Genomic DNA, 57,036 nt, shown 5'->3' with positions numbered 1-57,036 from the left:
GGTGCCACTGTAGTGGCTGCCCGGGGTGGTCAGGTCGCCCAGCCCCTCGAACAGCCCCTCGGCAAACTGGCCACGGTAAACCTCGCCGTTCTGGCCATGCCACTCGCCCTGGCCATGCCATTGCCCGTCCTTGAAGCCGCCGGCGTACCAACTGCCGTTGGGGTAGTCGATACGGCCCTCGCCCTGCAACAGGCCGTCGACCACTTGCCCCCGGTAACGCCCCCCGTCAGGCAGGCGTGCGTCCGGCGCAAGCAGCGATTCGCCATCGCCACAGGCGGCGAGCAGCAGGACCAAGGTAATGGGGAGCAGTGGACGCATGGTGAGGACCGGGCAATAGGTTTGCCGAGTATGACGCAGAATAAGGGGCCGAGACAGATAGGGCACAAGTAGAGGAGGCAACGGACCGGCGCGGCGAGATGGCTGTGGGGTGAATGTCGGGGGATCGAGGGTGGGCAGACAAGTGCATGCCTTGAGTTGTTCATCGCCTGTGAGATCGAGCGCCGCCCGCGCGGCGCTTCGCGGGGCAAGCCCGCTCCCACATCTGTTTCGGGCCAGTACTACCTGACCCTTTTCCGCGCGGCCCCTTGTTTGTTCCATTCGATATCGAAGGGTAAGCAGCTGCTCTTCATTAATCTCATGTCATACATCCAGGGGGCGCGCGCCTAGGGTGCAGGAGTGACTGGCCCGAAACAAATGTGGGAGCGGGCTCGCCCCGCGAAGCGCCGCGCGGGCGGCGCTCGATCTCACAGGCGATGAACAACTCAAGTCATACCCTTCAATGCCCCCGCAAAAAATCCACCATCCTGCGGTTCACTTCTTCAGCCGCCTCCATCTGCACCATGTGACCGGCGTCGGCTAGCACCAGCACCTCGGCCTCCAGGCCTTCGGCATGGCTGGCCGGGATGATCGCGTCCTTCCCGCCCCACACCACCAGCGCCGGATGCTGCCCCAGCACCCCACGCAGGTCGTGGCGCTGCCGGTTGCCGTCGGCGATGGCCGATGCCAGCTGGGCCAATGCGGTATCAACACCTTCCAGGCGCTTGAACTTGAGCATGTCCTCCAGCATTTGCCGGGTCACCAGCGCCGGGTCGGCAAACAATTGCACCATCTGCGGTTTAAGGGCGTTGCGGTTGGCGGCGGCGACAAAGCCTTGCAGGTACTGCCCGTTAATCGCTTCGCCCAGGCCGGCGCTGGCCACCAGGCTCAGGCTTGCCACCCGCTGCGGCGCCAGGCGCGCCACGTTGAGGCTTACCGCGCCGCCCATGGAGTGCCCGGCCAGGTGGGCCTTGGCGATGTCCAGGTGGTCGAGCAGCGCCAGCACGGTTTCGCTCAGCTCATCCAGGTCGCCACGTTGCAGTGCTTTGGCGGACTCGCCGTGCCCTGGCAGGTCCAGGGCGATCACGCGGCGTTCGGCGGCCAGCGCCGGATGGTTGAACAGCCAGTTGTTGAGGTCGCCACCAAAACCGTGCACCAGCACCAGCGGCGTGCCGCCTTCCCCCAGCTCGAACCAGCGCACCAGGCGGCCGCCTATTTCAGCCTTTTGTGGGGCCGGCCCCTGTGCCTGATCGCCCCCCCCTTCGGCGACGAACCCGGCCTGAAAGCGCTGCACCACCGCATCGATTTCCGCTTCTTCGGCTTCGCCTTCCACTACCACTGCCAGCAGCGCGCCGACCGGCAGGGTTTCATCCGGCCTGGCCACCTGGCGGCGCAGTACGCCACTGAACGGGGCTTCGACGCTGCTGCTGATTTTGTCAGTCTCGACGTCCAGCACCTCGTCGCCCTTGTTGATTGCGTCACCTTCCTGCTTGAGCCAGGTGTCCACCCGGCCTTCGGTCATCGACAGGCCCCACTTGGGCATGGTCAGGGTATGGATCTGGCTCATGCGGCACTCCTTGCGGCTTCTATCACCTTGCGCACGGCTGCTTCGATCTTCGCCGCGTCAGGGATGTACAGGTCTTCCAAGGCATCGGAGAACGGCACCGGGGTGTGCGGTGCGGTGACCATTTCGATCGGGCCCTTGAGTGCGCCGAAGGCCTTTTGCGCCACCAGCGCGCTGATGTCGGTGGCCATCGAGCAGCGCGGGTTAGCTTCGTCGATCACCACCAGGCGGCCGGTTTTTTCCACGCTTTCAAGAATGCTGTCCTCGTCCAGCGGGCTGGTGGTGCGCAGGTCCAGCACTTCGCAGTCGATGCCCTGGCGGGCCAGGTTGTTGGCTGCTTCAAGTGCCACGTGGACCATGCGGCCATAGGTGACCAGGGTCACGTCGTCACCATCGCGCAGGAAGTTGGCCTCGCCGAACGGCACGGTGTACACCTCTTCCGGCACCTCGCCCTGCATGCTGTACAACAACTTGTGCTCGCAGAAGATCACCGGGTCGTTGTCGCGGATAGCCTGGATCAACAGGCCCTTGGCATCGTAAGGCGAGGACGGGCACACCACTTTCAGGCCGGGGATGTGCGTCCACAGCGAGGTGAGCATCTGCGAGTGCTGGGCGGCCGCACGCAGGCCAGCGCCGTACATGGTGCGCATCACCAGCGGGGTGACCGCCTTGCCGCCGAACATATAGCGGAATTTGGCGGCCTGGTTGAGGATCTGGTCCAGGCAGCAGCCGGCAAAGTCCACGAACATCAGTTCGCACACCGGGCGCAGGCCTTGGGTGGCGGCACCGACGGCAGCGCCGACGTAGCCGATTTCCGACAGCGGTGCGTCCAGCACGCGGCCGGGGAACTGGTGGTACAAGCCCTTGGTCACGCCCAGCACGCCACCCCAGGCGTCATCTTCGCCGGGTGCACCGGCACCGCCGGCAACGTCTTCGCCAATGATGAACACGGTGTTGTCGCGGCGCATTTCCTGGGCCAGGGCTTCGTTGATGGCCTGCTGGTAGCTGATCTTTCTTGCCATGGTGGTTCTCCTGTTGTTCTTGTAATCCGCGGCTCAGGGGTAGCTGACGTAGACGTCGGTGAGCAGGTCGGCGGGCTGTGGCTTGGGATCGGACTTGGCGCGGCGCACGGCGTCTTCGATCAGGTCCTCGATGCGCCCGTCGATGGCGTCCAGTTGCCCGGCAGTGAGCAGGCCAGCGCGGGTGGTCTTGTTACGGAACTGCATCAGGCAGTCGCGGGATTCGCGCAGGTTCTTCACTTCATCCGGGGCGCGGTAGGTTTGCGCATCGCCTTCGAAGTGGCCGTAGTAGCGGCTGAGCTTGACCTCGATCAGTGACGGCCCTTGCCCCGCACGGGCGCGCTCTATGGCGGCCCCGGCGGCCTCGTACACGGCAAAGAAGTCGAAGCCGTCGATGGTGACGCCCGGCATGCCGAAGCCGGCGGCGCGGTCGGCAATGTGGTCGCAGGCGACGGACCAATTGGAGGCGGTGGCCTCGGCGTAGCCGTTGTTCTCGGCCACGAAGATGCACGGCAGGTTCATGATCGACGCCATGTTCATGGCTTCGAACACAGCACCCTCGTTGGAAGCGCCATCGCCGAAGAAGGCCACCGACACGTCATCACGGCCCTTGAGTTTGGCCGCCAATGCCGCCCCGGCCACCAGCGGTGCACCGGCGCCGACGATGCCGTTGGCACCGAGCATGCCCTTTTCCAGGTCGGCAATGTGCATCGAGCCGCCCTTGCCGCCGCACACGCCGGTTTTCTTGCCATAGATTTCGGCCATCATGCCGTACACATCCACGCCCTTGGCGATGCAATGGCCATGGCCGCGGTGGGTCGAGGCAATGCAGTCGCTGTCGCGCAGGTGGGCCATGACCCCGGCGGCGGAGGCTTCTTCGCCGGCATACAGGTGGACGAAGCCGGGGATCTCGCCCGTGGCAAACTCCACGTGCAGGCGTTCCTCGAAGGCGCGAATGGTGCGCATCACTTCATAGGCATGCAGCAGTTGCTCGGTACTGAGTTGATTGGACATCTTGTTGTTCTCCAGGGTTGTCTCAACGCGGGGTTGCAGGGTGCAGCCGATGGCCACGTGGCACGGTCAGCAGGTGATGGCGGGCGGCATGCGCCAGGACCGCCTCGACGTCCACGCTCAGCGGCCCTTGGTGGTCGAGCGTGATGGTGGGTGTATCGTGTTCGGCGAATTCGATTTCGCGCTCGCCGTCCAGGGCCAAGGTGCCGCTGGAAAGGCTCAGGCGATGGGCGACGCCAGGCATAAGCGTGCCGCTGGCGGTGATGCCGCAACCTTGCAGCAGGCCGGGCGCCAGGGGCGCGAGCAGCGCCTGTTCGGCACCGGGGTTCAAGCGCACCCAGACGCCATGGGGGGCCTGGCGCGATACCGGGCACCACAGCCCGCACAGGGCTGACAGGCCAATGGCATGGGGCTCGGCGAAGCAGGCAAAAACCTCGCACAGGTCTTCGCTGCGGCTGAGCGCACGGGCGCCGATGAAGCGCTGGGGCGAGACTGCCACCTCCACCAGTGCCCACTCGGCAAGCTGTTGTTCGGGCACTTTGACCAGCAGGCGCTTGTTGCGGCGCAGGCCGACATCGGTCGGTACCCGCCCGCAGGCGAGCAAGCCGCCGGCCAGACCGGCGCTGGTGGCTTCACGCAGTTCGGGGAAAGCATTGTTGGTGCCGGTGGACAAGGTCAGCAGCGGTACGTCACCCGCCTGGGCAGCGACCGCCTTGTGGGTGCCGTCGCCGCCGAGCACGGCGATCATCGCCACGCCACGCTCGACCATGCGGCGGGTAGCCAGATGCGTGTCGGCAACGGTCTGGGTCAACGGCAGGTCGAGTATTTCGATGGCTGGCCAATGCTGGTCACGGGCGACCGGACCCTGGCTGGCCTTGAGCACGGCGGCGGCGATGCCCGTCATGTCGCTGGGCAGCAGCACCTGGCCGACGCCGGTAGCACCGAAGGCAGCCAGCAGCCGCTGGATCGCCGAGGCCTTGTCGGTGCTCGAATAGAGCCCGGCATTGGCGGTCAGGCGGCGCAGGTCGCGGCCAGAGGCAGGGTTGGCAATGATCCCGACGATCGGGGCGGGTAGCGGCATGGCGCACCTCGTATTTTTGTTTGCAAGGGCAGGAGCAAGCCCGGTGCCAGCTTTTCATGGCTTGGCTGAAGCGCCCGTGCCAGAGCGGTTTGCTTGCACGGCAGCACGTGCCCCTGGTGGCGTCCACGAGACGCTGGGTGCCAACGGGGGGCGTTGGTTGACGAGACGCTGAGACGCAGCGTCTCAAGCCAGCCGGTAATCACACAGTGCTTGTCGGGGCATGCGTGGAAGCGCTTAATGGCCGGACAACGATAAAAACAGCAACGAGAACCGGAGGGCCTGAATGCTTGCCGCGAACTCCCGAGCCCATGTCGACTGCGTCAGCCGGGTGCTGAAGAATGCCGACCGCCTGCCCCAGGCACCGGTGCCAGCGCTGATCCTCGATTCATGGCGCCGTTCCATGGAGCTGTACCGCCTCGACCCCGGGTCCCAACAGGGGCCGCGCATCCTGTCCCAAAGCCTGCTCAACGAATGCCGCGAACGCGCCGAACTGTTTCTGCGCATCGCTGGCGATGCCGTGGCACGCCTGCACGAGCGGGTGCGCGGCGCCGACTACTGCGTGCTGCTGACCGATGCCCAGGGGCGCACCATTGATTACCGGGTCGAATCGGCCATCCGCAATGACTGCCGCAAGGCCGGGCTGTACCTGGGCACTTGCTGGTCGGAAGGTGAGGAGGGCACCTGCGGTGTGGCGGCGGTGCTGACCAGCAAGGCGCCGGTCACGGTGCACAAGCGCGATCACTTCCGCGCAGCCTTCATCGGCCTGACCTGCACCGCAGCGCCGGTGTTCGACCCGCAGGGCGAGTTGCTGGGCGTGGTGGATGTTTCGGCCCTGCAGTCACCGGATGATCGCCGCAGCCAACACTTGATCCGCCAGTTGGTCGAGCAGACTGCCCGTGAAATCGAAAACGCCTTCTTCATGCACAGTGCACAGGGCCACTGGGTGATGCGTGCCCATGGCACACCGGGTTATGTGGAAAGCCAGCCCGACTACCTGCTGGCCTGGGATGCCGACGGCCGCTTGCAAGCCATCAACAGCCTGGCGCGCAAGCGGCTGGTACAGCACTTGGGGCGCTTGCCTGAGCACATTGGCGAACTGTTCGACATGGGGCAGCTACGGCGCGTCAACACCTCGTCCGCCCAGCGCCTGCCGGGCCTGGGCGGGCTGTATGGCCGTGTCAGCGCCCCGCAGCAGCGCCCGCGCGTGCAGCCCTTGCGTCAGGCTCAGGACCCCCGCATCGAGCAGCACTTGCGGCTGGCCACGCGGGTCAAGGACTGCAACCTGGCGGTGCTGGTACAAGGCGAGACGGGGGTCGGCAAAGAAGTTTTCGCCCGTCAGTTGCACCAGCAGAGCCAGCGCCGCGACGGCCCGTTTGTCACGCTGAACTGCGCCGCCATCCCGGAAAACCTGATTGAGAGCGAGCTGTTTGGCTACGTGGCCGGGGCCTTCACCGGGGCTTCCAGCAAAGGCATGCAGGGGCTGTTGCAGCAGGCTGATGGCGGCACCCTGTTCCTTGACGAAATCGGCGACATGCCGCTGAACCTGCAAACCCGCCTGCTGCGCGTGCTGGCCGAAGGCGAAGTGGCGCCGCTGGGTGCTGCACGGCGCGAACGCGTGGACATTCAGGTGATCTGCGCCACCCACCGTGACCTGGCAACGATGGTGGCGGACGGGCGTTTTCGTGAAGACCTGTACTACCGCCTGGCCAATGCCCGCTTCGAGCTGCCGCCCTTGCGTGAGCGCGAGGACCGCCTGGGGCTGATCCACCAGTTGCTGGCCGAAGAAGCCGAAGCCTGTGGGGTCGACGTGGTGCTGGCCGATGATGCGCTACAGGCGTTGCTGGTTTATCGCTGGCCGGGCAACCTGCGCCAGCTGCGGCAGGTCTTGCGCTATGCCTGTGCGGTGAGTGAAGTCGGGCAGGTTCGCTTGCTGGATTTGCCACAAGCGGTGCGGGGCGAGGCAGTCGTTTCGAGTGACAGCGGTGTATCGTGCCCGGCCCGGCAGTTGCTGCTGGACGCGCTGATCCGCCATCGCTGGAAACCGGCCGATGCGGCGCGGGCGTTGGGGATATCGCGGGCTACCTTGTATCGGCGTGTGCATGAGCACTGCATCGAGATGCCGCGGATGAAGGGGTAGGGCCCCGGCAGGCAATAAAAAACCCCGGAACCAGTCCGGGGTTTTGCGACATCGCACTGCTCGATCAGTCCTGGTTAGCCAGTTTGTGCTCGAGGTAGTGAATGTTCACGCCGCCTTTGCAGAAACCTTCATCACGTACCAGGTCACGGTGCAGCGGGATGTTGGTCTTGATGCCGTCGACGACGATCTCGTCCAGGGCATTGCGCATGCGCGCCATGGCTTCTTCGCGGTCCTTGCCGTAGGTGATCAGCTTGCCGATCAGCGAGTCATAGTTCGGCGGAACCGAATAGCCGCTGTACAGGTGCGAATCGACGCGTACGCCATTGCCGCCCGGGGCGTGGAAGTGTTTTACCTTGCCTGGGCTCGGGATGAACTTCTTCGGGTCTTCGGCGTTGATCCGGCACTCCAGCGAGTGGCCACGGATCACAACGTCTTCCTGGCGGAACGACAGCTTGTTGCCAGCGGCGATGCTCAGCATCTCCTTGACGATGTCGATACCGGTAACCATCTCCGACACCGGGTGCTCAACCTGCACACGGGTGTTCATCTCGATGAAGTAGAAGCTGCCGTTCTCGTACAGGAACTCGAAAGTACCGGCACCACGGTAGCCGATCTCGATGCACGCATCGACGCAACGTTTGAACACTTCCTGACGGGCTTTCTCGTCGATGCCCGGGGCTGGTGCTTCTTCCAGAACCTTCTGGTGACGGCGCTGCAGCGAGCAGTCACGGTCGCCCAGGTGGATGGCGTTGCCTTGGCCGTCGGACAGAACCTGTACTTCCACGTGGCGTGGGTTGGTCAGGAACTTCTCCAGGTAGACCATCGGGTTGCCGAAGGCAGCACCGGCTTCGGTACGGGTGAGCTTGGCCGAGGAAATCAGGTCCTCTTCCTTGTGCACCACGCGCATGCCGCGACCACCACCGCCACCGGCGGCCTTGATGATCACCGGGTAGCCGACGTCACGGGCAATCGCCAGGGCGACTTCTTCGTCTTCTGGCAGCGGGCCATCAGAGCCCGGTACGGTCGGCACGCCCGACTTGATCATCGCGTCCTTGGCCGAAACCTTGTCGCCCATCAGGCGAATGGTATCGGCTTTCGGGCCGATGAAGGCGAAACCGGATTTTTCAACCTGTTCGGCGAAGTCGGCGTTTTCTGCCAGGAAACCGTAGCCCGGGTGAATCGCGGTGGCGCCGGTGACTTCGGCGGCAGCGATGATTGCCGGGATATGCAGGTAGGAATCCTTGGACGATGCAGGACCGATGCAGACCGACTCGTCTGCCAGGCCCAGGTGCATCAGTTCACGGTCGGCGGTGGAGTGCACAGCGACGGTTTTGATGCCCAGCTCTTTGCAGGCACGCAGGATCCGCAGGGCAATTTCCCCACGGTTGGCGATCAGGACTTTTTCGAGCTTCCCAGACATCGTTGGCTCTCCGCGATTCAAACGACGGTGAACAGCGGCTGGTCGAACTCAACCGGCTGGCCGTCTTCTACCAGGATGGCGTCGATGACACCGCCAACATCGGCTTCGATGTGGTTCATCATCTTCATGGCTTCGACGATGCACAGGGTGTCGCCTTTCTTCACGGTCTGGCCAACTTCAGCAAAGTTCGGCGAGGTCGGCGAAGGCTTGCGGTAGAAGGTACCTACCATTGGCGAGCGGATCACGGTGCCTTTCAGGGCCGGGGCTGCGGCAGCGGCTTCGGCGACTGGAGCAGCAGCGGCAACCGGGGCAGCAGCAGGTGCAGCGGCCATCGGTGCTGGTGCGTAGAACTGTTGGGCAGCTGGGGTCTTGCTGTGACGGCTGATACGGACCGACTCTTCGCCTTCCTTGATCTCCAGTTCGTCGATGCCAGACTCTTCCAGCAGCTCGATCAGTTTCTTGACTTTACGGATATCCATTAATCATCAACTCCCAAAGGTTCGGTCAGGGGGCGAAATTTAAAAAACGTATCGATACGTTTCTATCGAACCCTGGCCCACTGAGGCCAGGGTTTTCATCATTTGGGCTGTGCGTTGGCAGCCAGTTGTTCCAGCGCGGACTCCAGGGCCAGGCGATAACCGCTGGCGCCCAGACCGCAGATCACCCCTACGGCAACATCGGAAAAGTAGGAGTGGTGACGGAACGGTTCGCGTTTGTGCACGTTGGACAGGTGCACTTCGATGAATGGGATGCTCACTGCAAGCAATGCGTCACGTAATGCGACGCTTGTGTGGGTGAAAGCAGCCGGATTGATCAGGATGAAGTCCACACCCTCGTTGCGTGCGGCGTGAATGCGGTCGATCAGTTCGTATTCGGCATTGCTCTGCAGGTACTGCAGATGGTGGCCTGCCGCGCGGGCACGTTGCTCCAGGTCCTGGTTGATCTGGGCCAGGGTCACGGCGCCGTAATGGCCTGGCTCGCGGGTACCGAGCAGGTTGAGGTTGGGGCCGTGGAGCACCAGTAGCGTTGCCATCTGCGGATTCCTTGGATTTGTAGGGCAATTCGACACAGCGCGGCGAGTGTGCCGTAAAGCGACGGCAAGTGTCCAGTTCCCGGCAATAGCCAGCACGATGTCCGAGATTCGCGCGAAGTATGTGACCAAATAATTAAATCTGGTCATCTATTTCAGGATTTTTCCCGGCACGCGGGAAGTTATAGACCTACTTTGCCGCGCACGCGGGCCAGAATTTGCGCGAATTCACCGGCGTTTATCTCGCCAATCACCCGATCAGCGGTAATTTCGCTGCCGTTCGCGGCAAAGAACAACAGGGCAGGTGGGCCGAACAGCTGGTAGCGATCGAGCAGTTTGCGTTGCTCGGCATTGCTCTCGGTGATGTCGAAACGCAACAGCTTGAAGCCGGCCAGCTGCGCCTGCACCTGCGGCGCGTTGAGCACTTCATGCTCGATCACCTTGCAGCTGATGCACCAGTCGGCATACCAGTCCAGCAGCACCGGCTGGCCGGCCGCTTTGGCCTGGGCCAGTGCGGCGTCCAGTGCGGTGGGGGTGGTGATGGTCTGCCAGGCATCCGTCTTTGCCGCCTGGCTGCTGCCGGTGGCCGCAAGTGCTGCAACGGGCAGCGGGCGAAGCGGGTCGCCTTGGCCACTGAGGGCGCCGTACCAGCAGGCCAGGGCGTATACCAGCAAAGCCAGGCCTAGCAGTTGGGCCAGGCGCTGGCGTGCGGTCTTGACGACGAACTCCAGGGCGCCCAGGAAAAGTGCCACGCCGGCTGCGAGGAACCCCACCAGCAGCAAGGTCACAGGGCCCGGCAGCACGCGGCTGAGCAAGCCAATGGACAGCCCCAGCAGCAGCACCCCGATGGCGTTTTTCACCGTGTTCATCCACGGGCCGCTTTTTGGCAGCCAGGCCGCGCCACCGGTGGCCACCAGCAACAAGGGTGCACCCATGCCCAGGCCCAGGGCAAACAGCTTGAGTGCGCCACCCAGGGCATCGCCGCTGGCACTGATATACAGCAGGGCGCCAGCCAGGGGGGCTGATACGCAAGGCGAAACCAGCAGGCTGGAGAGCACGCCCAGCACTGCCGCACCCAGCAGCGAGCCACCCCGGGTGTGATTGGCGACGTTGTTCAGGCGGTTGCTCAGGGCCTGGGGCAGCTTCAGCTCGAACAGGCCGAACATGGCCAAGGCAAATACCACGAAGAACAGGGCGAAGGGCACCAGCACCCAGGCCGACTGCAGGCGCGCCTGCAGGTTCAGGCCCGCGCCGAACAGGCCCATGAGCGCGCCGAGGGCTGCGAAACTGGCCGCCATCGGCAGCACGTACGCCAGCGATAGCGCCAGCCCGCGCAGCCCACCCACCTGGCCGCGCAGCACTACGCCCGACAGGATCGGCAGCATCGGCAGTACACACGGGGTAAAGGTCAGGCCGACCCCGGCGAGAAAGAACAACAGCAGCGATTTCCAGTTCCAGCCGTGTTCGGCCGTTGCGGGTGCGTTGGCACCGCCTTCGCCATCAATACTCAGGCGTGCGGTTTCCGGTGGGTAGCACAGGCCTTTGTCGGCACAGCCTTGGTAGCCCACCAGCAGGGTGAAGGCACGCGGGTCGGTGCGCGGCAGTTCGATGTCGAGCACGCCGTGGTACACCTCGACGTCGCCGAAGAACTCATCGTGCTTGGCCTCGCCCTTGGGGATGTTCGGCGCGCCCAGAGTGATGTCTGCCGGCTCGGTGTGGAACTGGAAGCGGTGGCGGTAGAGGTAGTAGCCCTCGGTGGCGACGAAGCGCAGCTTGAGGGTGTGCGCGTCGGCCTGGACCAGGCTGAGCTTGAAGGCATCGTGAACCGGCAGGAAGTCGGCGTTGTTGGCCAGCGAAGCGGCGCCGAGGGTAGCGCTGGGGCGGTTGTCGAGCAGGCCCGTGGCGAAGGCAGGGCTGGCCAGCAGCAGGAACAGCAGGAAAAACAGGCGGCGCATGGCGGACTCGCGAGGTGGAACGTGCTGCGCATGATAGCGGAGTTGGTGCGGGTTGGGGCCAGCAGCGCTTGCCGTGACATGTTTGGCGCCTGGCAGATCGAGCGCCGCCCGCGCGGCGCTCGATCTCACAGGCGCTGAAAGGCCCAACTTAAACCCTGAATGCTCGCACCGCCCGGTTCAGCTCACCGCCCAGGCTGAGCAACTGCTCGCCTTGCACGCGCCCTTCACCAATGCGCTGCAGGTTGTCTTCGCCCAGCTCGTGAATCCGCTCGCTGTGGTCACGAATGTCACTCACCGCACCACTCTGCTGCGCCGTGACATCGGCAATGCGCACCGCTGTGTCGGAAATGGTGCGGATGGCACAGACAATCTCGTCCAGCGCGCCATCCGCCGCCTGAGCCTGGCTGGCCGTAGCCTCGGCATGCTCAAGCTGCGCGCGCATCCCTGCCACCGAACCTTTCGCCGCTTGCTGCAGGCGGTCGATCAGTGCCTGAATCTCGCCGGTCGCCCCCGTGGTGCGCTGCGCCAGCGAACGCACCTCATCGGCTACCACAGCAAAGCCACGGCCCATTTCCCCCGCACGTGCCGCTTCGATCGCAGCGTTCAGCGCCAGCAAATTGGTCTGTTCGGCAATCGAGCGGATCACTGTCAGCACCCCGCCGATGGTCGCCGACTCTTCCGCCAATTGCTCGATCATGCGGGCGTTGCCTTGCACTTCATCAACCAGCTCGCGCAAGCCCGACAGGCTCTGGCCAATGACCGCCTGGCCCTGCTCCACCGCCCGCCCGGCATCGCGGCTGGCATCGGCGGCGGCGCTGGCATCCCCCGCCACTTGCTGGATGGTCGCCTCCAGTTCACCCAAGGCGTCGCGGATCTGCCCGGTATCGCCCGCCTGGCGCTCGGCGCCGTCGTGCAGGGCAGCGCTCATGCCGGCCAGGGCGTGGCTGCTGCCAGCCACCTGCTCGGCATTGTGGCGGATGGTACCGACCAGCTCCACCAGGTACTGGCGCAGGCGGTTGAGCGACTCCTGGATATCGTGCAGTTCGCGGTTGGTCTTGCCCAGGGAGATGGCTTGGGCAAAGTCGCCCTCGGCCCAACATGACAAGGCTGGGGCAAGGCTGGTGAGGGTGCGGGTCAGGCGCCGCTGCAAGGTGTCGATCAGCAAGGCGATGAGCAGTATCAGGCCGATCATCAGGCCCTGGATGATGCGCACCTCGGCGGCGATCTTTGCATGCTCGCCGCGTACTTCGGGTTCCAGCGCGGCGATGGCTTGCTGCACCGCCTCCAGGCGCTGACTGGTGCTGGCGGCCAGGGCGGCGCGGCGTTCGATCTGTTCGCGGGTGCGTTGCAGTTCGGCCGGGTAGCGGCTTAGCAGGCTTTGCAGTTCACGCTTCAGGCCCACCGCAATGTCTTCCTGCTGGGCGCTGGCCTGGGTTTCCAGGCCCATCATGGCGGCGAAGTCGTCGGCAACGGATTCGGCTGCGCGGGTCACGCCCAACAACGGCAAGCTGTCGATGGCTTGCGCCTGGGTGCGGATCAGTTGCAGTTCACGCTCTACTTCGTCGGCCAGCTCCGGGCGGCCGCTGCTGACCAGCTTGTCCCTTGCCAGCGACAGGCGACCGAGGTGCACGGTGGCGTCGAGCACTGGCAACAGGTAGCGGTTGGCATCGGCGCTGCCGCTGTCGCGGGCGTAGCCGGCCAGTTGTTCGAGGTTGGCCCCCAGCTCCCGCTCGGCCTGCAACAGCAGGGCTTGCGGGTCACCAGCCAGTTTACCGGCGGCCAGCAGCTCGTTGGCGGTGAAGGCCTGCAGGCTGTCGAGGCTGGGGCGCAGTTTGCCAGCCAGCTCAGTGGGCCACTCGGTCAGGGTGGCCTGAAGCTGCTGGTTGGCCTCCATGGCGGCGGCATGGCGCAGGGCATCGCCGCTGCCAAGGTAGACCTGGATATTACGTGCTGCCTGGTTCTGGAACTGCTGAGACAGGCCCAGGTAGCGCTCCATCATCTGGTAGGGGCGCTCCAGGGCACGCTGCGACCACCACAGGGTGGCGCCCAGGGCGAGACACACCGTTACCAGCAACAGGGTGTTGAAATTGGTCAGCCACTTCAGGCGCATCGCCGCGAACTTCCTGCGCAGGGGAGAGGTAGGCGCCTGAAGTTATTGCGATTTTGTGACGGGGTGATGACGACAGGGGCTTGGTGCCAGAAAAAAGTGGCACAGTGCCTTCATTTGTTTCACCTGCTCCGGCCTCTTCGCGGGTAAATCTGTTTCAAGGCTCCACTCGAACTACGCAATTACGCCCCGCATGCTTGGCCCGGTAAAGCGCTTCGTCCGCTGCACTGGCCATGGTCAGCGCGTCCAGCACCTCATCCAGCTGCACCACCCCGGCACTGAAGGTGCACTGCAAATCCCGCGGCTGCGCCGGGTAGATGATCTCTGCAAAGCGCCGGCGAATCTCGTCCAGCACCTTGTGCGCCGCGTCCAGCGCGGTATTGGGCATGACAATGGCGAACTCTTCACCGCCATAGCGGCCAATGAAATCGGTCTTGCGCAAGCGTTGCTTGAGGAACAGCGCCAGGCTCTTGATTACCCGGTCGCCCATGGGGTGGCCGTGGCGATCATTGATCTTCTTGAAGTGGTCGATGTCGAGCATGGCAAAGCTCAACGGCTGCTGCTCACGGCGGGCGCGGAAGCTGCAGTCTTCCAGCAGTTGCAGGATGTGGGTGTGGTTGTACAGCCCGGTCAGGCTGTCGCGCACCATGCGCGCCTTCAGGTGCCGGGCGCGGGCGGCACGGTTGCGCACGGTGGTGATCAGGTGGCGTGAGCGAAACGGCTTGGTCAAGAAATCATCACCGCCCTCGCTCATGGCATCCAGCTGCTTGTCCAGGTCGTCCTCGGCAGACAGGTAGATGATCGGCACGCTCACATAGCGGTCGCTGTGGCGGATCACCTTGGCCAGTTCCGGGCCGGTGCAGGCTGGCATGTACAGGTCGAGGATGATCAGGTCGGGCTGGAAGTCGGCAAGCTCTGCCATGGTGCGGATCGGGTCGGTCAGGCTACGGGTGACCATGCCGGCGCTGGCCAGCACGCGCTCGGTATGCAGGGCCTGGGTGCGCGAATCGTCGATGATCAGCACACGCAGGGGGTCGTGCGGGGCGGCGTTGGTCAGCAACTCGACCTTTTCCAGCAGGCTGGAAGCCTCCAGGCTGCCGGTGAGAAAGTCCTGGCCACCGGCGCGCACGGCCGCCAGGCGGGTCGGGGTGTCGGCTTCATGGTGGCTGAAGAACAGCAGCGGAACAGGTTGCGCCACGCCCTTCTGCAGCTGGGTGGCCAGCAGCAGGCCTTGGCCGGCACCGGTGAAGTCGACATCCATGATCACGGCCGAGGGCGGGTATTCGCTGATCGAGGCGAGAAACGCCGCAGCGCTGGGCAGCGCTTGCACTAGCAGACCAAAAAATTCCAGTTGTTGAGCCAGGCGCTGGGCACGCTCGTGGTCCTGCAGCAGGATGTACACCGGTTTGCGCAGGGGCGGCTTGAGCACCTGATCGAGTGGGTCATCCTTGCGCAGGCCGCTACGCGTCAGCTGCTGGGCGGGGCACAGCGGGCTCGGCTCGACTGCTTGGCTCATGTCCTGGCTACTTATAGGTTGGGGTGTGCAGGGGCGATGATGGCTCTATGCTAGCAGCTCTTTTCAAAGACGTGACTGCCCTGTATCAACAAAGCGGCCAGAACGAATATTCAGTTGCTGACTGACAGGTCGCTTATGCGTACGGTGGTGTCTGCTTTATAGTGCTGCCATGCGGGCTTGCCGTGGCACCCTGGCGCAGGCCTGTGGTCCAAGCCCTAGAACCGTCGTGACTGATTAAGGACAAAGCCATGCTGGACTGGAAAAACCGCGAGGCCAAAGCCGAGCCCCGTGAGCGTGTCGACGGCCGCGGCGCTGCCGCCCGTAGCTACCTGGGCGGCCTTTGGAGCCGTGCCCTGGGGACCCTGATCGGGTTGTACCTGCTGGTGTGCATCGGCCTGGGCTGGTACTGGAGCCAGGAGCCGGACCTGTTCCCGGTTCAGCAGAATGCCCAGTCTGCCGCTGAGCGCGGTGGCCAGCAGATGGTGGTGGGCTACACCACCATCGAAACCCTCAAGACCGTGGCCGGTACCTTGCTGAACAAGCCTGGTGGCTACATCTCCAACGACCGCTTCCCGCCAGGGCTGTGGATGGACAACATGCCGAGCTGGGAATATGGCGTGCTGGTCCAGGTACGCGACTTGTCCCGCGCCCTGCGCAAGGACTTTGCCCGCTCGCAGTCGCAGTCCACCGAAGATGCCGACCTGGCCAAGGCCGAGCCGCGCTTCAACTTCGACAACAAGAGCTGGATCCTGCCATCGAGCGAGTCGGAGTTCGAAGAGGGCATCAAGTCGCTGTCCCGTTACCAGACGCGTCTGGCTTCTGGCGACAAGGGTGCGATCTTCTACACCCGCGCCGACAACCTGAACAACTGGCTGGGTGACGTGGCCACTCGCCTTGGCTCGCTGTCGCAGCGCCTGTCGGCCAGCGTTGGCCGGGTCAAGCTCAACACCACGTTGAAGACCGAGTCGGTCGTTGCCGGCCAGGCACCGCAGGTGGACGAGGAGGTGGTGGAAACCCCATGGCTGCAGATCGACAACGTGTTCTACGAAGCCCGCGGCCAAGCCTGGGCGCTGTCGCACCTGCTGCGCGCCATTGAGGTGGACTTCGCCGACGTGCTGGCGAAGAAGAATGCCACGGTCAGCGTGCGTCAGATCATCCGTGAACTGGAAGCCTCGCAAGAGCCGCTGTGGAGCCCGATGGTGCTCAATGGCAGTGGCTTTGGCATGTGGGCCAACCACTCGCTGGTCATGGCCAACTACATTTCCCGGGCCAACGCTGCGGTCATCGACCTGCGTCAGTTGCTGTCGCAGGGTTGAGAATGGCCATCAGCCCAAGCGAGGCCGCCCACCGGGCGGCCTCCGACCGCGAGCTGGTTGCCTGGGTGGACGAAGCCGACCAGGTGCTGGGGGCCTTGCCCCGCGCCGAACTGCGTGAGCGACGGCTGATCGGGCGTTGCACGTTCATCCTGCTGTTCAACAGTGCCGGTGAGCTGTGCGTGCATCGGCGTACCCTGAGCAAGGCGCTATACCCCGGTTACTGGGATGTGGCGGCCGGCGGCATGGTGTCGGCCGGGGAGGCTTATGCCGACTCGGCTGCCCGTGAGCTGGCCGAAGAGCTGGGAATCGAAGGTGTCGAGTTGCGTTTTCACGAGCGGTTCTACTTTGACCAGCCCGACAACCGCCTGTGGTGTGCTGTGTATTCGGCGGTGTCGGATGCGCCTTTGCGTTTGCAGCCAGAAGAAGTAATCGAGGCGCGCTTCATCGGGTTGGAGCAGGCAGAGTCAGAAAGCCAGACCCAATCCTACTGTCCGGACTCTTTAGTGGCATTGCAGCGCTACAAGGCCAGTCAGTCGTAGGCAAACTGGTCGACTAGCCCAAGGCGCGGCACGCGGGTACCCGGCAGAAGCAACGCACCCGGCGCGATGACTGCATTCGCGCCAATTTTGCAGCCATCGCCTATCAACGCACCGAACTTGTTTGCGCCAGTGTCGATGACCGCCTGGCCATGGCGAATCCTGATCATTGCCCCGTCCAGTTCATTGCGGTAGTTGGCGATGATTGCCCCGGCTTCGATATTGACGTTTTCGCCGATCAGCGAGTCGCCGACGAAGTTGAAGTGTGCCAACTTGCTTGAGCTGAGCATGAAGCTGCTTTTCACCTCACAGCCTGGTCCGACAATGCAGTTGCTAGCGATGTATACCCCGCCGCGCAGGTAGGCGCCCGCAGCCACGAAAGCCTGCGGGCCGATGATAATCGGCCCTTTCAGTACTGCACCGGGTTCGACGATGGCCGTTTCGTGAATGGCGCAATCGCCTTCGCGCCGATAGCCCCTTTCGAGCTGCTCAATCAGCGACAGGACGTTGCTTTCACATGTCAGGGTTACCTGCCATGGTGTCGCGTGCGCTACGCCCAGCTTGGGCCACTTGGCAATGAATGCGCCGATTTGAGGTATCGTCACGGGCCTGTCTCCTGAGGAAGGCGCCCCAGTTTGCACCCGCGCGGGCGACGACAGGCGCTGAAGTCGCAAAACATTCGCAAAATGGCGCATTCCAGTACTTAGCAACAGCCGGATTTATCGTTACACTGCGCGCCCTTTTCGGGCTGTCGCAAGTCTTGCGGCAGTAGCGCCGCCCCTGCCAGAGTGGGGCTTCGCGGTCGGCCTCAACCCCAGGGCACGACCAGTTTTTGTCCTCAGCACAGAGGAACAAAAGTGGCCAAGAAAGCTTCTTCCTTTTCCGCCCTTGGCGGTCTCGTTTACTCCACCGATGCCGGTCGGCACTGCCCCGACTGTGGCCAGCCGGTGGATGCATGCATCTGCAAGCAGCAAATCATCCCCGAAGGTGACGGCATTGCCCGTGTGCGCCGTGAGAGCAAAGGCCGTGGCGGCAAAACCGTGACCACTGTCACCGGCGTGCCGCTGCCGCCCGACCAGCTCAAAGAGCTGGCGACCACGCTCAAGCGCCGCTGCGGTACCGGCGGCGCCCTGAAGGACGGGGTTATCGAGATCCAGGGCGACCATGTCGAGCTGTTGATCGGCGAGCTGACCAAACAGGGTTTCAAGGCGAAAAAGTCCGGCGGCTGAGGCCATCGCGCGATTTTTTGCCCAGCGCTTTCTAAACTCGTTCCCGTGGTCAGGGTCTATGCCTGAGCACGGATGAATCGTCATTTTCAGCTTTTACACTCGCTCCGCTGCCTGCGGGGCAGTGTCTTCGACTTATCTATAGGGGACTTGAATGTCCGTACGACGCACACGCAAAGACGATGGTAGCCAGTGGACCGTGGCCGACAGCCGCAGTGTTTATGGCATCCGCCATTGGGGCGCTGGTTATTTCGCCATCAATGAAGCGGGGCGCGTCGAAGTGCGCCCCAACGGCCCCGACAGCGCGCCGATCGACCTGTACGAGCAGGTTGACGAATTGCGCCAAAGCGGCCTGTCGCTCCCCTTGCTGGTGCGCTTCCCCGACATTCTGCAGGACCGCGTACGCCAGCTGACCGGTGCGTTCGATGCCAATATCGCGCGCCTGGAGTACCAGAGCCAGTACACCGCGCTGTACCCGATCAAGGTCAACCAGCAGGAAGCGGTGGTGGAAAACATCATCGCCACGCAAAACGTCTCCATCGGCCTGGAAGCTGGCTCCAAACCCGAGCTGCTGGCAGTGCTGGCGCTGGCACCGAAGGGCGGTACCATCGTCTGCAACGGCTACAAGGACCGTGAGTTCATCCGCCTGGCGTTGATGGGCCAGAAGCTTGGCCACAACGTGTTCATCGTCATCGAGAAAGAGTCGGAAGTGGCCCTGGTGATCGACGAGGCCGCCGAGCTCAAGGTGAAACCCCAGGTCGGCCTGCGCGTGCGCCTGTCGTCGCTGGCCTCCAGCAAATGGGCCGACACCGGTGGCGAGAAGTCCAAGTTCGGGTTGTCGGCTGCCCAGTTGATCTCGGTGGTGCAACGCTTCCGCGATGCCGGCCTGGACCAGGGCATCCGCCTGCTGCACTTCCACATGGGCTCGCAGATCGCCAACCTGGCCGACTACCAGCACGGTTTCAAGGAAGCCATCCGTTACTACGGCGAGCTGCGTGCGCTGGGCCTGCCGGTCGACCACATCGACGTTGGCGGTGGCCTGGGCGTGGACTATGACGGCACCCACTCGCGCAATGCCAGCTCCATCAACTACGACATGGACGACTATGCCGGCGTGGTGGTGGGCATGCTCAAGGAGTTCTGCGACGCGCAGGGCCTGCCGCACCCGCACATCTTCTCCGAGAGTGGCCGCTCGCTGACCGCGCACCATGCCATGCTGGTGATCCAGGTCACCGACGTCGAGAAACACAACGACGACGTACCCACCATCGAGAACAAAGAAGCCCTGCCCGAGACCGTGCAGTGGCTGGCCGACCTGCTTGGCCCGACTGACATCGAGATGGTGACCGAGACTTACTGGCGCGCCACCCACTACATGGGTGACGTGGCGGCACAGTACGCCGATGGCAAGATCAGCCTGAGCGAGAAAGCCTTGGCCGAGCAGTGCTACTTTGCCGTGTGCCGCCGCCTGCATAATTCGCTCAAAGCCCGCCAGCGCTCGCACCGCCAGGTGCTCGACGAGCTGAACGACAAGCTGGCCGACAAGTACATCTGCAACTTCTCGGTGTTCCAGAGCCTGCCGGACACCTGGGCCATTGGCCAGGTGCTGCCGATCATCCCGCTGCACCGCCTGGACGAAGAGCCGCTGCGCCGCGCCGTACTGCAGGACCTGACCTGCGACTCGGACGGCAAGATCAACCAGTACGTCGACGAGCAGAGCATCGAGACCAGCATGCCGGTGCATGCGTTGAAGGAGGGCGAGGACTACCTGCTGGGCGTGTTCCTGGTCGGTGCCTACCAGGAAATCCTGGGCGACATGCACAACCTGTTCGGTGACACCGACTCGGTGAACATCTACCAGAACGCTGACGGCAGCGTGTACCACGCCGGTATCGAGACCCACGACACCATCGAAGACATGCTGCGCTACGTGCACCTGTCGCCGGAGGAGTTGATGACTCACTACCGCGACAAGGTGGCCAGCGCCAAAATCACTGCGCGTGAGCGCACGCAGTACCTGGATGCCTTGCGCCTTGGGCTGACCCGGTCTTCGTACCTGTCGTCGTAATTGCTGGGGCCGCTCCTGCAAAAGCCTGTGCTGCCTTTTGTGGGAGCGGCCTTGCGTCGCGATATGAGGGCGAAGCCCTCACCAGCGTCACAACCGGTAAATATCCGGCCCTGGTCCATCGCACCAATGCCGCTACCTTTGAATGCAATGTTCAAAGGAGGACGACATGCAACGTCCAGGCTCCCATCGTTTACGTGGCGGTCGAGTGTCTGAATCCGGGCGCCTTTATCTGCTCACCACAACCACTCGTAACCGAACGCCGTTGTTCAATAATTTTCGATTCGCCAGGACCGTGGTCCAGCAATTGCGGTTCAGTGAAGAGAGCAAGGCTTGTCGATCTCTGGCCTGGGTCTTGATGCCTGATCATCTTCACTGGCTTATCGAGCTTGGCCCGACGAACCTGGGGACGCTGATGTGTGGGTTCAAGTCCAGAAGCAGTTGTGCTTTGTACAAGGTGGGCGCTGACAGGCGACATATCTGGCAGACCAGCTTTCATGACCGGGCTCTGAGACGTGAGGAGGATGTCCGGGCGGTTGCCCGCTACATCATCGCCAATCCCATTCGGGCTGGCCTGGTCCGGCGAGCGGGCGAGTATCCGCATTGGGATTGTGTGTGGCTGTGAAACCGCAGGTGAGGGCTTCGCCCTCATTTCGCGACACAAGGCCGCTCCCACATTGACCGGCGTATGCAGGCCTTTTGTGGGAGCGGCCTTGTGTCGCGATGGGCCGCAAAGCGGCCCCAACATCACCGAATCCACTCACCCTTCTGCTGCAACCGCCACCCCACCCAGCCCAACGTCACCGCCCGCAACCCCATGAACCCGAGAAACGCCAACCACAACCCATGGTTGCCGAACCCGCTCATGGCCACCGCCACCGGCAGTGCAATCAGCACCGACACCAACATCGCATTGCGCATCTCCCGCGCCCGGGTCGCGCCGATGAACAGGCCGTCCAGCAGGTAACTCCACACCGCAATCAGCGGCAGCAACGCCAGGTACGGCAGGTACGGATAAGCCGCCGCCCTTACACCGTCGATGTCGGTCTGCAAGTCGATGAACAGGTGCCCACCCAGCAGGAACAACCCGGCAAACCCCAGACTGGTGATCAGCGACCAGCCGCAGGCCACCACCAGCGAACGGCGCAGGGTGTCGCGGTCGCGGGCGCCAATGGCATGGCCGCACAGCGCTTCCACAGCATGCGCCAAGCCGTCGAGTGCGTAGGCCGTCAGCAACAGGCCGTTGAGCAGCAGGGCGTTAGCCGCTACCGTGGCTTCACCCAGGCGCGCACCCTGCACGGTAATCAGCAGAAACACCAGTTGTAACGCCAGGCTACGCAGGAAAATATCGCGGTTTACCGCCAGCAGCGGGCGCCAGGCCTGCCAGCGTTTGAGCGCCGCCCATACGACTTGCCCCGGGTAGGCCCGCAGGGCCGGGCGGGTCAGGGCCAGGCCCAGCAGGGCTGCACTCCACTCGGCGATCACCGATGCCCGCGCCGAACCCAGTACACCCCAATCCAGCCCCAGGACGAACCACAGGTTCAAGACAATGTTCAGCAGGTTGGTCGTCAGCAGGATGGCCAGCGGTGCCCGGGCGTTCTGGGTCCCCAGAAACCAGCCAACCAGCGCGTAACTGGCCAACGCTGCAGGCAGCCCAAGCAGGCGCGTGTGGAAGAAGTCTTCGGTGGATTGCTGCAAGGCTGCGCTGGGTTGCATCGCATGAAGTGCAAGCTGGCTGAACGGCAGGGCCAGCAGGCCGATCACAACGGCAAAACCGACCGCCAGCAGCAACCCTTGCACCAGCACCTGGCGCAACGCTGCACCGTCACCACGGCCAGCGGCCTGAGCGGCGAAGCCGGTGGAGCCCATGCGCAGGAAGCCCATCAGGCCGACCATGAAGGTGAACAGCGTGGCGCCCACCGCCACGGCACCCAGCTGGTGGGCGTGGGGCAGGTGGCCGATGACCGTGCTGTCGACCAGCGCCACCAGCGGCACAGAGATGTTGGACAGGATCATCGGCGCAGCCAGCGCCCAGACCTTGTGATGGGTGGGGCGGTGGCGCCAGTCGGCAGCGAGTTGGGGCATTTGCATTCCATGAGACCTGGGGCCGTTGTGCGCCCCTCCGCAGGCTTGCCCGCTCCCACAGGAAAGTGTTGCTCTTGCGGCCGGCGCCAAACCTGTGGGAGCGGGCAGGCCCGCGAAGGGGCGCACAGCGGCCCCCTTTAACGAATGCCACAGTGTAACGACCGGCAACCATTTAGCGCGACCATGGTCTCACTTGCCGCGCAACGCCCGGGTGCTGCACCTGACGTTGAGCTATAGTTGCTGCCCTCACGTACACGCTGCCTAAGAGTTCCTACTCCATGTTCAACAAAGGATTGTTGCTGGCCTGCGCGCTGGCTTTGCTCAGTGCCTGTGACTCTTCGACGCCGGACAAACCGGCGCCGGTCGAGAAACCCGTAGCTACAGCGCCCGTCGAAACCCAAGCGCCCAAGCGCGAAGACCCTGCTGTGCTCGCCAAGCGCTACGAGGGCCGCGAGCTTGCGGTGCTGGATGTTTCTGAAGTGCAGCTCGATGGCGCGGCAACGCTGTCGATCAGCTTCTCCGCACCGCTGGATGCCAAGCAGGACTTCGCCACCAAGGTGCACCTGGTCGACACCGTCAAGGGTAAGCTCGACGGCGCCTGGGAACTCTCCGACAACCAGATGGAGCTGCGCCTGCGCCACCTGGAGCCGCAGCGCAAGCTGGTGCTGACCGTCGACAAGGGCTTGCTCGCGGTCAACGGCAAGCAACTGGACAGCGAGTCGGTCACCCGCCTGGAAACCCGCGACATGCAGCCGACCATCGGCTTTGCCAGCCGCGGTTCGCTGCTGCCCACGCGCCTGGCCGAAGGCCTGCCGGTGATTGCCCTGAACGTCGACAAAGTCGATGTCGAGTTCTTCCGCGTCAAGCCGCAGATGCTCTCGACCTTCCTCGCCAGTTGGGGGCGCAACAGCAGCCTGTACTACTACCAGTCCAAGGAAACCCTGGACATGGCCGAGCTGGTCTACAGCGGCCGCTTCGACCTCAACCCCGCCCGTAACACCCGCGAAACCGTGCTGCTGCCCATCGCCGGCATCAAGCCGCTGCAGGACCCGGGCGTGTACCTGGCGGTGATGCGTGCCTCGGGCACCTATGACTACTCGCAGCCAGCGACCCTGTTCACCCTCAGCGACATCGGTGTGTCGGCGCACCGTTACCGCGACCGCCTCGACGTGTTCGCCCAGGCGCTGGAAGGCGGCAAGGCGCTGAACGGCGTCAACCTCGAAATCCATGACGAGAAGGGCAAGTTGCTGGCCCAGGCAAGCACTGACGGCAAAGGCCACGCTCAGCTGCCGATCACGCCCAAAGCCGATACCCTGATCGCCACCCAAGGTGTGCACACCACGCTGTTGCGCCTGAACACCGCCGCCCTGGACCTGGCCGAGTTCGACATCACTGGGCCCCAGGCCAACCCGCTGCAGTTTTTCATCTTCGGCCCGCGTGACCTGTACCGCCCAGGCGAAACAGTACTGCTCAACGGCCTGCTGCGTGACCAGGACGGCAAGCCTGTCAAAGCCCAGCCGGTGAGCGTGGAAGTGCGTCGCCCGGATGAGCAGGTAAGCCGCAAGTTTGTCTGGGAAGCCGACAGCAATGGCTTGTACCAATACCAGTTGCAACTGGCCACCGAGGCACCCACTGGCCGTTGGCAACTGCTGCTGGACCTGGGGGGCGGGCGCAAGCAGGTGTATGAGTTTCTTGTCGAAGACTTCCTGCCCGAGCGCCTGGCGCTGGAACTGAAGGGCAGCAGCACGCCGCTGTCGCCCGAGGAGGATGCGCGCATCCAGGTCAATGGCCGTTACCTCTATGGCGCCCCGGCTGCCGGTAATCGCCTGAGTGGTCAGGCCTATGTGCGCCCCCTTCGCGAGGCGGTGCCGGCGCTGCCTGGCTACCAGTTTGGCTCGGTCACCGAAACCGAGCTGAACCAGGACCTTGAGCTGGACGAAGTAACGCTCGATCAGGCCGGCAAGGCGGTGATCGACATCGAAAGCCGCTGGGCCGAAGCCCGCTCGCCGCTGCAACTGACCGTGCAGGCCAGCCTGCAGGAGTCGGGTGGCCGGCCAATCACCCGGCGTCTGGAGCAACCTGTCTGGCCAGCCGAGCGCCTGCCGGGCCTGCGTGGCCTGTTCGATGGCGAGGAAACCAATAGCGACGGGCCGGTGGAATTCGAGTTCCTGGTGGCCGACCGCGATGGCAACAAACTGGCGGCCAACGACCTCAAGGTGCGGCTGATCCGCGAGCGCCGTGACTACTACTGGAACTACTCGCAGAGCGACGGCTGGAGCTACGCCTACAACGAGAAGTTCCTGACCCAGGACGAAGAGACAGTCAGCGTCAAGGCGGGCTCCACGGCCAAGCTGAGTTTTCAGGTTGAATGGGGGCCGTACCGCGTCGAAGTGGAAGACCCGCAGACCGGCCTTGTGTCCAGCGAGCGGTTCTGGGCCGGCTATCGCGCCCAGGACAACGCTGAAGGCGGCGCCGTGCGCCCGGATCAGGTCAAGCTGGCCCTGGATAAGCCGTCATACGCCGACGGTGCCACGGCCAAGGTCACCGTCACCCCACCCGCCGCTGGCAGCGGCTACCTGATGATCGAGTCCAGCGATGGCCCGTTGTGGTGGCAGGAAATCGAAGTGCCCGCCGAGGGCAAGGCTTTCGATGTGCAACTGGACAAAGCCTGGGCACGCCACGACCTGTACATCAGCGCGCTGGTGATCCGCCCGGGTGAGCGCAAGGCCAACGCCACCCCCAAACGTTCAGTAGGCGTGCTGCACCTGCCACTGGACCGCGCCGAGCGCAAGCTGGCGGTGAGCCTGCAGGCACCGGAGAAAATGCGTCCGAAACAGCCGCTGACCGTGAAGGTCAAGGCCGCGAATGCTGATGGCAGCGTACCCAAGCAGGTGCATGTGCTGTTGTCGGCGGTGGATGTGGGCATCCTCAACATCACCGATTTCAAAACCCCCGACCCGTTTGCCAGCCTGTTCGGGCGCAAGGCGTACGGTGCCGACCAACTGGACATCTACGGCCAGCTGATCGAAGCCGGGCAGGGCCGCCTTGCCAGCCTGGCGTTTGGTGGTGATGCGGCGATGGCCAAGGGCGGCAAGCGGCCTAACACCACGGTCACCATCGTCGCCCAGCAGAGCCTGCCGGTGACGCTGGACGACAAGGGTGAGGGCCAGGCCACGGTCGGTATCCCTGACTTCAACGGCGAGCTGCGCTTGATGGCCCAGGCTTGGACCGAAGAGCACTTCGGCATGGCCGAAGGCAAGACCGTGGTCGCTGCGCCGCTGATTGCCGAGCTTTCGGCCCCTCGCTTCCTGGCCGGTGGCGACCGCACCAGCCTGGCACTGGACCTGGCCAACCTGTCGGGCCGTGCCCAGCAACTGAACGTTGAAATCACCACCGAAGGGCAACTGAGCCTGGCCACCAATGCCGTGCAGACCGTCGCCCTGGCCGAGGGGCAGCGGTCGACCCTGATGATTCCGGTGCAGGCCCAGGGTGGTCTGGGGCAGGGCAAGGTGCATGTGCGGGTCACTGGCCTGCAACTGCCGAACGAGCCGACCACCGCGTTCGAACGTGAGTGGACGCTGGGCGTGCGCCCGGCCTACCCGGCAATGCTCAAGCACTACCGCGTGGCCTTGAAGGATCAGCCATGGACACTGCCCGAAGCAGACCTGGCTGCGTTCGAACCCGCTGGCCTGGAGGCCAGCCTGGCCTTGTCGAGCCGGCCGCCGTTGAACCTGGCCGAGCAGATCCGTGCGCTGGAGGCGTACCCTTACGGTTGCCTGGAGCAAACCACCAGCGGCTTGTATCCGTCGCTGTACGCGGACGCTGACAGCCTCAAGCGCCTGGGTATCAAGGGCGAGCCGGCGGATGTGCGCAAGCGCAAGATTGAAATGGGTATCGAGCACCTGCTGGGCATGCAGCGCTACAACGGCAGCTTTGGCCTGTGGAGTTCGGACAGCGAAGAGGAGTACTGGCTGACCGCCTACGTTACCGACTTCCTCTTGCGTGCCCGTGACCAGGGTTATGGCGTGCCGGCCGAAGCGCTGAAGAAAGCCAGCGAGCGCCTGTTGCGCTACCTGCAGGAGCGCAACCTGATCGAAGTCGACTACAGCGAAAACGCCGACCATACCCGCTTTGCCGTGCAGGCCTACGCGGCGCTGGTGCTGTCGCGCAGCCAGCAAGCGCCGTTGGGTGCGCTGCGTGGCCTGTTCGAGCGCCGTGCCGATGCCCGCTCGGGCTTGCCGCTGGTGCAACTGGCGGTGGCGCTGGACAAGATGGGCGACAAACCGCGCGCCGAGCAAGCTTTGCAGGCGGGCCTGGGCATCAGCCGTGGCAAAGGCTGGATGGCCGATTACGGCAGCGCCCTGCGTGACCAGGCGCTGATATTGGCATTGCTGCAGGAGAGCAACCTGGCCAGCAGCCAGGTCGACCAGCGCCTGTTCGCCTTGTCGGATGAACTGGCGGCCAACCGCTGGCTGTCGACCCAGGAGCGCAATGCACTGTTCCTGGCCGGCCGTGGCCTGCTGGGCAAGCCGGAAGGCAAGTGGCAGGCACGCCTGGACAGTGCGGGCGAAGTCCGCGCGCTCAACAACGCCGAGGCCGGCATGAAGCTGGAAGGCCCGTTGCTGGCCTCGCCACTGAGCGTACAGAACGAAGGCAGCGGGACGCTGTACCAGCAACTGACCTTGTCCGGTTACCCACGCCAGGCACCTGCGGCCGGCGGCAATGGTATGCAGATTCGTCGTGAGTACCTGGGCATGAACGGCCAGGCGCTGGACCTGCACAACCTGCGCAGTGGCGACCTGGTGTTGGTACACCTGGCGCTCAAGGCCGAAGACCGAGTGCCAGATGCACTGGTGGTCGACCTGCTGCCGGCCGGCCTGGAGCTGGAAAACCAGAACCTGGCGCAAAGCGCCGCCAGCCTGGACAATGCCAGCAGCGCTGTGAAGGAATGGCGCGAGTCGATGCAGAACGCCAGCGTGGTGCATCAGGAGTACCGTGATGACCGTTATGTTGCAGCGCTCAAGCTCGATCGCTACGGCACCACCCACCTGCTGTACCTGGCGCGGGCAGTAACCCCGGGCACTTACCGTGTGCCGCCGCCGCAGGTCGAGTCGATGTACCGGCCGAACCTGCAGGCCGTGGGGGATGGGCAGGGTGAAATGACCGTAAAAGCCCGCTAGAGACCCGCTCTACACGGACCATGTGGGAGCGGCCTTGCGTCGCGGAAGGGCCGCAAAGCGGCCCCGGCAATTCAAGCGGCGAAGCTGAAAGCCTGGGGCTGCTGTGCAGCCCTTTCGCGACGCAAGGCCGCTCCCACAAACACCGCGCAGATCAGCTGAGTCATTCAGTGAATCACCCAGCTCATCACCCACAGCCCCAGCACCAGCCAGATAATCCCGAGGATGATCGAGGCGCGCATGAACGCGCGGATTGCCGAGTACAGCAGCATCAGGCCGATGATCAGGGCCAGGATGCTGACCAGCGAGGTATCCATGCCCAGCGTGCGCGCCAGGCCGTCAATGAAATTGCCACCGGCATTGGCCAGCAGGTTGAACAGCCCGCTCAATGCGTCGACGATGACGCGGATCAACGACCCCAGTGCCTGGCCCAGCCACTCGAAAAAACCTTCTACATGCATAGTTGCTTCCTGATGAACGAATTGGCGAGGTTGCCGTTCCCAAGCCTTTGGCCATTACCTGGCCAGGTCGGTTCCCGATGCCAAGCTTAGCGCGTGCGGGCAGGCTGTTGCGCGCCACGCTGTTTGGCCTGTTGGTGTTGTGCGGCCTGTTGTGGCTGGCTGACCGCCTTTGGCCGCTGCCGTTGCCGGGCGACGATCTGGCCCGGGTAGTGCTGGCCGAAGACGGCACGCCCTTGTGGCGGTTTGCCGATGCCGAGGGGGTGTGGCGCTACCCGGTCAGCCCCGACCAGGTATCGCCGTTGTACCTGCAGGCCTTGCTGACTTACGAAGACCGCTGGTTCTACCGTCACCCTGGGGTCAACCCGTTGGCCTTGGCACGTGCGGCCTGGCTGAACCTGCGGGGTGGGCGTGTGGTGTCGGGTGGCAGTACGCTGTCGATGCAGGTGGCACGGCTGCTTGATCCGCATGACCGTACCCTGGCCGGCAAACTGCGCCAGCTGTGGCGTACGCTGCAACTGGAGTGGCACCTGTCCAAGCGCGAGATCCTGCAGATTTACCTGGACCGCGCGCCTTTCGGCGGCACCTTGCAGGGTGTGGCCGCAGCCAGCTGGGCGTACCTGGGCAAGTCACCCATGCACTTGACCCCGGCCGAGGCGGCGCTGCTGGCGGTGCTGCCCCAGGCACCCAGCCGGCTGCGCCCGGATCGCCACCCCGAGCGTGCCCAGCGTGCCCGGGACAAGGTGCTGCAGCGCCTGGCCGAATACCAGGTGTGGCCTGCGCAGCAAATCCGCGAGGCAGCCGAAGAGCCGCTGGTGCTGGCGCCACGCCAGGAGCCAGCCCTGGCACCCTTGCTCGCCCGGCGCCTGAACAGCGCCGACAGCCCGCCGCTGATCCGCACCACGCTCGATGCAGCGTTACAGCGGCGCCTGGAAGACTTGCTGCTGGGCTGGCGCGCGCGGCTGCCGGAGCGCACCTCTGCCGCCATCCTGGTGGTCGAGGCGCAGACCATGGCGGTGCGTGCCTACCTGGGTTCGATCGAGCTGGCCGACGAGCGCCGTTTCGGGCACGTCGACATGGTGCGCTCGCTACGCTCGCCCGGTTCCACGCTCAAACCGTTTCTTTACGGTATGGCGCTGGACGATGGCCTGATCCATTCCGAATCGTTGTTGCAGGATGTGCCACGCCGTTATGGTGACTATCGCCCCGGTAACTTCTCGATGGGCTTTAGCGGGCCCGTGTCGGCCAGCTCGGCGCTGGCCCTGTCCCTCAACCTGCCGGCAGTGCAATTGCTGGAGGCCTATGGCCCGAAACGCTTTGCCGCGCAGCTGCGCATGGCGGGCATGCCACTGGCATTGCCGCCCTTGGCCGAGCCTAACCTGTCGCTGATCCTGGGCGGTGCGGGCAGCCGCCTGGAGGACCTGGTGGGTGGCTACGCGGCGCTGGCGCGGGGTGGCAACAGTGCACGGGTGCGCTTGCAGCCACAGGAGCCACTGGTGGAACGCCGGCTGCTGTCCCCGGGGGCGGCGTGGATCATCCGGCGCATCCTCAGTGGCCAGGCGCGCCCCGACCGCGACCCGCATGCCGAGCTGGTACAGCGCCCGCAACTGGCCTGGAAAACGGGCACCAGCTATGGCTTTCGCGATGCCTGGTCGATTGGCGTGGGCCCGCGCTATCTGATCGGCGTGTGGATCGGCCGCCCCGATGGCACGCCGGTACCCGGCCAGTTCGGCCTGGCGTCGGCGGCGCCGTTGATGCTGCAGGTGCATGACCTGCTGAGCAACCGCGACAGCCAGCGCGGCATCAGCACACCGGTGGAGCGGGTGCCGGCGAATGTCGGTGTGGCGGCGATCTGCTGGCCGCTGGGCCAGCCGATGAGCAAACAGGACCCCAACTGCCGGCGTCAGCGTTTTGCCTGGACCCTGGACGGCACCACGCCCCCGACGCTGCAAGCCGCCGACCAGCCGCTTGGCCTGGGCTTGCGTGAAAGCGTGTGGGTCAACGAACAGGGGTTGCGCGTCGATGGCGGCTGCCCAGGCGCCAAGGCTCGCGACATCGCCTTGTGGCCGGCCCCGCTGGAACCTTGGTTGCCCCGCGTCGAGCGGCGCGCGGCGCGGCTGCCGGCCATCGACCCGACCTGCCCACCGCAGGTGCCGGCCAGCGCGCCGCCGCTGTCGATCGTCGGCGTGCGCCCGGGTGACAACCTGCGCCAACCGGCTACCAGCAGCGAGCCGTTGCAACTGCATGTGTCGGCCTTGGGCGGTGGCGGCCGACGCTGGTGGTTCCTCAATGGTCAGCCACTGGGCGAGACCCAGGGGCAGGACAGCCTGCTGGTGCGCTTGCCGCAGGCCGGGCAGGCCGAGCTCAGTGCGCTGGATGAAAGCGGCGAGACGGCCAGGGTGGCGTTCCAGGTCAGCGAGTAGGCGTTCGACGGCAGCCGGGCCAGCACCTACGCTTGCAAATGACGGGTGTGACCGGCTGGTGCCCCGCAACCCGTGGGAACGTGGAGCGCCCTATGCGTCCTCTGGCCGTGCCCTTGTTGTTGCTGCCTTGGGCGCTTGCGGCCCAAGCCGGGTCGTTGCCGGGTTTTCTCGACAGCCATGAGTACGAACGGCGCCTGCCCGACACTGATCTGCCGGTGGACACCTACCGGCCCGTCAGCCCCAACCTGCGATTGCCTGGGCCCAGTGCCGATAGCCTGGCCTGGGCGCCTGCGGATACGCGCGTGATGCTGCACAAGGTGCGTTTCGAAGGCGGTACGGTGTTCCCCCTGAGCGACTTGCGCGAGCACTACCAGCCGCTGATCGGGCACCTCATCACGCTTGGTGAGTTGCAGCAGTACACCGAGCGCCTGACCGAGCGCTATCGGCAGGAGGGGTACCTGCTTTCCTACGCCTACCTGCCCCCTCAGGACTTGGCCGATGGCCGGGTCAATGTCGTGTTGGTCGAAGGTTACATTCGGGACTATCACGTGGCCGGCGATATCGGCCCGGCCAGTGACTATTTGCAGCAGCTGCTGGCGCGGCTGAAAGCCGAGCGCCCGCTGACCCAGGAAACGCTGGAGCGCTACCTGGGGCTCGCCGAACGCCTGCCAGGTGTCTCCATAGAGGCTGAGCTGGCCGTGGCGCAAACCGCTGACGGTGCAGCCCGCCTGAACGTGCAGGCGCGGCGCAAGGCGTTCAACGCCGCCGTTATCGTGACCGACTCCAGTCGCGACGATCCACAGGCGCTGCTGACGGCAAGCAGCAATGCCCAGACCCGCTTGGCCGAACAGTTCAAGGCCAGCCTGTTGCTGCCGCCGGGGGATGACCAGGTCCATTACCAGCGGCTGGACTACAGCCAGTACCTTGACGCTGCCGGTAGCCAACTGCTGCTGTCGGCTTCGCGCTACCGCAGTGATCCGGGCACGCGTATTCGCCTGGACGATGGCCGTGACATTACCCGCAAGCGCGACAGTGAACGCTATGCGGTGGGCCTGCGCCAGCCAGTGATTGTCAGGGCGGATGAATGGATGGCTGTGCAGGGGCACTTGTATGCGGTCAGTGAGCACGTCGAAGACGCACTGGGTGGGCAGCCTTCGGTACGGGACTACGACACCGGTGTGCGCGCGGTTTCCTTTGAGGGTGACTGGCGCACAGTGGACGGCAGGCGCCTGCGTATTGTCAGTGCCGGGGTCTATCAGGGGCTGGATTACCTGGGCGCGCGCAGCGACGCCGGCTACGACATGGACTTTCTGCGGCTCAGGTTGTCGGGGCTGCAAAGTGACCCGCTGTCGCCGCGTTGGCAGGGCGTAGTGTCGGGGGCGTTGTACTGGAGTGACGACCGGCTGCCCGACAGCGAACGGGCTGGCTTTGGTGGGCAGCATTTCGGCCGTGGCTACCCGCGTGACCAGGCAGAGGGCGACAAGGGTTGGGGCGTATCTTACGAGCTGAACTACAGCCTGCGAGATCACGGGCTGGGGTTGGTTCAGCCCTATGCGGCAGTGGATATGGCGCAGGCCTGGCATAACCGGGGCGCGGTGGAGGATGCGCACTTGGCTTCGGCGGCACTTGGCGCACGGTTGGGGGATGGACGCTACTTCAACGTTGCGCTGGAGGTGGCGAAGCCTTTGGCGGATGTGGCGTTGGACAGCCTGGACCGCGGCCCCCGGCTGACCCTGAGTTTGGCTTTTCAAATGTAGGGGGGCGCTTTGCGCCCCTTTCGCGACACAAGGCCGCTCCCACAGGTCCACCGCTATCCTGAGGGTTGCGCGGTGCCTGTGGGAGCGGCCTTGTGTCGCGATGGGCTGCAAAGCAGCCCCGGCAATCTCCAAGCAAACCCCTCAATGGGTAGTAAACCTCAGATGTACCGGCGATGAGCTGGGTGTCAGCGCCAATGCCAGCTGGGTACGGTTGTGCATGTGGGTCAGGCGCAAGACCTGCGACACATACAGCTTGACGGTGTTTTCGGTAATGCCCAGTTCGCAGGCGATCTGGTAATTGGTCTTGCCCTTGCTTACCAGGCGCGCCACCTCCAGCTGGCGTGGTGACAGTTTCTCGAACGCTGCTGGCAGCTCACTTTCGCTTTCTTCAGCATCAGTGGCACGCCGGTGCGTCCCTTGACCACGGGCTTTTTCCAGGTCCTGATACAGCTCGTCTACCGACTCGGCCAGCTCCTGCAAACGCTGGTTCAATCCCCCAAGGTCACGGAGGTTGCGCTGGCGCTCCAGCAAGGCCTCTTCCTGCCGGCGTACGCCTTCCAGCAGTTCATCAAGGTCCATCGGTTTCTGGTAGTAGTCGGCAAAGCCTTCGCGTAGCGCCCGGATCACGTCCTGTTTATCGGCACGACCCGTCAACATGATGGCCTCGAACATGCGCTGGCTGCCGTTGAGCTCCTTCAAGGCGCGCACCAGCTCGATGCCATCGCGATCCGGCATGTGCAGGTCACAGATGAGCAGGCCTATAGCCGGGTCTGACACATAGTGCTCGATGGCTTCGTCGGTTGAGTGGGCTGCTACGCAGACATAGCCCTTGGTTTCGAGGAATTCACTCAGCTGTTCGACAATGACCGGTTGGTCATCAACCACCAATACCTTCACTTCACTCACTGGTCTGGACACAATCAACTCCCTGTTCTTATACGGCCCTGCTCCCGTGCCAGACACGCTGGCAGTTTAAAAATAGTCGCACTTTGCGTTTATGTACAAGTTATGTACAAGGCATGGGACCACGGGAGGGATTATTGGATCCACACAGCCGTTAGAAGAAAACCTGCTAACACATAGGGTACAAATGCCTGTTTGTCGCCCATTTCTTCGGTCAGGGCCTGTAATCGCTTTTTCACCTTAGGGTTGAGCAGCGTCCACAGGCGCCGACGGGTGAGCAGCCAGACCAGCACGCTGATACCGGCACCGATGAAGGTACCGAGCACGTATTGCGGGCTGGTGGCCAGCGCCAGGGCGCCCATCAGCTTGACGTCGTCGGCACCGAACCGGCCGAGCATGTAGCCGGGCAAGGTCAGCAGCATGACGATGGCCAGCGCCCAGCCGGCATCGCTGGGCTCGGCACCGATCCAGCTGTGGCCGGTGGCGAACAGCCAGACCAGGGCGCCGGCAGCCACGCCCAGGGTCAGCAGGTTGGATATCTGGCGTTGACGCACATCCTGTTCGGAGCACAAGGCAAGCCACAGCAGGAGAACAATGCTTTGCATTGGCAGGTCGCCTTTCCCAAATGTTGAACACATCTACCCGGTCAGTCAGGTTTCCTTATGTGAAGATAGACAAGAACCTGCGCACGAGTGGCGTTGGAAAGGCAAAAAAGGCGGGGTCAAAATGGATTTTGTCGCTCATGACACCGTTCCGGTGGGTGCTACTGCCTTGTTCGACATTCAAAAGCTGGCGCGGTCACAGTGGGAGCGGGCGCGCCCGCGAAAACGGGCGAAGCCCGTGCCATGCACCGCGGTGTCTGCTTCGCGGGCATGCCCGCTCCCACAGGCGTTGCGGTGCATGCTAAAGCCGCGTTTGAATGTTACTTCTTGCTACCCGGCGGGTAGTTGGCCAGCACCTTGCTCACAGTGTTTTGAATGGCGCTGTTGCGTTCTTCCGGGCTTGGCGGGTAGTTGTTCATGATTTGCTCGGCACTGCCCCGCCACACCAGCTTGCCGTCACGCCCGTCGAACATGTCGACCTGAATGGTGGCGACCTTGTAGTCGACACTGCGGGTTTCGTTGTACATCGGGCCGCCCCAGTAGCCGCCCCAGTAGCCCCCCCAGCCACCGCCGTAGTTGGTGGTGATCTGTTGCTGGCGCTGCTCCACGATCAGGTATGTGCGTACGGTCAGGTCAGGCCGTGCTCCCCCTTGTACCGGGCGCAGGCCGCGCTGGTCGAGCTGGCCAGCCACCGCCTGGCGGATGCGCTGTTCGGTGAGGTCGCTTTTTATGCGTGGGTCGTCCGGGCGGTACTGCAGGCCCGGCTCCTGCCATGCCCAGCTGCGGTAGGCGGCAAAATCGCGGCTGGCATCGAAGTCCTGCTGGACATTATTGCTGGAGCAGGCGGCAAGCAATAACGCGAATGACAGTAGAACGAGACGGCGCAACATGATGGTTCTCCGTTAGCGATTAACTGGGAGGATAGCCGCTGAGCGCCTTGTGCACAGAATCGCGCAAGGCGCTTTCGCGTTCACGGGGCGAGTCCTTGTCGCTGCTGCTTTCGGCACTGGCGCTCCACACCGGCTGGCCGCTGCGGGCGTCGTACAGGTCGATGCGCACCACCATCACCTCAACCTCATAGGTGCGCACGATGGGCACGCTGGCATAGCCGCCGTAGCCATGGCGATAGCCGCCATAGCCGACACCACCGTAGGGGTAGGGGCCGTAGTAGGGGTCGTAGGTGTCGTAGTCACGCACCTGGCGCAAGCGTTTTTCCAGGCGCATGTTGGCGCTGACCAGCAAATCGCCGGAGGCCCCTCGGGCAGGGCGCAGGCCATGCTGGTCGAGTGCGCCACTGACGGCATCGGCCAGTTGCGCCGGGTCGGCATTGGCCGGGCCGCTGGGCAGCTGGCCGTTGCGCCAGCTCCAGCTGCGGTAGTGCCCGTAATCCCGGGCGGGCGCCGGGTAGGCGCTGGCGTCGAAGGTGGTCGCCGCCTGGGCCGGGGCGGGGGGCAACGGGCGGCTGCTGGCCACATAGGGGTTGCTGCCCTGGCAGGCAGCCAAGGCAAGCGGCAGCAGGGCCAGGCACAGCAGACGGTACGGCATGTATCCTCCCGGCGGGCGGGTCAACGGGGGCGGCAGACCCAGTGCAGGTAACGGCCAAGCCCGGCGAAGCCGGGGTGGCGGCGGTAAGCCAGTTCCATTTCCAGCAGGTCGAGCAGCTCGGCCTTGCCCTGGAAGTCTTTGGGCATGTAATCGTGGAACACCCGCACGCCGCTCTCACTTTCAACCTGCCACATAGAATCAAGTTGCGCCTTGAGCTCGCGTGGATCAAGGGGTTTTTGCGGGGTCAGGCTCTGCTTTTCACCTTCCAGCCGGTTGCTGCGCAATTTGCGGAAATGGCCCTTGAGCAGGTTGCGATAAACCAGCGCGTCGCGGTTGTAGAAGGCCAGTGACAGCCACCCCGAAGGGGCCGTGAGCTGGTGCAGCACGGGCAGGATGCTTTCGGGCTCTGCCAGCCATTCGAGCACAGCATGGCACAGCACCAGGTCGTAGGGCTCGGTCAGTTGGCCGAGCAGGTCTTGCCAAGGGGCCTGGATGAACGTGGCGCTTTGGCCGGCCTCGGCAAAGCGCGCCCGGGCGCTGTCGAGCATAGGGGCGGCGGGTTCGGCCAGGGTCAGGTGGTGGCCACGCTGGGCAAGCCACAAAGCCATGTGGCCCAGCCCTGCGCCGATATCGAGGATGCGCAGCGGGCGATCGGGCAGCGCCTCGGCCAGGTCGGCCTGCAGCACGGCCAGACGAATCGCGCCCTTGGCGCCGCCGTAGATCTTCTCGGCAAAGCGGGTGGCCAGCTCATCGAAGTGACGGTCGTTCATCGGGCGAAGCGCCTCTCGCTGTCGGCCAGCTTGGCCCGCACCACCTGGTCCATGTCCAGGCCCAGCTCGCTGCACAGCAGCAACAGGTAGAGCACAACATCACCGACCTCCTGGCCGGCGTGGGCGAGTTTGTCGGCAGGCAGCTGGCGCGATTGGTCTTCGCTCAGCCACTGGAAGATTTCCACCAGCTCGGCCATTTCGACGCTGGCCGCCATGGCCAGGTTCTTTGGGCTGTGGAAGCCGCGCCAGTCATTCTCGTCGCGGATCTTGTGCAGGCGTTGGGTGAGTTCTTGCAGGTTCATCGGGGGTCTCCTAATGCTGCATAGCTTCGGCCCAGGCCCGATGCAAAGCAAGCGCAGACCGCTTCTAGAGGGGAGCCCAGCGCCCGACCATATGCAGCACCCCGGCATGCCCATCCAGCCGCAACGCCCCCACAGGCCCTGCCTCACTGGCACTGAGCACCACCTCCGAAGGCAGCCTCACCGGTTTGCGAAAATCCACTTCAAAGGCATAGCCGCTGTGCGGCAGGTGCCCGCGCAGTGCCGCCAGGGCCATGGCCTTGCTCCACATGCCATGGGCAATGGCCGTAGGAAAGCCGAACAGTCGCGCACTGGCGGCACTGAGGTGGATAGGGTTGTAGTCACCGCACACCTTGGCATAACGCCGGCCTATGTCACTGTCGGCGTACCAGCGGGTGGCCTCGGGCAATGGCTCAGGTTCAACGTCGGCAGGCTCGCCTGCTTCGCCCTCCAGCTTCAAGCCGCGCACCAGCATGCGGCTGGTCTCGCGCCAGAGCAGGCCAATGCCGTCGTTTGCCTCGGTAACCAGGTCGAAGGTGCCGCCCTTGGCATGTGCCTGCAGGTTGTGTGCATACACGGCAAAGCGCAGCCCTTCGATACCACCAAGCGGGCGCAGCACCTCTATGCGGTTGTGCAGATGCACCAGGCCGAGCAGCGGGAAAGGGAAGCCTGGGGCGGTCATCAACTGCAGCTGGAGCGTGAATGCCATGATATGGGGATACGTGCCCGGCAAGCGGCCATCGTCGGTGAAGTGGCAAAGCCGTCGATAAGCTGCCAGGTTGCCCGGCTGAACCGGAATGAAACAGCGCAGGCCATCGTCCGGCAAGCGGTCACCGCTGATGCCGCGCTTGCTGGCTGCACGCAGGTACAGGCTGGCGCGGGTAGCCGGGCTTTGCAGGTCGTGCCAGCTTCTGCTCATGTTCACGCCCCCATCAAGGCTTGGCCGCATACGCGCAGCACTTGGCCGTTGACCGCCCCGGAGCCTGGCTGGCTAAGCCAGGCAATGGCCTCGGCGACGTCCTGCGCCCGCCCGCCCTGGCCCAGCGAGCTCAAGCGCCGCCCGGCCTCTCGCAGGCCCATGGGCATGGCCGCAGTCATGTGGGTTTCGATGAAACCGGGGGCGACCGCGTTGATGCTGCCGCCGTGCGCGGCTAGCAGTGGCGCCCAGGCTTGGGCCAGGCCAATCAGCCCGGCCTTGCTTGTGGCATAGTTGGCCTGCCCACGGTTGCCAGCGATGCCACTGACCGAGGCCAGCAGGGTGATGCGCGCGTTTTCCCCCAGTGCGCCGTTGTCGTACAGCGCCTGGGTCAGTATTTGCGGTGCCTTGAGGTTGACGGCCATGACCGCGTCCCAGTATTCCGGGGTCATGTTGGCCAAGGTCTTGTCGCGGGTGATGCCGGCGTTGTGCACCACGATGTCGATGCCGTCCCGCAGGGCCGCGAGCAGTTGCGTTGCCGCATCGCTGGCGCAGATGTCCAGTGGCAACGCCTTGCCACCGAGGCGTGCAGCGAGGGCGTCGAGGTCCTGGCTGGCCTGCGGCACATCGAGCAGCAGCACATCGGCGCCGTCCCGCGCCAGGGTTTCGGCAATGGCCGCGCCGATGCCGCGCGCTGCACCCGTGACCAGGGCGCGACGGCCACCCAGCGGGCGGGTCCAGTCGCCTACCTGGCGGGTGCAGGCTTCCAGGCGCAGTACCTGGCCTGAAACAAAGGCACTCTTGGGCGAGAGGAAGAAGCGCAAGGCGCCTTCCAGCTGGTCTTCGGCACCGGGCCCGACATACAGCAGCTGGGCGGTCGCACCGTTGAGCAGTTCCTTGGCCAGCGAGCGGCTGAAGCCTTCGAGGGCCCGTTGGGCCACGCTGGCCAACGGGTTGGCGAGGCTTTCCGGAGCGCGCCCCAGCACCACGATATGGGCGGATGGGGCCAGGCTGCGTAGCAGTGGCTGGAAAAACTCGCGCAACTGCTTCAGCGCATCGCTGTCGGACAGATGACTGGCATCGAACACCACGGCTTTGATTTTCGGCCCCAGGCCGGCTACCCAGGGTTCGGCCTGCAGGTGCTCGGCGTTAAAGCTGTAAAGCGCGTCGGTCAGGCGCGGGGCAATGGCTTCGACCTGGCCTGCCAACGGCCCGCCACCCAGTACCAGGGCCCCTTCAACCGGGCGCAGGCGGCCGGCCTGCCAGCGCTCCAGCGGCGCCGGGCGTGGCAGGCCAAGGGCATCCACGAGGCGGCGGCCGAGGTTGGAGTTGGCAAAACCGAGGTAGCGATCGCTCATGACTGGGTCTCCGCAAAGGCAAGCATGAAAGTGTGGACCAACTTTGTGGCAAGGTCGTTCGAATGCGGTAAAAACACCTAGGCTGTACGGATCAAATTGTTACAGGAGGAACATGTACATGCGTTCACCTCGCCGGGTCGCGATCCTGGGCGGCAATCGAATTCCCTTTGCCCGCTCCAATGGCATCTATGCCACCGCCAGCAACCAGGCAATGCTCACTGTCGCCCTCGAAGGGCTGATCGAGCGTTATCGCCTGCATGGGCTGCGGCTGGGCGAGGTGGTGGCTGGCGCGGTGCTCAAGCATTCCCGTGACATGAACCTGACCCGGGAATGTGTGCTGGGTTCGCGCCTGTCGCCGCAGACCCCGGCCTATGACATCCAGCAAGCCTGCGGCACCGGGCTTGAGGCTGCGCTGCTGGTGGCCAACAAGATTGCCCTGGGGCAGATCGACTGCGGTATTGCCGGCGGCGTAGACAGCACCTCTGATGCACCGATTGCCGTCAACGAAGGCCTGCGCCACATCCTGCTGCAGGCCAATCGTGGCAAAAGCCTGGGCGAGCGACTCAAGCCTTTCCTCAAGCTGCGGCCTCACCATCTGAAACCCGAGTTACCACGCAATGGCGAACCGCGCACAGGGTTATCCATGGGCGAGCATTGCGAGCGCATGGCGCAGGCCTGGCGCATTGGCCGTGCAGAGCAGGACGAGCTTGCATTGCTCAGCCACCAGCAGCTGGCCGCCGCATATGCCGAGGGTTGGCAGGATGACTTGCTGACGCCGTTTCTGTCGCTGACACGGGACAACAACTTGCGTCCCGACTTGACCCTTGAACAGTTGGCCAGGCTCAAGCCCGCCTTCGATCGCAGTGGCCAAGGCACGCTGACGGCGGGTAATTCCACGCCGCTGACCGACGGCGCCTCGGTGGTGTTGCTGGGCACGGAGCAATGGGCTGCGCAGCAAGGGCTTGAGGTGTTGGCTTACCTGGTCGATGGTGAAACTGCGGCAGTGGATTTTGTCACGGGTCGAGAAGGGCTGTTGATGGCGCCGGTGTATGCCGTGCCACGCTTGCTGGCGCGTAATGGCCTGACCCTGCAGGACTTCGATTACTACGAGATCCATGAAGCCTTTGCCGCCCAGGTGCTGTGCACGCTCAAGGCCTGGGAGGATGCCGACTACTGCCGCGAGCGGTTGGGGCTGGATGCGCCGCTTGGGGCGATTGACCGCAGCAAGCTCAACGTCAAGGGCAGCTCGCTGGCGGCTGGGCACCCGTTCGCCGCGACCGGTGGGCGGATATTGGCCAACCTGGCCAAGGTGCTGGCGACGGCGGGGAAGGGGCGCCGGCTGATTTCGATTTGTGCGGCAGGTGGGCAGGGGGTGACTGTTATCGTAGAGCGGTGAGTACCAGAGAAATTGCATTGACCGCTTCGCGGGCAAGCCCGCGAAGAAGGCAGCGCAGGTGCCACAGTCATATCCCCGAGCTGTTAGGCTTGTCTGCTCAGAACGATAAGAAACCGCCATGCCGATCATCGGACGCCCCCGCGCTCTCCCGGCGCTGGACCACTTGCCCAGGCCTCTTTACGCCCGTGCCGAAAGCCTCGGCGCCGGCTCCTGGACCACCCGCCACCAGCACGACTGGGTACAGTTTTCCTACGCCATCAGCGGCGTACTCGGCGTGTACACGCGCGACGGCAGCTACTTTGCGCCGCCCCAGTGGGGGGTGTGGATCCCTGCCGATGCCGAGCACGAGGTGGTCACCTCGATGCAGGCGGAGATGCGCAGCCTGTATGTGCGCCGCGATGCCTGCCCATGGGCACCCGAGCAATGCCGGGTGCTGGAGGTGACACCACTGGCGCGCGAGCTGATCAAGCAGTTCTGCCTGTTCCCGGCTGACTACCCGGAGGGCGATAGCGCCGAGGCGCGTCTGGTGGCAGTGCTGCTGGACCAGCTGCGTACCTTGCCGGAAGTCGGGTTTTCGCTGCCGTTGCCACGCCACCCGGGCTTGCTGGCGCTGTGCAATGGCTTGATCGCCGCACCGGACCAATCGCAGACCTTGCAGCAATGGGCGCGGGAGCTGGCGTGTTCGGAGAAGACGCTGATGCGGCTTTTCCAGCGGGAGACGGGGTTGAGCTTTCGCAACTGGCGGCAGCGCATGCGGCTGTTGTCGTCGCTGGCGTTGCTGGAGGCGGGGGAGAATGTGACCGAGGCGGCGTTGGGGTGTGGGTATGACTCCACCTCGGCTTACATTGCGGCGTTCAAGCAGCTGTTTGGGGCTACCCCTGGCGAGTTGAAACTCTAGGCATGGTCTGCCTGTACCGGCCCTCTCGCCGGCAAGCCAGCTGCCACTGGGATTGCAAAGCCCCTGAGGGCAGCGGGGTCCAGTGGGCGCTGGCTTGCCGGCGACAGGGCCGGTACAGGCAATGCATCAATCAGGTGCGGAACCTGCGCACCAGCGAGTCCAGTTCATTGGACAGCCCAGCCAGGCTCTCGGAGTCCTGTCGCGCCGCCTGGGCCAGTTCGGCCACCAGTTGCGCATCCCCGTGGATCTGGCTGATGTGCCGGTTGATGTCTTCGGCCACCTGGTGTTGTTCCTCGGCCGCCGTGGCGATCTGCGTGTTCATGTCACGAATCACATCCACCGACTCACGGATTTGCCCGAAGCTGTCGCGGGCCAGGCCGATACGGCTCACCGACTGCTGCGACACTTCCAGGCTGGCATGCATCTGCTCGGCCACTTCGGCCGTGCGGCTGGCCAGGTTACCCAACAGGCCGTCGATTTCGGCAGTGGAGTCGGCAGTGCGCTTGGCCAGGGCCCGCACTTCGTCGGCCACCACGGCAAAGCCACGGCCCTGTTCACCGGCACGGGCGGCTTCGATGGCAGCATTGAGGGCCAGCAGGTTGGTCTGTTCGGCAATCGAGCGGATGGTACCGAGGATCGACTGGATGGCGTTGCTGTCACGCTCCAGTTGCTGGATCGACTGCGCAGATTGTTCGATTTCCTGGCTCAGGCGGTCGACGCTTTGCACCGCGGCATCGATCTGCTGCTGGCCTTCGCGGGCTTGCTGCTGACCGCTGTCGGCCGACTGCGCCGCCTGGCTGCAGGAGCGCGCCACTTCGTTGGCGGTGGCGACCATTTCGTGAAAGGCGGTTGACACCATGTCCACGGCTTCGCGCTGGCGGCCTGCGGCTTCGGCCATGTCGCTGGAAACACGGGTGGAGCTGCTGGAGGTGCTGAGGATCTTGCCGGCAGCAGCGCCGATGTGCTGGATCAGGCTGCGAATGGCGCCGAGGAACTGGTTGAACCAGCTGGCCAGTTGCGCGGTTTCGTCGCGGCCACGGATTTCCAGGTTGCGAGTCAGGTCGCCTTCACCTTGGGCAATGTCTTCCAGGCCATTGGTGACGCTGTTGATCGGGCGCACGATCAGTTTGGCGAAAGCCGCACCGACCACGGCGAACAGCACGGCCAGCACCAAGGCGATGACGCCGATCAGCCAGGTCAGCCGGGTGGTGTTCTGCATCACTTCGCTTTGTTCGATCAGGCCGATGAAGGTCCAGCCCAGTTGTTCGTCGGGGTAGACGTTAGCCATGTAGCGCACGCCATTGAGCTCGACCTCCACCAGGCCTTTGCCGGCCTTGGCCAGTGCGGCATAACCGTCGCCGAAGCTGGCCAGCTGCTTGAAATTGTGAGCGGCGTCGCGAGGGTCGACCATGACGTTGCCGTTGCTTTCAACCAGCATCAGGTAGCCGCTTTCACCCAGCTTGATCTGTTTGACGATCTCGGTCAGGCCCTTGAGCGATACGTCGATGTTGACCACGCCGCCGGGGTTGCCCAGCTGGTTCGCCACGGCCCGCACGGTGCTGACCAGCACCGCGTCGTCGGCGGCCCAGTAGTAGGCACCGGTACGCACGGTCTTGCCCGGGTTGGCCATGGCCAATTGGTACCAGGGGCGGGTGCGTGGGTCGTAATTGACGAACTTTTGCCCGGCTGGCCAGCCGGTGTAGCCGCCATCGTTCACCCCGTAAGAGAGGTAGGCATAGGAGGGGTGTGCGTTGGCCAGACGGGTCATGAAATCAAGGAGCTTGCCGGCTTGCTCGCCCAGTTCGTAGGACGGGGCGGCGCTCATGTACTTGTTCAGCTCGCTGCCGGTGGCGGCGACCATTGGCTGGGAAGCCATGTACTCGACGTTCTGGTTGATGCCTTGGAAGAAGATGTTCATCGCGTTGCTGACCTGGCGGATTTCCCGGCTGCTACCGTCGAGGAATCCGTCGCGGGCTTCACCACGCAGGTTGAGGACCACCAGCGTGGCCACGAGGACAATGGGCAAGCCGGCGATGACCGCGAATGCCCAGGTCAATTTCTGTTTGATGCTCATCGACGCTCCCGGAATTTTTATTGTCGACCCACGAGGCAGGTAGCCAATACATCGGCAGCATCCCGGTTTTATGAAGCAAAACCCCCGTATTTATTGGATAAAGTCGCAGTTGGTGACTATTCGGTCGTGTTTGGACACTTTTGGCATACCAAACGCGGGTGAACGATCAGCGACAGCAGCTTTCAGCAGCTCCATTGGCCAAGTCTTTGAGGATAGGGCAGTCCGGGCGGTCGTCCCCCTGGCAATGCGAAACCAGCTCGCCGAGGGTATCGCGCAGGCTCACCAGCTCTTCGATACGCCGGTTCAGCTCATTAATGTGCTGCATGGCCAGCGCTTTCACATCGGCGCTGGCACGTTGGCGGTCCTGCCACAGGGTCAGCAGCTTGCCGACCTCTTCCAGGGAAAAGCCCAAGTCGCGTGACCGCTTGATGAAGGCCAGGCTGTGCAAGTCTTCTGCCTGGTACAGGCGGTAGCCGCTGTCGCTGCGCGTGGCAGGCTTGAGCAGGCCGATGGATTCGTAATAACGGATCATCTTGGTGCTAAGCCCGCTGCGGCGGGCGGCCTGGCCGATGTTCATGGCGCCTCCTCGGTGGTGCTGGTGGGTTTCCATGCCTTGAGCCACAGCGCGTTGCTGACCACGCTGACGCTGGACAAGGCCATGGCGGCGCCGGCCAGTACCGGGTTGAGGTAACCCAGCGCCGCCAGCGGGATGCCGACCAGGTTATAGATGAACGCCCAGAACAGGTTCTGGCGGATCTTGGCGTAGGTCTTGCGGCTGATTTCCAGGGCTGCAGGCACCAGGCGCGGGTCACCTCGCATCAGGGTGATGCCGGCGGCCTGCATGGCCACGTCGGTACCGCCACCCATGGCAATGCCGATATCGGCGGCGGCCAGGGCCGGGGCGTCGTTGATGCCATCGCCGACCATGGCGACCACGCCATTTTGCTTGAGCGCAGCCACGGTGGCGGCCTTGTCTGCGGGCAGCACTTCGGCATGGACATCATCGATGCCCAGGGCGTCAGCCACCACGTTGGCGCTGCCGCGGTTGTCGCCGGTCAGCAGGTGGCTGCTGATGTGCTGTGCGCGCAGGGTGTCGATAGCCTGCGCGGCGCCGGGCTTGAGGCTGTCACCAAAGGCGAACAGGCCCAGCACACGAGGTTGAGTGCCGCGTTCAATCAACCACGACAGGGTGCGCCCTTCTGCTTCCCAGGCCTGGGCCTTGGCGGCCAGGTCACCGGGCTGCAGAGCGCTTTCGTCGAGCAGGCGGCGGTTGCCCAGGGCGAGCTCGCGGTCCTCTACACGCCCGGCGATGCCGCGACCGGTCAGCGACTGGCTGCCGGTAACAATTGGCACCTCCAACCCCTGATCGGCGCAGGCATCCAGCACCGCCTTGGCCAGTGGGTGCTCGCTGCCGCGCTGCAGGGCACCGGCCAGACGGTGCAGGTTGGCACTGCTGCCTACTTGCGCCTGGCTGTGGACCACCCGTGGGCTGCCGGAGGTAAGCGTGCCGGTCTTGTCGAAGACCACGCAGTTGACCGCATGGGCACGCTCCAGGGCTTCGGCGTCCTTGATCAGGATGCCATGGCGGGCGGCAACCCCGGTGCCGGCCATGATTGCTGCAGGCGTGGCCAGGCCAAGGGCGCAGGGGCAGGCGATGACCAGCACCGCTACGGCGTTGATCAGCGCGGTTTCCAGCGGTGCGCCGGCCAGCCACCAGCCGATCAGGGTGATCAGTGCCAGCACCAGCACAGCCGGGACGAACACTTGGCTGACCCGGTCGACCAGCTTCTGGATCGGCGCCTTGGCGGCCTGGGCGTCTTCGACCAGGCGGATGATACGGGCCAGCACGGTTTCGGTGCCCAGCGCCTGGGTGCGCACCAGCAACCGGCCTTCGCCATTGATGGCACCACCGGTGACACTGTCGCCGGGTTGCTTGGGCACCGGCAGGCTCTCGCCGCTGATCAGGGCTTCATCGGCATGGCTGCTGCCGTCCTCGACCACACCATCGACCGGGAACCGCTCGCCGGGCTTGACCAGTACCAGGTCGCCCAGGCGCAGCTGGGCGATGGCCACATCTTGCTCCTGGCCGTCGACGATACGCACGGCGCGTTCCGGTCGCAGCGCTTCAAGAGCGCGGATGGCACTCGCGGTCTGGCGTTTGGCACGGCTCTCCAGGTACTTGCCCAGCAGCACCAGGGCAATCACCACGGCCGAGGCCTCAAAGTACAGGTGTGGGACCATGCCGGCAGGCGCCTGCGCCCACTGGTACAGGCTCAAGCCGTAGCCTGCGCTGGTGCCCAGGGCCACTAGCAGGTCCATGTTGCCGGCACCGGCGCGCACGGCCTTCCAGGCCGCTACGTAGAAGCGTGCGCCGAGTATGAACTGCACGGGTGTGGCCAGCAGGAACTGCGCCCACGCGGGCAACATCCAGTGCAGGCCGAACGGCTGCACCAGCATTGGCAGTACCAGTGGCAGGGCCAACAGCAAGGCTGCGCCGACCGCCAGGCGCTCATTGCGCAATTTGCGCTGGGCAGCGTTTTGTTCGTCTTTGACCGTTTGCGGCAGGCTGGCGCTATAGCCGGCCTTTTGCACCGCGTCGATCAGCAGGTTATCGTCGAGGGCCTCGAGCACCTTGAGGTGCGCGCGTTCGCTGGCGAGGTTGACGCTGACCTGCTCGACCCCGGGCAGCTTGCCCAGGGCGCGCTCCACGCGGCCAACGCAGCTGGCGCAGGTCATGCCGCCAATTTGCAATTCGACAGTACGGCTGGGCACGCTGTAGCCGGCTTCGCGCACGGCGTCGACCAGGGCGGGCAGGCTGTTGGCCGGGGCCTGGACCCGGGCCTGTTCGGTGGCGAGGTTGACGCTGACCTGTTCAGCGCCGGTGACCTTGCGCAGGGCGCGCTCGACCCGGCCGGCACAGCTGGCGCAGGTCATGCCGGCGATCGGCAGGTCATACGTGGTGGATGCGGGCATGGCTCTCCTCCTTGGACAGGCCTCCAGCATCAACCTTGCCATGCAGGTAAGGTCAATAGCCCAGGCCGGCTCGCTTCAACTCCAACCCATATTGCCCCATGGCGATGCGGTATTTGTTGATCTGGCCCGACTGCAAGTTCAAACGTGTGCTGCGTTGATCTTCGATACCCTGTGCACAGCCTGGCACCTGCCCTGGTAGCAGGCGCAGGCGCACATCCACCGGGCCGGGCGGCAGGTTGAAGGAGGTGGACTGCTCCTGGAACACGCGCCCGGAAAGCTGATCGTTGAGGTAGACGCCGATTTCGCAGTTGGTGGCCACTTCCAGGCGTTCCCGGGAGATGATCAGTACGCTGTAGTCCGAGTTGCCCTCGGCGCTGGCCGGTGGCACCACAGCCAGAGTGCTCAATAGCCCGACCACGCCCAATGCTGCCCTGAACATGAAGAATCTCCTGCTTGCCTGATCGTCAAACGCGAAGCTTGGCCGACGCGGGCGCGGATTTCCAGCCCAGGTGTTGCTGGCAGGGCTTGACCTTGCCCCGATGGCAAGCTTGAGACTCGTTGAAAACCTGAAGGAGGCAACCCCCATGCAAGTGTTCAATGTACAAGGTATGACCTGTGGCCATTGCGTGAAAGCCGTGACCCGCGCGGTGCAGGAGCAGGATGCAGCGGCCAAGGTCGAGATCGACCTGGCGGCCAAGCAGGTACGAGTGCAGAGTGAACTGGGGCAGGAGCAGATCCTTACCGCCATTCGTGATGAAGGTTATCAGGCCGAACTCGCCTGAAGACTTGCCAGTGGGAGACTCACCTGTGGGAGCGGGCGTGCCCGCGAACACCGGCGTAACCGGTGCCATCCACCGCGTTGCCTGATTCGCAGGCACGCCCGGTCCCACAGGGACTACGGCAGTTTTCAGGTTCCGAGCGAGGCAGTTGTCCTCGCAACGCGCAGGTTTGTTGCAAATGTTTTCAGCCTGGTAGGCCCCACAGCAGGTAGAATTGTGCACTTGCTTAGCCTGCTATGGATTCCTGATGAACCTGCGAATGGTGCTCATCCTGGGTGCACTCAGTGCGTTCGGGCCCTTGGCGATCGACTTTTACCTGCCCGCCTTCCCGGCCATGGCGCAGGCGTTCGCCACCGATGAAAAACACATCCAGGCCACTTTGGCCGCCTACTTCCTCGGCCTGTCTATCGGCCAGTTGGCCTATGGCCCGGTAGCCGACCGCTTTGGCCGGCGCATACCGCTGATGTTCGGGGTAACCCTGTTCACCCTGGCGTCGCTGGCCTGTGCCTATGCCCCCAACCTCGACACCCTGGTGCTGGCACGCTTCGTCCAGGCTTTGGGTGGTTGTGCCGGCATGGTGCTGTCGCGGGCCATCGTCAGCGACAAGTGCGACCCGGTGGCCTCGGCCAAGGTGTTTTCGCAACTGATGCTGGTCATGGGGCTGGCGCCGATCCTGGCACCGATGCTGGGCGGGGTGCTGGTGAACCTCGCGGGCTGGCAGTCGATTTTCCTGGCCTTGAGCCTGTTCAGTGCCGGCTGCCTGCTGGCGGTCAGCCTGGGCCTGCCGGAAAGCCTGCCTGCGCACATGCCGCGTCAGCCGCTGTCTGGCGCTTTGCGCCAATACCTGCGGTTGCTGGCTGACCGGTTGTTCCTTGGCCATGCGTTGACCGGCGGCATCGCCATTGCCGGCATGTTTGCCTACATCGCTGGTTCGCCTTTCGTGTTCATCAAGCTGTATGACGTGCCGGCCGAGCACTACGGCTGGCTGTTCGGCACCAACGCTGCCGGCTTTATCCTGGTGGCGCAGGTGAATGCACGTTTGTTGGCCAAGCGTGGGCCGGCGTTTCTGTTGGCGCGCGGGGTGTGGGTGTACCTGGCGGCAGGCCTGGCGCTGTTGGGTGTGGCTGCCTTGCAGCCGACACAGTTGTGGCCGCTGCTGGTACCGCTATTCATCTGCATCGCCAGCCTGGGCTGCATCATCCCTAACGCCTCTGCATGCGCGATGAGCGGGCAGGGTGCGCGGGCTGGCAGCGCCTCGGCACTGATGGGCTGCTTGCAGTTCAGCGTCGCCGCAGGGGCGGCGGCACTGGTCGGTGTGCTGCATGATGGCAGTGCGGTACCGATGGCGATGGTGATCAGCGTGTGCGGTGCACTGGCGGTCAGTGTCGCGCTGCTGACCCGGCGCTTGCAGGCCAGGCGTCCCGCATAAGCGGGTGAGGTGCCTGCAGGCGGGTTTCCAGCGTGGCGACAAAGGCCCGCGCCTCAGCCTCGCTGCGGAAACTGACCACGTGTTGATCGAGCTGGACCTGCCAGGGGCAGGCAGGGTTTCGGCTCGATGCGCTGACGACAATTTTCATCGCGGCATACCTCCAGAAGGGGGGAGCCGCTCAAGTGTAGCGCTGCCCCTCTAGCCTGCCACGAGCTGTATCCGTGTCCTGACTGACGGTCGACAGGCGCATTTTCCACACCACGTTTCCTGCTTGGGCGTAATGCCCGCAAATCTGCAGAACCTTCGCTTCGTTTCGCGCTATTTGTGGAACATCGCTGTAGGCCGTATCTGAAATTGCAGGGCGTCTGTTTTTATCAAGATATTTCAGCCCCATTGCGAGCGTATGTGAGAGCGTTGACTGACCGGGCTTCGGGCAGTTTTGCAAGGCCGTTTCACTGGTTGCCATGGGTAGGCATACCCAGTGGCTTTACGCCGTAGGTGCGTCGGTACCTGGTCGCCTGAACGGCGTTTTCTGCGGCCTATACTGGCGACCCGGGCCAGTGACAGCGAGAGGCGCTGCCCTGCCAGAGTTGGCCATCGCATCCACACAGTGAACTTGCAGGGAGTTACAGGGATATGAACGCAGCCAGCAGTATCAGCCAGATTGCCAGCCTGATGGCCGACCCCAAGCGTAGTGCCATGTTGTGGGCACTGATCGATGGTACGCCGCGGCTGGCCAATGAGCTCGCCATAATGACCGGCCTGACCTCGTCATCGGCGTGCGCGCACCTTTCGTTACTGTCGTCGGCCGGTTTGCTCAGGCATGAAGCGCGGGGCCGCAAGCGATATTTTCGCCTGGCGACACCGCAGGTGGGGGCAGCCGTGGAGGCCCTGGCCAGCGTTCAGTTGGAGAGCGCCAGAGGGGCGCGTGCCAAGGCGCCGGTCTCACCGCTGCCCATGTCGATGCGCCGGGCGCGCCGTTGTGGCGATCACCTTGGCGGGGAACTGGCCAGCGAGCTGTACCATCGACTGGTGGTGGCCGGCTGGCTGGAAGGTAGCGGTCGACAGTTGATGGTCAGTGACGAGGGGCGTTTACAGTTGGCCTCGGTCGGGGTCTACATCGATGCCTTGGCGCCCCACCAGCAACGTGGTTGCGTGATTTGCCGTTGCACCGAGTGGGACGACCAGGCCCCGCACTTGGGCGGTGTGCTGGGCCAGGCACTGTTCAGGCTATTCCTGCAATCGGGCTGGATGCGTGAGGCCGAGGACACGCGGGCATTGCATATCTCGGCGCTGGGCATCCAGCAGATCAATCGCATAGCCCGCGTGGCAACGTTGCAGGTTGGGTAAGCGCAACGCCGTCGTGCAATCAGACCAGCCGGGCATCCAGGCTGTTCTGCGCCAGGCGACGGGCCTGGTCTTCAGTCATGCCCAGATGGGTGTGCAGGGCGTGGAAGTTTTCCGTCACGTAGCCGCCGAAGTAGGCCGGGTCGTCCGAGTTCACCGTGACCTTCACGCCGCGCTCCAGCATGTCCAGGATGTTGTGCTGGCTCATATGGTCGAACACGCAAAGCTTGGTGTTGGACAGCGGGCACACTGTGAGCGGGATCTGCTCATCGATGATGCGTTGCATCAGGCGCTCGTCTTCGATGGCGCGTACGCCGTGGTCGATACGCTTGATTTGCAGCAGGTCCAGCGCTTCCCAGATGTACTCGGGCGGGCCTTCTTCGCCGGCATGGGCAACGGCAACAAAGCCTTCGTTGCGGGCACGGTCGAAAACGCGCTGGAATTTGCTCGGCGGGTGGCCCATTTCCGAGCTGTCCAGGCCAACGGCAATGAACGCTTCGCGGAACGGCAGGGCCTGGTCGAGGGTTTTTTGCGCTTCCTCTTCACTGAGGTGGCGCAGGAAACTGAGGATCAGGCCACTGCTGATGCCCAGCTGCTTGCGGCCATCCTTCAGCGCCTGGTTGATGCCATTGAGCACCACCTCGAAGGGGATGCCGCGGTCGGTGTGTGTTTGCGGGTCGAAGAACGGTTCGGTGTGGATCACGTTCTGGGCTTTGCAGCGTTGCAGGTAGGCCCAGGTCAGGTCGTAAAAGTCCTGCTCGGTACGCAGCACATCTGCGCCCTGGTAATACAGGTCGAGGAACTCCTGCAGGTTGTTGAAGGCATAGGCACCGCGCAAGGTCTCCACATCGGCCCAGGGCAGGGCAATCTTGTTGCGCTCGGCCAGGGCGAACAGCAACTCAGGCTCCAGCGAGCCCTCCAGGTGCAGGTGCAGTTCGGCCTTGGGCAGGGCGTTCAACCAGTCATACATAGTGGATCATCTCAATCAGGTACGGTTGCCGCCATTCTACAGGGCCTGGCCGGGCATTGCGCCCGGCCAGGCTGCGACCCGGTGAATCACCAGACCAAGGGTTCGCCCTTGTAGTTGATGAAGCGCAGGCCGCCGGTGCCGCTTTGTGCATTGATCTGGTCGAGCATGCCGCGGGTGCTGGTGAACACGTCAATTTCGGCGTTTTCGCCACCCATGTCGGTTTTCACCCAGCCTGGGTGCATGGCCAGTACGCACAGGTCGGGGCGCTGTTGCTCGACCACGAAGCTGTTGATCATTGAGTTCAGCGCTGCCTTGCTGGCCTTGTACAGGCAGATTTCACCACCGTCGGGGATGGTCACGCTGCCCAGGATCGAACTCATGAAGGCCAGCACGCCGCTGCCTTCGCGTACCTGGCCCACCAGGCGACGGGCCACGCGGATCGGGGCCACGGCATTGGTCATGAACAAGTCGCCGATGTCGCTGCACTGTACCGTTTCCAGGTTTTGCGGCAAGGGCCCCATGACGCCCGCGTTAACGAACACCAGATCGAACACTTGGCCATGCAGGCGTTGTTGCAAGCCATCGAGCTGGGCGGTGTCGTTCATTTCCAGCTGTTCGATGCGCACGCCAGGCACGTCTGCCAGGGCGCGGGGTTGCTGCGGGTTGCGCACGGTGGCGGTGATGTTCCAGCCGTCTTCGTTCAGGCGCTGCACCAGGCCAAGGCCAAGCCCGCGCGAAGCGCCAATGATAAGTGCGGTTTTTGCGTTAGCCATGTGAACGCGCTCCATGGTCGGTGGTAAGGAAAGGTATTGAGGATAATGCACAGCGGCAGTCACTGCCTTGCCAATGGCTGTATAAAAAGTGATCAGCTGCACCCGGGCCTTGCCTGGCCGGGTGTTGCGCCTGTTGGCGCACGGGTTATCCACAAGCTGGTCCACAGTTATTGTGTGCAAGCTCAGGGCGGTGCAGGCCCGTCCGTCGGGTTGCGTATTGGGGATAACTCTTGGGCTTTCAGCACTTTGCGGCTGTCATCAAACGGTGATCAAAATATGATCAAAGCTCTGCAGGCTATGAAAACTGTAGCCTGCAAGCGATTGCCCCAAGCTTATCCACAGGCGGGCCCACAGTTGTTGTGGGCAATGTTCAGCGTGCTTCGAGCAGGATGCGCCCGCGGCTCAGGTCAGCCAGTTGCTGCTGCAGCGGCGCCAGGTGGGCGTCACCGAGCGCAATCAGCAGGTCGACGCCATTGGCAGTGAACTGTTCATCCATTACCAGGCCGTCGACCTCCGCCAGCCGAAGTTTTACCAACGCAAGTTCGCTGAAACTGCAGCTGCAGGTGAATTCGCTGCGCTGCACCAGCAGCCGCTTGGGCGCCTGTTGCAGGCACTTGTTGGCGCCGCCGCCATAGGCCCTGGCCAGGCCACCAGTGCCCAGCTGGATGCCGCCGTACCAGCGGATCACCAGCACCACGACCTGGTCGCAGTCCTGCGCTTCGATAGCGGCCAGGATCGGCCTGCCTGCGGTCCCGCCGGGTTCGCCGTCATCGCTGCTGCGATACTGCGCGCCGAGCTTCCAGGCCCAGCAGTTGTGAGTGGCAGCCAAGTCGCTGTGGCGTTCGATGAAACTCATCGCATCGGCAGCACTGCTGATCGGCCCGGCAAGGGTGATGAAGCGGCTTTTGCGTATTTCCTCGCGGTATTCGCAGAGGTCGAGCAGGGTAGAAGGCATAAATGACGGTTACACAGCCGGCTTGATGCCGCAGCCCTTCAGAATGATGTGGATAAGGTTGTTGCTCGCCTCTTCCATGTCCTGCTTGGTCAGGCGGCTGCGGCCGGTGACCTGGCAGATCTGGGTGGCGAAGTCGGCGTAGTGCTGGGTACTGCCCCATAGCAGGAAGATCAGGTGCACCGGATCGACCGGGTCCATCTTGCCCGCATCGATCCACGCCTGGAACACGGCAGCCCGGCCACGGAACCACTCGCGGTAGTCGGCACTGAAGTATTCGGTCAGGCAGGTGCCGCCGCTGATCACTTCCATGGCGAAAATCCGCGAAGCCTGTGGGTTGCGCCGGGAGAACTCCATCTTGGTGCGGATGTACTGGCTCAGGGCTTCCCCCGGGTCGTCATCGACGCTCAAGGCGTTGAAGGTGCTGTCCCACAATTCGATGATGTTGCTGAGCACGGCAATGTACAGGCCCAGCTTGTTGGTGAAGTAGTAGTGCAGGTTGGCCTTGGGCAGTTCCGCCTTGAGGGCGATGGTGTTCATGCTGGTGCCCTTGAACCCATGGCGAGCGAACTCGTCTTCGGCTGCCTGGATAATGGCCTGTTCGTTTTTCTGGCGAATTCGGCCCGCGGGCTTGCCCGAGGCGGAGAGGCGGTGCGCAGGGACTTCTAGGGTCATGGACGATTCCGTACGGGTCAGTGGCTGCGGCTGTCGGACAAGATTACCTGCCTGCGCCGAAGTGACAAGCGTTTGCGGCAGAGACTGGCATCAACGTGTCGCAGCCAGGCTCTCCAGGAAGCTTTCCAGGACCAGGTTCGGCCGCCGGCCCTTGCGGGTTACCCAGCTCAGGCTCAGGTCATAGAAGCGCTGTTGGGGTTTGAGGGCACGCAAGCGGCCTTGCTGCACCCAGAACGTGGCGTAGTGGTCGGGCAGGTAGCCGATGTAGCGCCCGGTGAGGATCAGAAACGCCATGCCTTCGCGGTCCGAAGCACTGGCCGTGCAGTTCAACGCCTGGTAATGGGCCTGGATGTCGGCTGGCAGGCGGAAGGTGGGGGTAATGGCTTCCTGGCTGTTGAGGCGGTCGTCGTCGACCTGCTGGTCATCGGCATAGAACAGCGGGTGCCCAACGGCGCAATACAACAGCGAGCGTTCGCTGTACAACGGTTGGTACTCAAGGCCCGACAGCGGGCTGGTTTGGGGTACCACACCGACATGCAGGCTGCCGTCGAGCACGCCATGTTCGACCTGGCTGGGGGCGATCATGCGGATCTGGATACGCACCTCGGGCCCACGGTCCTTGAGTTCGGCCAGGGCATGGGTGATGCGCATGTGCGGCAGGGTGACCAGGTTATCGGTAAGGCCAATGTTCAATTCGCCACGCAAGTGCTGGTGCAGGCCGTTTACCTCGGTGCGAAAGCTTTCCAGGGCGCTTAGCAGTTGCAGTGCCGAATGGTAGACCTCGCGGCCTTCCTCGGTCAGCGAGAAACCGGCGCGGCCGCGCTGGCACAGGCGCAACCCCAGGCGTTGCTCAAGGTCGTTCATTTGCTGGCTGATGGCCGAGCGGCCAATGCCCAGCACGTTTTCGGCGGCCGAGAAGCCGCCGCATTCGACCACGCTGCGGTAGATCTTCAGCAAGCGGATGTCGAAATCGCTGACTTGGGCGAGTGGATCGGGGCGTCGGCTCATCAGTTTAGTCACGGCCTGTCTGAAGATTAGAAATGTTGGCTTTTTCAGACTTTATCGCCGTGCCAATTTAGCTGCAACAACATCCATCGTTGCCTAATCGTCTTTCGAGGAACCGCCGATGAACATGCCCGAAACCGCTACCGTCGGTATCGCCAGCCAGCTCAAGCTGGATGCCCACTGGATGCCCTACACCGCCAACCGCAACTTCCACCGTGACCCACGGTTGATCGTGGCGGCCGAAGGCAACTATTTGGTCGATGACCAAGGGCGCAAGATCTTTGATGCCCTGTCGGGTCTGTGGACTTGCGGCGCCGGGCACACCCGCAAGGAAATCACCGACGCGGTGACCCGCCAGCTGAGTACTCTGGATTACTCTCCGGCGTTTCAGTTTGGCCACCCGCTGTCGTTCCAGCTGGCCGAGAAGATCACCCAGCTGACCCCTGGTGAACTGAATCACGTCTTTTATACCAACTCCGGTTCCGAGTGCGCCGATACCGCGCTGAAGATGGTCCGTGCCTACTGGCGCCTGAAAGGCCAGGCGACCAAGACCAAGATCATTGGCCGTGCCCGTGGCTATCACGGCGTGAACATCGCTGGTACCAGCCTGGGTGGCGTCAACGGTAACCGCAAGATGTTCGGCCAGTTGCTTGATGTCGACCACCTGCCTCACACCGTACTGCCGGTGAACGCCTTCTCCAAGGGGCTGCCAGAAGAGGGCGGTATTGCCCTGGCGGACGAAATGCTCAAGCTGATCGAGCTGCACGATGCCTCCAACATCGCTGCGGTGATCGTTGAGCCGCTGGCCGGCTCGGCCGGTGTACTGCCGCCGCCGAAGGGTTACCTGAAGCGCCTGCGTGAAATCTGCACCCAGCACAACATCCTGCTGATCTTCGACGAAGTGATCACCGGCTTCGGCCGCATGGGGGCGATGACCGGCGCCGAAGCGTTCGGCGTGACCCCGGACCTGATGTGCATCGCCAAGCAGGTAACCAACGGCGCCATCCCGATGGGCGCGGTGATTGCCAGCAGCGAGATCTATCAGACTTTCATGAACCAGCCGACCCCTGAATACGCCGTAGAATTCCCGCACGGCTACACCTATTCGGCTCACCCGGTAGCCTGCGCCGCCGGTATCGCCGCGCTGGACCTGTTGCAGAAGGAAAACCTGGTGCAGTCCGCCGCCGAGCTGGCGCCGCACTTCGAGAAGCTGCTGCACGGCGTGAAAGGCACCAAAAACGTCGTTGATATCCGTAACTACGGCTTGGCCGGCGCCATTCAGATCGCCGCCCGTGACGGTGATGCCATTGTCCGCCCTTACGAAGTGGCGATGAAGTTGTGGAAGGCAGGCTTCTATGTACGCTTCGGTGGCGACACCCTGCAGTTCGGCCCAACATTCAACACCACGCCGCAGCAACTGGATCGCCTGTTCGACGCCGTTGGCGAAAACCTGAACCTGATCGACTGATCTTTCCGATTTTGATGCCAGGCGCGTGCACGTGTCCCGCGCCTGCATTTACCTTCTTTATCTGGAGTTTTGCATGAGCATTGTTCAGCACCTGATCCATGGCGAGCTGGTTTCCAAGGGTGAGCGCACCGCCGATGTCTTCAACCCGTCCACCGGCCAGGCTGTGCGCAAGGTCGAATTGGCCAGCCGCGCGACCGTGCAAGAAGCGATCGACTCCGCCAAAGCGGCCTTCCCGGCCTGGCGCAACACCCCGCCGGCCAAGCGCGCCCAGGTGATGTTCCGCTTCAAGCAATTGCTGGAGCAGAACGAAGCCAAGATTTCGCAGATGATCAGCGAAGAGCATGGCAAGACCCTGGAAGACGCAGCCGGCGAACTGAAGCGCGGTATCGAGAACGTTGAGTTCGCCTGCGCAGCACCAGAAGTGTTGAAGGGCGAGTACAGCCGCAACGTCGGCCCGAACATCGATGCCTGGTCCGACTTCCAACCGTTGGGCGTGGTCGCTGGCATCACCCCGTTCAACTTCCCGGCCATGGTGCCGCTGTGGATGTACCCCCTGGCTATCGCCTGCGGCAACGCTTTCATCCTCAAGCCTTCCGAGCGTGACCCGAGCTCGACCCTGTACATCGCCCAGCTGCTGCTGGAAGCCGGCCTGCCGAAGGGCATCCTGAACGTGGTGCACGGCGACAAGGAAGCGGTGGATGCGCTGATCGAAGCGCCTGAAGTAAAAGCACTGAGCTTCGTCGGTTCAACGCCGATCGCCGAATACATCTATGCCGAAGGCACCAAGCGCGGCAAGCGCGTACAAGCCTTGGGTGGCGCGAAGAACCACGCAGTACTGATGCCGGATGCCGACCTGGACAACGCCGTCAGCGCACTGATGGGTGCCGCCTACGGTTCGTGCGGCGAGCGTTGCATGGCTATTTCGGTGGCGGTCTGCGTGGGCGATCAGGTGGCCGATGCCCTGATTGCCAAACTGGAGCCGCAGATCAAGGCACTGAAGATTGGTGCCGGCACCTCGTGTGGCCTGGACATGGGCCCTCTGGTGACTGCTGCTGCCCGTGACAAGGTAGTGGGTTATATCGATGACGGTGTTGCTGCTGGTGCCAAGCTGGTGGTAGATGGCCGTGGTTTGCGTGTGGCCGGCAATGAAGATGGCTACTTCGTGGGTGGCACCCTGTTCGACAAGGTGACCCCGCAGATGCGCATCTATAAAGAAGAGATCTTTGGCCCGGTGCTGTGTGTAGTGCGTGTGAACAGCCTGGAGCAGGCCATGCAGCTGATCAATGATCACGAGTACGGCAACGGTACCTGCATCTTTACCCGTGACGGTGAAGCGGCGCGCCTGTTCTGCGACGAGATCGAAGTGGGCATGGTCGGTGTAAACGTGCCGCTGCCGGTCCCGGTGGCCTATCACAGCTTTGGCGGCTGGAAGCGTTCGCTGTTCGGTGATCTGCATGCTTATGGGCCGGATGGGGTGCGCTTCTATACCCGTCGCAAAGCGATTACCCAGCGCTGGCCGCAGCGTTCCAGCCATGAAGCGTCGCAGTTTGCATTCCCTAGCCTTTAAGGTAGGTCAATAACGCGGGGAGGCCGAAAGGCCTCCCCGCTTTGTTTTTCAGCAATATCAGGGTTTCTTGAAATTAAAGGTTGACGCCCTTCTGAATCCCCTTATAATGCGCCCCACTTCCAGCGACATCGGAACGACA

The 57,036-nt window shown here is 63.7% G+C and carries 49 protein-coding genes and 1 pseudogene (1 of these 50 only partly in view); 16 read left to right on the top strand and 34 right to left on the bottom strand.

Going from position 1 to position 57,036, the window contains the following annotated elements:
• The 5 genes from AC07XM_RS17700 to AC07XM_RS17680 form a co-directional block, all read right to left on the bottom strand.
• Positions 1-318, bottom strand: partial view of a C13 family peptidase gene (locus AC07XM_RS17700; RefSeq protein WP_016484728.1) — the beginning only. It extends 1,416 nt beyond the left edge of the window; the window shows 318 of its 1,734 coding nt (coding positions 1-318); its start codon is at positions 316-318; the stop codon falls past the left edge of the window.
• 457 nt (positions 319-775) lie between these two features.
• Entirely contained in the window at positions 776-1,882 is a 1,107-nt protein-coding gene (locus AC07XM_RS17695) for an acetoin dehydrogenase dihydrolipoyllysine-residue acetyltransferase subunit (RefSeq protein WP_102689889.1), read from the bottom strand.
• Positions 1,879-2,901: an alpha-ketoacid dehydrogenase subunit beta gene (locus AC07XM_RS17690; protein ID WP_013970705.1), complete on the bottom strand. Its 1,023-nt coding sequence runs from the start codon at positions 2,899-2,901 to the stop codon at positions 1,879-1,881. The genes AC07XM_RS17695 and AC07XM_RS17690 overlap by 4 nt, the downstream gene beginning before the upstream one ends.
• A gap of 33 nt (positions 2,902-2,934) precedes the next feature.
• Positions 2,935-3,912: a thiamine pyrophosphate-dependent dehydrogenase E1 component subunit alpha gene (locus AC07XM_RS17685; protein ID WP_060519248.1), complete on the bottom strand. Its 978-nt coding sequence runs from the start codon at positions 3,910-3,912 to the stop codon at positions 2,935-2,937.
• A 22-nt stretch (positions 3,913-3,934) separates the two neighbouring features.
• A complete protein-coding gene (locus AC07XM_RS17680; RefSeq protein WP_016484732.1) occupies positions 3,935-4,990 on the bottom strand; it encodes an ATP-NAD kinase family protein in 1,056 nt (351 codons plus the stop codon).
• 283 nt (positions 4,991-5,273) lie between these two features.
• Between AC07XM_RS17680 and AC07XM_RS17675 the strand changes: the two genes are divergently transcribed.
• A complete protein-coding gene (locus tag AC07XM_RS17675; protein ID WP_016484733.1) occupies positions 5,274-7,127 on the top strand; it encodes a sigma-54-dependent Fis family transcriptional regulator in 1,854 nt (617 codons plus the stop codon).
• A 64-nt stretch (positions 7,128-7,191) separates the two neighbouring features.
• Here AC07XM_RS17675 and accC read toward each other — a convergent pair whose 3' ends face one another.
• The 6 genes from accC to AC07XM_RS17645 form a co-directional block, all read right to left on the bottom strand.
• Positions 7,192-8,547 (bottom strand): acetyl-CoA carboxylase biotin carboxylase subunit, encoded by a 1,356-nt coding sequence (gene accC, locus AC07XM_RS17670; protein WP_016484734.1) that lies wholly within the window; start codon positions 8,545-8,547, stop codon positions 7,192-7,194.
• 17 nt (positions 8,548-8,564) lie between these two features.
• On the bottom strand, positions 8,565-9,026 hold the full coding sequence (gene accB, locus AC07XM_RS17665; RefSeq protein ID WP_016484735.1) for an acetyl-CoA carboxylase biotin carboxyl carrier protein: 462 nt from the start codon (positions 9,024-9,026) through the stop codon (positions 8,565-8,567).
• 98 nt (positions 9,027-9,124) lie between these two features.
• Positions 9,125-9,580, bottom strand: a complete 456-nt coding sequence (aroQ, locus tag AC07XM_RS17660) for a type II 3-dehydroquinate dehydratase (protein WP_003255330.1) — start codon at positions 9,578-9,580, stop codon at positions 9,125-9,127.
• Between the two features lie 179 nt (positions 9,581-9,759).
• Entirely contained in the window at positions 9,760-11,532 is a 1,773-nt protein-coding gene (locus AC07XM_RS17655) for a protein-disulfide reductase DsbD (protein ID WP_023048388.1), read from the bottom strand.
• A gap of 148 nt (positions 11,533-11,680) precedes the next feature.
• The gene (locus AC07XM_RS17650; protein WP_095116997.1) at positions 11,681-13,642 is read right to left on the bottom strand and encodes a methyl-accepting chemotaxis protein; all 1,962 of its coding nucleotides are present in this window, start codon (positions 13,640-13,642) and stop codon (positions 11,681-11,683) included.
• 154 nt (positions 13,643-13,796) lie between these two features.
• A complete protein-coding gene (locus tag AC07XM_RS17645; protein WP_016484738.1) occupies positions 13,797-15,155 on the bottom strand; it encodes a diguanylate cyclase in 1,359 nt (452 codons plus the stop codon).
• A 248-nt stretch (positions 15,156-15,403) separates the two neighbouring features.
• On the opposite strand from AC07XM_RS17645, the gene AC07XM_RS17640 reads away from it, so the two are divergent.
• The gene (locus tag AC07XM_RS17640; protein ID WP_016484739.1) at positions 15,404-16,471 is read left to right on the top strand and encodes a DUF2333 family protein; all 1,068 of its coding nucleotides are present in this window, start codon (positions 15,404-15,406) and stop codon (positions 16,469-16,471) included.
• Positions 16,472-16,473: 2 nt separating this feature from the next.
• Positions 16,474-17,010 (top strand): NUDIX hydrolase, encoded by a 537-nt coding sequence (locus AC07XM_RS17635; protein WP_016484740.1) that lies wholly within the window; start codon positions 16,474-16,476, stop codon positions 17,008-17,010.
• Here the strand turns inward: AC07XM_RS17635 and AC07XM_RS17630 are convergent.
• Positions 17,001-17,612 carry an LbetaH domain-containing protein gene (locus AC07XM_RS17630; protein WP_102667922.1) on the bottom strand — a complete coding sequence of 204 codons (612 nt, stop codon included), beginning with the start codon at positions 17,610-17,612 and terminating at the stop codon, positions 17,001-17,003. The two genes, AC07XM_RS17635 and AC07XM_RS17630, sit on opposite strands and share 10 nt — an antisense overlap.
• 252 nt (positions 17,613-17,864) lie before the next feature.
• On the opposite strand from AC07XM_RS17630, the gene AC07XM_RS17625 reads away from it, so the two are divergent.
• The 3 genes from AC07XM_RS17625 to AC07XM_RS17615 all read left to right on the top strand — a co-directional run bounded on the left by AC07XM_RS17625 (position 17,865) and on the right by AC07XM_RS17615 (position 20,923).
• Positions 17,865-18,236 (top strand): translation initiation factor Sui1, encoded by a 372-nt coding sequence (locus AC07XM_RS17625; RefSeq protein WP_012270332.1) that lies wholly within the window; start codon positions 17,865-17,867, stop codon positions 18,234-18,236.
• Between the two features lie 151 nt (positions 18,237-18,387).
• Complete coding sequence (gene speA, locus AC07XM_RS17620; protein ID WP_016484742.1) at positions 18,388-20,301, top strand: arginine decarboxylase; 1,914 nt, start codon at positions 18,388-18,390, stop codon at positions 20,299-20,301.
• Positions 20,302-20,467: 166 nt separating this feature from the next.
• Positions 20,468-20,923, top strand: a complete 456-nt coding sequence (locus AC07XM_RS17615; protein WP_016484743.1) for an REP-associated tyrosine transposase — start codon at positions 20,468-20,470, stop codon at positions 20,921-20,923.
• A 122-nt stretch (positions 20,924-21,045) separates the two neighbouring features.
• On the opposite strand, the gene AC07XM_RS17610 is transcribed toward AC07XM_RS17615, so the two are convergent.
• Complete coding sequence (locus tag AC07XM_RS17610) at positions 21,046-22,383, bottom strand: MATE family efflux transporter (RefSeq protein WP_023047816.1); 1,338 nt, start codon at positions 22,381-22,383, stop codon at positions 21,046-21,048.
• Positions 22,384-22,661: 278 nt separating this feature from the next.
• On the opposite strand from AC07XM_RS17610, the gene AC07XM_RS17605 reads away from it, so the two are divergent.
• Positions 22,662-27,563 carry an alpha-2-macroglobulin family protein gene (locus AC07XM_RS17605; protein ID WP_102689924.1) on the top strand — a complete coding sequence of 1,634 codons (4,902 nt, stop codon included), beginning with the start codon at positions 22,662-22,664 and terminating at the stop codon, positions 27,561-27,563.
• 164 nt (positions 27,564-27,727) lie between these two features.
• On the opposite strand, the gene AC07XM_RS17600 is transcribed toward AC07XM_RS17605, so the two are convergent.
• Positions 27,728-28,021, bottom strand: a complete 294-nt coding sequence (locus tag AC07XM_RS17600; protein ID WP_016484746.1) for a hypothetical protein — start codon at positions 28,019-28,021, stop codon at positions 27,728-27,730.
• 77 nt (positions 28,022-28,098) lie between these two features.
• Between AC07XM_RS17600 and pbpC the strand changes: the two genes are divergently transcribed.
• Both pbpC and AC07XM_RS17590 read left to right on the top strand, forming a co-directional pair.
• A complete protein-coding gene (gene pbpC / locus AC07XM_RS17595) occupies positions 28,099-30,441 on the top strand; it encodes a peptidoglycan glycosyltransferase PbpC (protein WP_060519225.1) in 2,343 nt (780 codons plus the stop codon).
• A 92-nt stretch (positions 30,442-30,533) separates the two neighbouring features.
• Positions 30,534-32,198: a ShlB/FhaC/HecB family hemolysin secretion/activation protein gene (locus AC07XM_RS17590; RefSeq protein ID WP_102689926.1), complete on the top strand. Its 1,665-nt coding sequence runs from the start codon at positions 30,534-30,536 to the stop codon at positions 32,196-32,198.
• 141 nt (positions 32,199-32,339) lie between these two features.
• Here the strand turns inward: AC07XM_RS17590 and AC07XM_RS17585 are convergent, their stop codons facing one another.
• The 8 genes from AC07XM_RS17585 to AC07XM_RS17550 form a co-directional block, all read right to left on the bottom strand.
• Entirely contained in the window at positions 32,340-33,116 is a 777-nt protein-coding gene (locus AC07XM_RS17585) for a response regulator transcription factor (protein WP_031312056.1), read from the bottom strand.
• Positions 33,117-33,235: 119 nt separating this feature from the next.
• A complete protein-coding gene (locus tag AC07XM_RS17580) occupies positions 33,236-33,706 on the bottom strand; it encodes an A24 family peptidase (RefSeq protein WP_102689927.1) in 471 nt (156 codons plus the stop codon).
• 317 nt (positions 33,707-34,023) lie between these two features.
• The gene (locus AC07XM_RS17575) at positions 34,024-34,593 is read right to left on the bottom strand and encodes a DUF4136 domain-containing protein (RefSeq protein WP_016484751.1); all 570 of its coding nucleotides are present in this window, start codon (positions 34,591-34,593) and stop codon (positions 34,024-34,026) included.
• Positions 34,594-34,612: 19 nt separating this feature from the next.
• Positions 34,613-35,248, bottom strand: coding sequence for a DUF4136 domain-containing protein (locus AC07XM_RS17570; protein ID WP_060519223.1), 636 nt, complete (start codon positions 35,246-35,248; stop codon positions 34,613-34,615).
• Between the two features lie 20 nt (positions 35,249-35,268).
• Positions 35,269-36,018 (bottom strand): methyltransferase, encoded by a 750-nt coding sequence (locus AC07XM_RS17565; protein ID WP_016484753.1) that lies wholly within the window; start codon positions 36,016-36,018, stop codon positions 35,269-35,271.
• Positions 36,015-36,320 (bottom strand): MazG-like family protein, encoded by a 306-nt coding sequence (locus AC07XM_RS17560; protein ID WP_016484754.1) that lies wholly within the window; start codon positions 36,318-36,320, stop codon positions 36,015-36,017. The genes AC07XM_RS17565 and AC07XM_RS17560 overlap by 4 nt, the downstream gene beginning before the upstream one ends.
• A gap of 64 nt (positions 36,321-36,384) precedes the next feature.
• Positions 36,385-37,236, bottom strand: coding sequence for a MaoC family dehydratase (locus tag AC07XM_RS17555; protein ID WP_102689928.1), 852 nt, complete (start codon positions 37,234-37,236; stop codon positions 36,385-36,387).
• 2 nt (positions 37,237-37,238) lie between these two features.
• Positions 37,239-38,591: a 3-oxoacyl-ACP reductase gene (locus AC07XM_RS17550; RefSeq protein ID WP_102689929.1), complete on the bottom strand. Its 1,353-nt coding sequence runs from the start codon at positions 38,589-38,591 to the stop codon at positions 37,239-37,241.
• Between the two features lie 118 nt (positions 38,592-38,709).
• On the opposite strand from AC07XM_RS17550, the gene AC07XM_RS17545 reads away from it, so the two are divergent.
• Both AC07XM_RS17545 and AC07XM_RS17540 read left to right on the top strand, forming a co-directional pair.
• Positions 38,710-39,987, top strand: coding sequence for an acetyl-CoA C-acetyltransferase (locus AC07XM_RS17545; RefSeq protein WP_102689932.1), 1,278 nt, complete (start codon positions 38,710-38,712; stop codon positions 39,985-39,987).
• Positions 39,988-40,105: 118 nt separating this feature from the next.
• Entirely contained in the window at positions 40,106-40,885 is a 780-nt protein-coding gene (locus AC07XM_RS17540; RefSeq protein ID WP_016484758.1) for an AraC family transcriptional regulator, read from the top strand.
• 130 nt (positions 40,886-41,015) lie between these two features.
• On the opposite strand, the gene AC07XM_RS17535 is transcribed toward AC07XM_RS17540, so the two are convergent.
• The 5 genes and pseudogenes from AC07XM_RS17535 to AC07XM_RS17515 all read right to left on the bottom strand — a co-directional run bounded on the left by AC07XM_RS17535 (position 41,016) and on the right by AC07XM_RS17515 (position 46,371).
• A complete protein-coding gene (locus AC07XM_RS17535) occupies positions 41,016-41,744 on the bottom strand; it encodes a methyl-accepting chemotaxis protein (protein ID WP_371262323.1) in 729 nt (242 codons plus the stop codon).
• Positions 41,745-41,873: 129 nt separating this feature from the next.
• Positions 41,874-42,761 (bottom strand): annotated as a pseudogene (locus tag AC07XM_RS17530) (cache domain-containing sensor histidine kinase); the annotation flags it as partial.
• Between the two features lie 364 nt (positions 42,762-43,125).
• Entirely contained in the window at positions 43,126-43,536 is a 411-nt protein-coding gene (gene cueR / locus AC07XM_RS17525) for a Cu(I)-responsive transcriptional regulator (RefSeq protein ID WP_016484760.1), read from the bottom strand.
• Positions 43,533-45,932, bottom strand: a complete 2,400-nt coding sequence (locus AC07XM_RS17520) for a heavy metal translocating P-type ATPase (protein WP_102689930.1) — start codon at positions 45,930-45,932, stop codon at positions 43,533-43,535. The genes cueR and AC07XM_RS17520 overlap by 4 nt, the downstream gene beginning before the upstream one ends.
• Before the next feature lie 52 nt (positions 45,933-45,984).
• Positions 45,985-46,371, bottom strand: a complete 387-nt coding sequence (locus tag AC07XM_RS17515; protein ID WP_016484762.1) for a hypothetical protein — start codon at positions 46,369-46,371, stop codon at positions 45,985-45,987.
• A 145-nt stretch (positions 46,372-46,516) separates the two neighbouring features.
• On the opposite strand from AC07XM_RS17515, the gene AC07XM_RS17510 reads away from it, so the two are divergent.
• A complete protein-coding gene (locus tag AC07XM_RS17510; protein ID WP_016484763.1) occupies positions 46,517-46,714 on the top strand; it encodes a heavy-metal-associated domain-containing protein in 198 nt (65 codons plus the stop codon).
• Between the two features lie 244 nt (positions 46,715-46,958).
• The gene (locus AC07XM_RS17505) at positions 46,959-48,140 is read left to right on the top strand and encodes a multidrug effflux MFS transporter (RefSeq protein WP_016484764.1); all 1,182 of its coding nucleotides are present in this window, start codon (positions 46,959-46,961) and stop codon (positions 48,138-48,140) included.
• Here the strand turns inward: AC07XM_RS17505 and AC07XM_RS17500 are convergent.
• On the bottom strand, positions 48,091-48,288 hold the full coding sequence (locus tag AC07XM_RS17500; RefSeq protein WP_080640992.1) for a hypothetical protein: 198 nt from the start codon (positions 48,286-48,288) through the stop codon (positions 48,091-48,093). The two genes, AC07XM_RS17505 and AC07XM_RS17500, sit on opposite strands and share 50 nt — an antisense overlap.
• A gap of 30 nt (positions 48,289-48,318) precedes the next feature.
• Positions 48,319-48,606 carry a hypothetical protein gene (locus tag AC07XM_RS17495; RefSeq protein WP_146024547.1) on the bottom strand — a complete coding sequence of 96 codons (288 nt, stop codon included), beginning with the start codon at positions 48,604-48,606 and terminating at the stop codon, positions 48,319-48,321.
• Positions 48,607-48,776: 170 nt separating this feature from the next.
• On the opposite strand from AC07XM_RS17495, the gene AC07XM_RS17490 reads away from it, so the two are divergent.
• Complete coding sequence (locus AC07XM_RS17490; RefSeq protein ID WP_016484765.1) at positions 48,777-49,490, top strand: ArsR/SmtB family transcription factor; 714 nt, start codon at positions 48,777-48,779, stop codon at positions 49,488-49,490.
• A gap of 19 nt (positions 49,491-49,509) precedes the next feature.
• Here the strand turns inward: AC07XM_RS17490 and AC07XM_RS17485 are convergent, their stop codons facing one another.
• The 5 genes from AC07XM_RS17485 to AC07XM_RS17465 form a co-directional block, all read right to left on the bottom strand.
• Positions 49,510-50,457, bottom strand: a complete 948-nt coding sequence (locus AC07XM_RS17485) for an adenosine deaminase (RefSeq protein WP_016484766.1) — start codon at positions 50,455-50,457, stop codon at positions 49,510-49,512.
• 86 nt (positions 50,458-50,543) lie between these two features.
• Entirely contained in the window at positions 50,544-51,230 is a 687-nt protein-coding gene (locus AC07XM_RS17480; protein ID WP_102689931.1) for an SDR family oxidoreductase, read from the bottom strand.
• A gap of 370 nt (positions 51,231-51,600) precedes the next feature.
• On the bottom strand, positions 51,601-52,185 hold the full coding sequence (locus AC07XM_RS17475; protein ID WP_102667920.1) for an IMPACT family protein: 585 nt from the start codon (positions 52,183-52,185) through the stop codon (positions 51,601-51,603).
• 9 nt (positions 52,186-52,194) lie between these two features.
• Positions 52,195-52,857, bottom strand: coding sequence for a TetR/AcrR family transcriptional regulator (locus tag AC07XM_RS17470; RefSeq protein ID WP_016484769.1), 663 nt, complete (start codon positions 52,855-52,857; stop codon positions 52,195-52,197).
• A 90-nt stretch (positions 52,858-52,947) separates the two neighbouring features.
• A complete protein-coding gene (locus AC07XM_RS17465) occupies positions 52,948-53,868 on the bottom strand; it encodes a LysR family transcriptional regulator (RefSeq protein WP_024717596.1) in 921 nt (306 codons plus the stop codon).
• Between the two features lie 115 nt (positions 53,869-53,983).
• On the opposite strand from AC07XM_RS17465, the gene aptA reads away from it, so the two are divergent.
• Together aptA and AC07XM_RS17455 are read left to right on the top strand one after the other, a co-directional pair.
• Positions 53,984-55,330, top strand: coding sequence for an omega-aminotransferase AptA (gene aptA, locus AC07XM_RS17460; protein WP_016484771.1), 1,347 nt, complete (start codon positions 53,984-53,986; stop codon positions 55,328-55,330).
• 73 nt (positions 55,331-55,403) lie between these two features.
• Positions 55,404-56,897: a CoA-acylating methylmalonate-semialdehyde dehydrogenase gene (locus AC07XM_RS17455; RefSeq protein WP_016484772.1), complete on the top strand. Its 1,494-nt coding sequence runs from the start codon at positions 55,404-55,406 to the stop codon at positions 56,895-56,897.
• Positions 56,898-57,036 lie beyond the last annotated feature (139 nt).

The sequence above is a fragment of the Pseudomonas sp. GW460-LB5 genome (assembly GCF_059423245.1).
This window is presented reverse-complemented; position numbering and strand designations above follow the sequence as displayed.

Bases quoted from the DNA above. Each gene is read 5' to 3' on its own strand.
- accB (WP_016484735.1), bottom strand. From the start codon at position 9,026: ATGGATATCCGTAAAGTCAAGAAACTGATCGAGCTGCTGGAAGAGTCT.
- AC07XM_RS17695 (WP_102689889.1), bottom strand. From the start codon at position 1,882: ATGAGCCAGATCCATACCCTGACCATGCCCAAGTGGGGCCTGTCGATG.
- AC07XM_RS17535 (WP_371262323.1), bottom strand. From the start codon at position 41,744: ATGGTGTCAACCGCCTTTCACGAAATGGTCGCCACCGCCAACGAAGTG.
- speA (WP_016484742.1), top strand. From the start codon at position 18,388: ATGTCCGTACGACGCACACGCAAAGACGATGGTAGCCAGTGGACCGTG.
- AC07XM_RS17470 (WP_016484769.1), bottom strand. From the start codon at position 52,857: ATGACCCTAGAAGTCCCTGCGCACCGCCTCTCCGCCTCGGGCAAGCCC.
- AC07XM_RS17545 (WP_102689932.1), top strand. From the start codon at position 38,710: ATGCGTTCACCTCGCCGGGTCGCGATCCTGGGCGGCAATCGAATTCCC.
- AC07XM_RS17495 (WP_146024547.1), bottom strand. From the start codon at position 48,606: ATGGCAACCAGTGAAACGGCCTTGCAAAACTGCCCGAAGCCCGGTCAG.
- AC07XM_RS17555 (WP_102689928.1), bottom strand. From the start codon at position 37,236: ATGAGCAGAAGCTGGCACGACCTGCAAAGCCCGGCTACCCGCGCCAGC.
- AC07XM_RS17550 (WP_102689929.1), bottom strand. From the start codon at position 38,591: ATGAGCGATCGCTACCTCGGTTTTGCCAACTCCAACCTCGGCCGCCGC.
- AC07XM_RS17540 (WP_016484758.1), top strand. From the start codon at position 40,106: ATGCCGATCATCGGACGCCCCCGCGCTCTCCCGGCGCTGGACCACTTG.
- AC07XM_RS17575 (WP_016484751.1), bottom strand. From the start codon at position 34,593: ATGTTGCGCCGTCTCGTTCTACTGTCATTCGCGTTATTGCTTGCCGCC.
- aroQ (WP_003255330.1), bottom strand. From the start codon at position 9,580: ATGGCAACGCTACTGGTGCTCCACGGCCCCAACCTCAACCTGCTCGGT.
- AC07XM_RS17635 (WP_016484740.1), top strand. From the start codon at position 16,474: ATGGCCATCAGCCCAAGCGAGGCCGCCCACCGGGCGGCCTCCGACCGC.
- pbpC (WP_060519225.1), top strand. From the start codon at position 28,099: ATGCCAAGCTTAGCGCGTGCGGGCAGGCTGTTGCGCGCCACGCTGTTT.
- AC07XM_RS17605 (WP_102689924.1), top strand. From the start codon at position 22,662: ATGTTCAACAAAGGATTGTTGCTGGCCTGCGCGCTGGCTTTGCTCAGT.
- AC07XM_RS17690 (WP_013970705.1), bottom strand. From the start codon at position 2,901: ATGGCAAGAAAGATCAGCTACCAGCAGGCCATCAACGAAGCCCTGGCC.
- AC07XM_RS17655 (WP_023048388.1), bottom strand. From the start codon at position 11,532: ATGCGCCGCCTGTTTTTCCTGCTGTTCCTGCTGCTGGCCAGCCCTGCC.
- AC07XM_RS17645 (WP_016484738.1), bottom strand. From the start codon at position 15,155: ATGAGCCAAGCAGTCGAGCCGAGCCCGCTGTGCCCCGCCCAGCAGCTG.
- AC07XM_RS17675 (WP_016484733.1), top strand. From the start codon at position 5,274: ATGCTTGCCGCGAACTCCCGAGCCCATGTCGACTGCGTCAGCCGGGTG.
- AC07XM_RS17485 (WP_016484766.1), bottom strand. From the start codon at position 50,457: ATGTATGACTGGTTGAACGCCCTGCCCAAGGCCGAACTGCACCTGCAC.
- AC07XM_RS17565 (WP_016484753.1), bottom strand. From the start codon at position 36,018: ATGAACGACCGTCACTTCGATGAGCTGGCCACCCGCTTTGCCGAGAAG.
- AC07XM_RS17490 (WP_016484765.1), top strand. From the start codon at position 48,777: ATGAACGCAGCCAGCAGTATCAGCCAGATTGCCAGCCTGATGGCCGAC.
- AC07XM_RS17680 (WP_016484732.1), bottom strand. From the start codon at position 4,990: ATGCCGCTACCCGCCCCGATCGTCGGGATCATTGCCAACCCTGCCTCT.
- AC07XM_RS17590 (WP_102689926.1), top strand. From the start codon at position 30,534: ATGCGTCCTCTGGCCGTGCCCTTGTTGTTGCTGCCTTGGGCGCTTGCG.
- AC07XM_RS17475 (WP_102667920.1), bottom strand. From the start codon at position 52,185: ATGCCTTCTACCCTGCTCGACCTCTGCGAATACCGCGAGGAAATACGC.
- AC07XM_RS17570 (WP_060519223.1), bottom strand. From the start codon at position 35,248: ATGCCGTACCGTCTGCTGTGCCTGGCCCTGCTGCCGCTTGCCTTGGCT.
- accC (WP_016484734.1), bottom strand. From the start codon at position 8,547: ATGTCTGGGAAGCTCGAAAAAGTCCTGATCGCCAACCGTGGGGAAATT.
- AC07XM_RS17480 (WP_102689931.1), bottom strand. From the start codon at position 51,230: ATGGCTAACGCAAAAACCGCACTTATCATTGGCGCTTCGCGCGGGCTT.
- AC07XM_RS17515 (WP_016484762.1), bottom strand. From the start codon at position 46,371: ATGTTCAGGGCAGCATTGGGCGTGGTCGGGCTATTGAGCACTCTGGCT.
- AC07XM_RS17615 (WP_016484743.1), top strand. From the start codon at position 20,468: ATGCAACGTCCAGGCTCCCATCGTTTACGTGGCGGTCGAGTGTCTGAA.
- AC07XM_RS17505 (WP_016484764.1), top strand. From the start codon at position 46,959: ATGAACCTGCGAATGGTGCTCATCCTGGGTGCACTCAGTGCGTTCGGG.
- AC07XM_RS17510 (WP_016484763.1), top strand. From the start codon at position 46,517: ATGCAAGTGTTCAATGTACAAGGTATGACCTGTGGCCATTGCGTGAAA.
- aptA (WP_016484771.1), top strand. From the start codon at position 53,984: ATGAACATGCCCGAAACCGCTACCGTCGGTATCGCCAGCCAGCTCAAG.
- AC07XM_RS17650 (WP_095116997.1), bottom strand. From the start codon at position 13,642: ATGCGCCTGAAGTGGCTGACCAATTTCAACACCCTGTTGCTGGTAACG.
- AC07XM_RS17580 (WP_102689927.1), bottom strand. From the start codon at position 33,706: ATGCAAAGCATTGTTCTCCTGCTGTGGCTTGCCTTGTGCTCCGAACAG.
- AC07XM_RS17560 (WP_016484754.1), bottom strand. From the start codon at position 36,320: ATGAACCTGCAAGAACTCACCCAACGCCTGCACAAGATCCGCGACGAG.
- AC07XM_RS17610 (WP_023047816.1), bottom strand. From the start codon at position 22,383: ATGCCCCAACTCGCTGCCGACTGGCGCCACCGCCCCACCCATCACAAG.
- AC07XM_RS17685 (WP_060519248.1), bottom strand. From the start codon at position 3,912: ATGTCCAATCAACTCAGTACCGAGCAACTGCTGCATGCCTATGAAGTG.
- cueR (WP_016484760.1), bottom strand. From the start codon at position 43,536: ATGAACATCGGCCAGGCCGCCCGCCGCAGCGGGCTTAGCACCAAGATG.
- AC07XM_RS17520 (WP_102689930.1), bottom strand. From the start codon at position 45,932: ATGCCCGCATCCACCACGTATGACCTGCCGATCGCCGGCATGACCTGC.
- AC07XM_RS17600 (WP_016484746.1), bottom strand. From the start codon at position 28,021: ATGCATGTAGAAGGTTTTTTCGAGTGGCTGGGCCAGGCACTGGGGTCG.
- AC07XM_RS17640 (WP_016484739.1), top strand. From the start codon at position 15,404: ATGCTGGACTGGAAAAACCGCGAGGCCAAAGCCGAGCCCCGTGAGCGT.
- AC07XM_RS17455 (WP_016484772.1), top strand. From the start codon at position 55,404: ATGAGCATTGTTCAGCACCTGATCCATGGCGAGCTGGTTTCCAAGGGT.
- AC07XM_RS17500 (WP_080640992.1), bottom strand. From the start codon at position 48,288: ATGAAAATTGTCGTCAGCGCATCGAGCCGAAACCCTGCCTGCCCCTGG.